The 57,671-nt window shown below is 48.3% G+C and carries 41 protein-coding genes and 1 pseudogene (2 of these 42 running past the window's edge); 27 read left to right on the top strand and 15 right to left on the bottom strand.

From position 1 onward, the window contains the following. The 11 genes and pseudogenes from Q4E93_RS13765 to Q4E93_RS13810 all read right to left on the bottom strand — a co-directional run. Positions 1-518, bottom strand: partial view of a serine hydrolase gene (locus Q4E93_RS13765; protein ID WP_303586072.1) — the start only. Its footprint begins 898 nt before the window's first position; 518 of the gene's 1,416 nt are visible here — the first part of the coding sequence; its start codon is at positions 516-518; the stop codon falls past the left edge of the window. Positions 519-727: 209 nt separating this feature from the next. Further along, entirely contained in the window at positions 728-1,522 is a 795-nt protein-coding gene (locus Q4E93_RS13770; RefSeq protein WP_303586074.1) for a class I SAM-dependent methyltransferase, read from the bottom strand. 92 nt (positions 1,523-1,614) lie between these two features. Then, positions 1,615-2,595, bottom strand: coding sequence for a helix-turn-helix domain-containing protein (locus Q4E93_RS13775; RefSeq protein ID WP_303586077.1), 981 nt, complete (start codon positions 2,593-2,595; stop codon positions 1,615-1,617). Between the two features lie 224 nt (positions 2,596-2,819). Beyond that, positions 2,820-3,635: a helix-turn-helix domain-containing protein gene (locus Q4E93_RS13780; protein WP_303586079.1), complete on the bottom strand. Its 816-nt coding sequence runs from the start codon at positions 3,633-3,635 to the stop codon at positions 2,820-2,822. Between the two features lie 143 nt (positions 3,636-3,778). After that, positions 3,779-4,186 (bottom strand): VOC family protein, encoded by a 408-nt coding sequence (locus tag Q4E93_RS13785; protein ID WP_303586081.1) that lies wholly within the window; start codon positions 4,184-4,186, stop codon positions 3,779-3,781. Positions 4,187-4,667: 481 nt separating this feature from the next. After that, a pseudogene (locus Q4E93_RS34450) lies at positions 4,668-4,781 on the bottom strand (serine hydrolase); the annotation flags it as partial. Positions 4,782-4,878: 97 nt separating this feature from the next. Then, positions 4,879-5,592, bottom strand: coding sequence for a hypothetical protein (locus tag Q4E93_RS13790; protein WP_303586082.1), 714 nt, complete (start codon positions 5,590-5,592; stop codon positions 4,879-4,881). Positions 5,593-5,606: 14 nt separating this feature from the next. After that, on the bottom strand, positions 5,607-6,065 hold the full coding sequence (locus tag Q4E93_RS13795) for a DoxX family protein (protein ID WP_303586084.1): 459 nt from the start codon (positions 6,063-6,065) through the stop codon (positions 5,607-5,609). A gap of 87 nt (positions 6,066-6,152) precedes the next feature. After that, positions 6,153-6,737, bottom strand: coding sequence for a Crp/Fnr family transcriptional regulator (locus Q4E93_RS13800; RefSeq protein ID WP_303586086.1), 585 nt, complete (start codon positions 6,735-6,737; stop codon positions 6,153-6,155). Between the two features lie 139 nt (positions 6,738-6,876). After that, positions 6,877-8,403 carry an alpha-L-arabinofuranosidase C-terminal domain-containing protein gene (locus Q4E93_RS13805; RefSeq protein ID WP_303586087.1) on the bottom strand — a complete coding sequence of 509 codons (1,527 nt, stop codon included), beginning with the start codon at positions 8,401-8,403 and terminating at the stop codon, positions 6,877-6,879. A 51-nt stretch (positions 8,404-8,454) separates the two neighbouring features. Continuing rightward, complete coding sequence (locus Q4E93_RS13810; RefSeq protein WP_303586088.1) at positions 8,455-9,504, bottom strand: SMP-30/gluconolactonase/LRE family protein; 1,050 nt, start codon at positions 9,502-9,504, stop codon at positions 8,455-8,457. A 1,083-nt stretch (positions 9,505-10,587) separates the two neighbouring features. Here Q4E93_RS13810 and Q4E93_RS13815 point away from each other — a divergent pair. The 10 genes from Q4E93_RS13815 (at position 10,588) to Q4E93_RS13860 (ending at position 28,731) form a co-directional block, all read left to right on the top strand. Next, the gene (locus Q4E93_RS13815) at positions 10,588-13,752 is read left to right on the top strand and encodes a SusC/RagA family TonB-linked outer membrane protein (RefSeq protein ID WP_303586089.1); all 3,165 of its coding nucleotides are present in this window, start codon (positions 10,588-10,590) and stop codon (positions 13,750-13,752) included. A gap of 11 nt (positions 13,753-13,763) precedes the next feature. After that, positions 13,764-15,323 (top strand): SusD/RagB family nutrient-binding outer membrane lipoprotein, encoded by a 1,560-nt coding sequence (locus Q4E93_RS13820; protein ID WP_303586090.1) that lies wholly within the window; start codon positions 13,764-13,766, stop codon positions 15,321-15,323. Between the two features lie 598 nt (positions 15,324-15,921). Further along, positions 15,922-16,521 (top strand): RNA polymerase sigma factor, encoded by a 600-nt coding sequence (locus Q4E93_RS13825; RefSeq protein WP_303586091.1) that lies wholly within the window; start codon positions 15,922-15,924, stop codon positions 16,519-16,521. 77 nt (positions 16,522-16,598) lie between these two features. Then, entirely contained in the window at positions 16,599-17,759 is a 1,161-nt protein-coding gene (locus Q4E93_RS13830; RefSeq protein WP_303586092.1) for a FecR family protein, read from the top strand. Positions 17,760-17,865: 106 nt separating this feature from the next. Beyond that, positions 17,866-21,411, top strand: coding sequence for a SusC/RagA family TonB-linked outer membrane protein (locus Q4E93_RS13835; RefSeq protein ID WP_303586093.1), 3,546 nt, complete (start codon positions 17,866-17,868; stop codon positions 21,409-21,411). Positions 21,412-21,430: 19 nt separating this feature from the next. After that, complete coding sequence (locus tag Q4E93_RS13840) at positions 21,431-22,807, top strand: RagB/SusD family nutrient uptake outer membrane protein (protein ID WP_303586094.1); 1,377 nt, start codon at positions 21,431-21,433, stop codon at positions 22,805-22,807. A gap of 14 nt (positions 22,808-22,821) precedes the next feature. Next, entirely contained in the window at positions 22,822-23,754 is a 933-nt protein-coding gene (locus tag Q4E93_RS13845) for an ABC transporter ATP-binding protein (RefSeq protein ID WP_303586095.1), read from the top strand. 13 nt (positions 23,755-23,767) lie between these two features. Continuing rightward, positions 23,768-26,068: a Gldg family protein gene (locus Q4E93_RS13850; protein WP_303586097.1), complete on the top strand. Its 2,301-nt coding sequence runs from the start codon at positions 23,768-23,770 to the stop codon at positions 26,066-26,068. 6 nt (positions 26,069-26,074) lie between these two features. Beyond that, positions 26,075-27,418 carry a MutS-related protein gene (locus Q4E93_RS13855; protein ID WP_303586099.1) on the top strand — a complete coding sequence of 448 codons (1,344 nt, stop codon included), beginning with the start codon at positions 26,075-26,077 and terminating at the stop codon, positions 27,416-27,418. Then, the gene (locus tag Q4E93_RS13860) at positions 27,415-28,731 is read left to right on the top strand and encodes a MutS-related protein (protein WP_303586101.1); all 1,317 of its coding nucleotides are present in this window, start codon (positions 27,415-27,417) and stop codon (positions 28,729-28,731) included. Before Q4E93_RS13855 ends, Q4E93_RS13860 begins: the two co-directional genes overlap by 4 nt. 14 nt (positions 28,732-28,745) lie before the next feature. On the opposite strand, the gene Q4E93_RS13865 is transcribed toward Q4E93_RS13860, so the two are convergent. Next, a complete protein-coding gene (locus Q4E93_RS13865) occupies positions 28,746-30,374 on the bottom strand; it encodes a M81 family metallopeptidase (protein ID WP_303586103.1) in 1,629 nt (542 codons plus the stop codon). 26 nt (positions 30,375-30,400) lie between these two features. Next, positions 30,401-30,781 carry a VOC family protein gene (locus Q4E93_RS13870; protein ID WP_303586104.1) on the bottom strand — a complete coding sequence of 127 codons (381 nt, stop codon included), beginning with the start codon at positions 30,779-30,781 and terminating at the stop codon, positions 30,401-30,403. A gap of 115 nt (positions 30,782-30,896) precedes the next feature. Between Q4E93_RS13870 and Q4E93_RS13875 the strand changes: the two genes are divergently transcribed. From Q4E93_RS13875 to Q4E93_RS13890, 4 genes are all read left to right on the top strand, one after another. After that, positions 30,897-31,475 (top strand): Crp/Fnr family transcriptional regulator, encoded by a 579-nt coding sequence (locus tag Q4E93_RS13875; protein ID WP_303586106.1) that lies wholly within the window; start codon positions 30,897-30,899, stop codon positions 31,473-31,475. A gap of 80 nt (positions 31,476-31,555) precedes the next feature. Continuing rightward, entirely contained in the window at positions 31,556-31,948 is a 393-nt protein-coding gene (locus tag Q4E93_RS13880; RefSeq protein WP_303586109.1) for a VOC family protein, read from the top strand. Positions 31,949-32,069: 121 nt separating this feature from the next. Then, complete coding sequence (locus Q4E93_RS13885; RefSeq protein ID WP_303586111.1) at positions 32,070-33,041, top strand: alpha/beta hydrolase; 972 nt, start codon at positions 32,070-32,072, stop codon at positions 33,039-33,041. A gap of 149 nt (positions 33,042-33,190) precedes the next feature. After that, entirely contained in the window at positions 33,191-35,596 is a 2,406-nt protein-coding gene (locus Q4E93_RS13890; protein WP_303586113.1) for an ABC transporter permease, read from the top strand. 40 nt (positions 35,597-35,636) lie between these two features. On the opposite strand, the gene Q4E93_RS13895 is transcribed toward Q4E93_RS13890, so the two are convergent. Continuing rightward, positions 35,637-36,017: a YciI family protein gene (locus tag Q4E93_RS13895; protein WP_303586115.1), complete on the bottom strand. Its 381-nt coding sequence runs from the start codon at positions 36,015-36,017 to the stop codon at positions 35,637-35,639. A 563-nt stretch (positions 36,018-36,580) separates the two neighbouring features. On the opposite strand from Q4E93_RS13895, the gene Q4E93_RS13900 reads away from it, so the two are divergent. From Q4E93_RS13900 to Q4E93_RS13955, 12 genes are all read left to right on the top strand, one after another. Further along, a complete protein-coding gene (locus Q4E93_RS13900; RefSeq protein ID WP_303586117.1) occupies positions 36,581-39,547 on the top strand; it encodes a SusC/RagA family TonB-linked outer membrane protein in 2,967 nt (988 codons plus the stop codon). Positions 39,548-39,582: 35 nt separating this feature from the next. Beyond that, positions 39,583-41,085 carry a RagB/SusD family nutrient uptake outer membrane protein gene (locus Q4E93_RS13905; RefSeq protein ID WP_303586119.1) on the top strand — a complete coding sequence of 501 codons (1,503 nt, stop codon included), beginning with the start codon at positions 39,583-39,585 and terminating at the stop codon, positions 41,083-41,085. A gap of 32 nt (positions 41,086-41,117) precedes the next feature. After that, positions 41,118-42,206: a fasciclin domain-containing protein gene (locus Q4E93_RS13910; protein ID WP_303586121.1), complete on the top strand. Its 1,089-nt coding sequence runs from the start codon at positions 41,118-41,120 to the stop codon at positions 42,204-42,206. 7 nt (positions 42,207-42,213) lie between these two features. Then, positions 42,214-43,302 carry a DUF5007 domain-containing protein gene (locus tag Q4E93_RS13915; protein ID WP_303586123.1) on the top strand — a complete coding sequence of 363 codons (1,089 nt, stop codon included), beginning with the start codon at positions 42,214-42,216 and terminating at the stop codon, positions 43,300-43,302. 19 nt (positions 43,303-43,321) lie between these two features. Beyond that, complete coding sequence (locus Q4E93_RS13920) at positions 43,322-46,480, top strand: SusC/RagA family TonB-linked outer membrane protein (protein ID WP_303586124.1); 3,159 nt, start codon at positions 43,322-43,324, stop codon at positions 46,478-46,480. 9 nt (positions 46,481-46,489) lie between these two features. Beyond that, the gene (locus tag Q4E93_RS13925; protein WP_303586126.1) at positions 46,490-48,016 is read left to right on the top strand and encodes a RagB/SusD family nutrient uptake outer membrane protein; all 1,527 of its coding nucleotides are present in this window, start codon (positions 46,490-46,492) and stop codon (positions 48,014-48,016) included. Between the two features lie 23 nt (positions 48,017-48,039). Beyond that, positions 48,040-48,753, top strand: coding sequence for a hypothetical protein (locus Q4E93_RS13930; protein WP_303586128.1), 714 nt, complete (start codon positions 48,040-48,042; stop codon positions 48,751-48,753). Further along, positions 48,750-50,360 (top strand): DUF5008 domain-containing protein, encoded by a 1,611-nt coding sequence (locus Q4E93_RS13935; RefSeq protein WP_303586130.1) that lies wholly within the window; start codon positions 48,750-48,752, stop codon positions 50,358-50,360. Before Q4E93_RS13930 ends, Q4E93_RS13935 begins: the two co-directional genes overlap by 4 nt. Positions 50,361-50,401: 41 nt before the next feature. After that, positions 50,402-52,093, top strand: a complete 1,692-nt coding sequence (locus tag Q4E93_RS13940) for an alkaline phosphatase family protein (RefSeq protein ID WP_303586132.1) — start codon at positions 50,402-50,404, stop codon at positions 52,091-52,093. A gap of 9 nt (positions 52,094-52,102) precedes the next feature. Next, a complete protein-coding gene (locus Q4E93_RS13945; RefSeq protein WP_303586134.1) occupies positions 52,103-53,539 on the top strand; it encodes a PA14 domain-containing protein in 1,437 nt (478 codons plus the stop codon). A 27-nt stretch (positions 53,540-53,566) separates the two neighbouring features. Beyond that, a complete protein-coding gene (locus tag Q4E93_RS13950) occupies positions 53,567-54,373 on the top strand; it encodes a PKD domain-containing protein (protein WP_303586136.1) in 807 nt (268 codons plus the stop codon). A 149-nt stretch (positions 54,374-54,522) separates the two neighbouring features. Then, positions 54,523-55,407, top strand: coding sequence for a dienelactone hydrolase family protein (locus Q4E93_RS13955; RefSeq protein WP_303586138.1), 885 nt, complete (start codon positions 54,523-54,525; stop codon positions 55,405-55,407). Positions 55,408-55,417: 10 nt separating this feature from the next. On the opposite strand, the gene Q4E93_RS13960 is transcribed toward Q4E93_RS13955, so the two are convergent. Next, the gene (locus Q4E93_RS13960) at positions 55,418-57,187 is read right to left on the bottom strand and encodes a glycoside hydrolase family 71/99 protein (RefSeq protein WP_303586140.1); all 1,770 of its coding nucleotides are present in this window, start codon (positions 57,185-57,187) and stop codon (positions 55,418-55,420) included. Positions 57,188-57,288: 101 nt separating this feature from the next. On the opposite strand from Q4E93_RS13960, the gene Q4E93_RS13965 reads away from it, so the two are divergent. After that, positions 57,289-57,671: the 5' portion of a GNAT family N-acetyltransferase gene (locus Q4E93_RS13965; RefSeq protein ID WP_303586142.1), read on the top strand. Its footprint extends 142 nt past the window's final position; 383 of the gene's 525 nt are visible here — the first part of the coding sequence; it begins with the start codon at positions 57,289-57,291; the stop codon falls past the right edge of the window.

Here is a 57,671-nt window from a genome sequence, read left to right on the forward strand (position 1 = left end):
TAGTAGTGATATTCGTCATATTTTGTTCCGGGCTTCCACGCCAGCGGCACATTCGCATCGGCAAGGCTCTTTACCACATCACTATTGCCGGCAAGTTTTTCTGTTCCCCATTTATTTTTCATTCCCTCATCGTAATAATCAGGCAGGCCTGATGTATGGGTAAGTAAATCTTTTATGGTGACCGTATTGTAAGGCAGTTGTGGCAGATATTTTGTTATGGTATCGGTAAGCTTTAGTTTGCCTTTATCTTTTAGCAATAAAATCGCCGCAGCAGTAAATTCCTCGGTAATATTTCCTAATTCAAACATTGAGTTATCGTCTAAAGGTTTGGTATTTGCGTAATCGATAGTTCCAAATACTTCCTTGTAAATGATGCTGTCATGTTTTGCAACCAAAATAGACCCGCTGAATTGGTTGACAGCAGCGGCTGCATGCATATATTGGTTAACTAACGCCGGGTAATTTTTTTGTGCCAGCAAAGCCAAAGGGAACATAACAACCAGAAATGCCGTCTTCATGCCCTTGTTTTTATATTGGGGAACGATTTTTTTATAACACATGGTTGGCCTATTTATTTTATATGGTTTATGTAACATTCATTTCCGTGCCTTTTATTTGTTTTCAAAAATCCCATTGGTAATGATCACATGTTGGGCTGTTGGTCAAAAGCCTGCCCGGTATATAACCTGTTATTTTTATTTGCGCGAATGACATAGGTAAAAATGGCTCACGCTTCTTTCTCAGCCACCAAAAACAATTGCATACCGCCCAAACGGTATTCCGTTTTACCTGTTGAACCATATAAGTCAATTGTTTTAAGGCCAAATCTTTGCAATAAACGGATGATCTCTGCAACGGTATGTATATAGTGTTTAAAACGTTTTGTTTCCTTTCGGTTGTTTTTTGTATAAGTAAGTGTAGTGAGTAAACAACTGCTCCACTCATCATAGTCATTTTGAATGTCCATGGTTAAATCACCGAGCACATAGGTTTTTTCATCGACGAATTTTGTAAGAAAGGTTTCTGCGGCAAGGCCGGTGTTGATAACCCATTTTGCACCGGGTTTTAAAACGCCGGATATTTTCCTGACAAACAATTCCATCTGTTCATAAGGGAAATAACCAAAACTGTTACCCAGGCAAAATGCACCATCAAAAGAGCCGGTGAGCGAATGGGTCAATATGTTTCCATGTATTACCCTGATAGACAGTTTCTGGTCTTCCAGTTTTTGTTGAAGTGAGCGGATGAATGTTTCAGAGATATCAAATGCCGTCATTTGAAAGCCCTGTTTAGCCAATTCTACAGAATGCCTCCCGTTACCACACGGAAGATCTAAGAGGTGACCGACTGCAGGCAGGCCAAAAATCTCCAGCAGGAAATTGACCTCTGGTAAAGTCATGTCTATCGTCGCGGCTTTTTCCCACATTTCACAATTAATTCCTTCAAAAAAGTTTTCGTACCAATTGTCAGCAATGTTATCTTTAGCAGAAATAGTTTGCTTCAAATCAGTTACTTCGTGCATAAGTAATCTTTTTATGCGTTGAAATTAACCAGTATGCTGGGGCTGGAATAGTATAAACCAGACAATTTAAAAGAAACATTTAACAGCGTAATTTAGAAATCAGTACGCCGCACAATTACAAATTCTTCATTTACAGAGTCAGTGCTTATTTCATTAAAAGTTGCACCACTGCTGCCATTAACAGCTGAAGATGAATGGGTTAATTCTTCAGCGCTGGCAAAAAGTTTTTTTGGGTTTAGACCTGCAAACTGTTTAAAATCCCGGATCATGTGCATTTGATCGTAGTAACCACACTCATGTGCTATGGAAGTCCAACTACTGGTAGGTTTTTTTATTTTTGTATTCACCGCATTGTTAAAGCGTAGCAACCGGCAATAAAATTTGGGGGATATACCCACCTGCTCTATAAACCTTCTTCCAAAATTACGGACACTCATATTAGCTTTACATGCATAGACTTCAACACTGTACAAGGTGGAACTGGTAAATAATTCGTTCGCAACAAAAGTAATCCCGTCATGCAGTTGTGCTGTTTTTTTTTGCCCGGTCAAAAAATGTAAAAGAAAGTGATCTGCAAATTGGGCCATAAGCAGCACTTCTTCTGCATGCCGCAATTTTTCATTCAATTCTTTGGCGCCACTTCCAAAAACTTCATCCATGTAGTAGAGCTTATTTACAAATTCGCTGGCCGGCAGGCTGAACAACTTGTTGAAACCATTTGCTTTGAACTGGATAATGAAAGTATGGTACACACCGTTGAAATTAACAGTGCCATTGCAACCGGTTTGCAACCCTACAATACAACCCCGGTCGTACCGGAGTGGCGATGGTGTTTTTATGTTTACATAGTGAAAGGGTTGATCGGCCATATAAAATACAAGACTGGTTTCATTGCTTGCAGGCCAGGTGCTGTTGAGTACAATCCTTTCACCATGAGAGGTACTCAATACATAATTATCAACAAAGGGTTGCAGTATCAGGTGAGGCGGTATAATATAATTGGTGATCACTCGTTGATCAAATTTAAGGATAACCTGGATCATTGTGCTCGCAGCTCCGACTATATTTGGCATTTTTGTGCTATTTGCTTAAACCTTCTGTTCTCTTTCCCCAACGATTTACTGTATATCAATCCTCGAAATCGGCATTGAACACGCATACTTCGTCAATGGTTTACGCCTCACCTATTAGGATCACCGAGGACTGCGTCCAGCCGCCCGGAGGTAATCCAGTCTTCCCAGCCAAAAGGATAACATCTGTAAACGAAGGCATCAAAATTGTTTTGTCTTGGAACTGTTTATTTATTGGGGGATGCCAGAAGGGCTGAAGTATTATCTATATTAAAAACTGATGGCGGATTGCCGGTAAATGATTTGAAATCTCTGATGAAGTGTGACTGATCAGCATAACCACAATCATAGGCAATAGACGTAAGAGATGATCCTCCTTTTCCTATTAATAAAAGACTGTTTTGAAAACGGTTTATTTTACTGTATAATTTAGGAGTGATACCGGTGTGCAGTAAAAAAATTTTCTGAAGATATCTGGATGTAATGCCATAACGAGAAGCTACATTACTGATATTGTCAAAAAAATCTTCTTTTTTTAGCTCACTCATTACAGCCTGAACAAGCTCCAATTTATCAAGCTTCTTTTCAAATAGAGAAAGCCTTTTTAGCAAAAAGGTCTCGACCAGGGCAATTCGTTGATGGGCAGATCCGGCATCCACTAATTTTCTATGGAGTTCTTGCACCGGCTGCCCTATAACACCCGTAAGGTCAGTAACGCTGTCATTGAACAAACTAATATCTTCATTCAGAAATGCTGAAGCTGCATGAGGATAAAAGCGTATTCCAAACATCCGGTTTTTGCCCGGTGTTCTGAAAGCTAAAGGCTTAATAATTTGCCCCCACAGCTCAACACCGGGCGTTGAGACAAACTGATTGTTTATGTTGATTTCCCATTGTACGCCTTCCAGGTTAAACATCATTTCGACGCAGCCCGTTGCAAAGGCCTTGTCTTCTATAACTATATTAGAACCAGATACATATATATAATAACATTTTATGTATTTAGATAACGCTTTGGAAGGTATGTATTCCTGGTATTGCAAAATATGAACTATAATTACTTGTAAAACAAAATTACGGCATGATAACTATATGAAATTGTATATTTCGGAACTAGGTCCGGGTTCCGCAGGAATAAAAGACGGTATTCCTTCCTGGGCTATCTTCAGCGCTGTTCCATTTTATTTTACTGTTTTGGGAATTTTGATAGATCCATATACACCACCTCCCAAAGGTTGCCATCAGGATCTTCAACGCTGCGTTGCAGCATAAAGCCATAATCCTTTGGCTCATTGGGTTCTTTACCACCTGCTGCAATTGCTTTTTCTACAAACTGGTTCACCTCCTGGTTGCTGTCAACAGACAGCGAGTTGATAACAGACGCCGTTTTTTTCGTGTCGGCAATTTCTTTTGAAGTAAACATTTTGAACTTATCATGTGTCAGGAGCATTACAAAGATCTCTTCTGTAAGTACCATGCAGGCAGCAGTATTATCTGTAAACTGCGGATTGTTGGTGAACCCGATTGCTGAATAAAAGTCCATTGACTTTTTAAGGTCTGCCACTGGCAGGTTAATGAAAATTTTCTTGCTCATATTTTATTGGTTATTTTTCGTTTGCGATACAAAGATCGCCCATAAAACCCATGTTTTAAGGATGTATATGCGACATTTAGGGGGGGGATTCTGCCAATAAAGTCAAAATTATTCGGTGCGGAGACTTTTGACGGGATTCATCAACGCCGCGCGCACCGCCTGGTAGCTGACCGTCGCCAGTGTGACGAGCAGCAAACCTACGCCGGCGACCACAAAGATCCATGCGGATAAGGAGGTATGAAGCGTATAGTTCTGCGTTGTTCAGCGACGAAGGAGGCGAGACCGAAGAGGCCGAGACAGGAAATAAGGATGGCCAGACCTGAGAACACCGTTGCGAGATTACCAATCCGCGACTCCGTATTAAACTTCTTTTGAAATTCCTCATCAGTGAAAGAATAGATAAAGGGGCTGGCCGGGTTAACTGTTTGAAGACGGGTTCCGGGAGATATTTGGCGACGGGCTCATCCAGGCCGATGATCCCTTCCTGGACCAACAACATCATAAGGTAGGCGGTGAACGTCTTTGAGATGGAGCCGATCCGGCAAACGGTGCCGACACCGGCTTCGGTCCCTTTCTCATTGTCGGTCTTCCCCAAAGCCCTGGGCCTGGCAATCTCATTTCCTATGAAAACCAGAAAGGCAATAATAACAAGCCGATAATAGCATATAAAAAGGTTGTCCTGTTCATAATTGTCACCAGATAAAAGTGCTATTGCTGGAATTTGTCCAGTTTCTTAGAACGGTTTGTACAGCTATCCTTCCGTTATGTTTTGCCGTCGCTGCCAGGGACACTAATTTTTCCTTGATGGGCTCGTGCCGATAAAAGCCCATTATCCGGATAGCCCGTTCCTGAATGTACATATTTTCATGATCGAGGAAGGGATACAACAAGCTGATATCTTGTAGTGGTGTTAATGCCATTATACTGAACGCTAGTTGAATGCTGATTTGTTCATCCTGTTCAATAGCAAATTCTTCCGCTAATTTTGCAATGATGACCTGCTCTCTTTCAGTTGAAATTAACCTTTTAGCTGAAGGATAATCGAATGCTTCATCTGGGAAATTTCTAATCTCCCAACTCCCTGTATATGAATTAATAGCTTTAACCAGACTCGTTATATTTGAAAACCGTGGTGTTAAGTCTGTTTCTTCATGATCATAATTACAAATAAACCCTTTCAGAGGACCATTCTTATATACACAGATGTAATTGGAATGGCTGTCCGTAAGAATTGGAATAATTTGCGCAAGGTCCCGGGACTGACTAAAAAGATCAATCATTTGCCTGAATTCATCCTCTGCAACCATTTCAAATCCATCTCTGGGGCGAAGACTGGCAAGATAATTTAGGTCCTCCAGATCAAAGTGTAATTCAGACAAGTAAGTGGTTAAAAATGAAAAGGCCATCAATATAAAATCTTTTAATTGTGACTAATAGCAGGCAATTGCCATATCCTTGCATCCACAGAATACCTGCCTGCTCCTGACAAGGACAGGGATAGGGACATTCCGATCGCCAATAAAAAGTATTCGGCGCCTTCCGTCTTTTGCACCCCAAACCAGTTCATAAAAAAATATTGAGTGAATGTTGTTAAGATGATCCCGGTCATTACAATGCAGATGGCGATGCTCCAGAGCCTGGTGGCATATCCCAGCAGAAGGGCGATAGGACCAAGAAATTCGATCACAATAACGAGGAACCCCAAAATCCAGGGAATGCCGGTGGTGTTCTTGAAATAGTCCATGGTCCCCGCAAATCCATATCCCCCGAACCATCCGAAAAGTTTCTGCGCTCCATGGGGGAAAAGGACGATGGCCAAAAAGATTCTGAGGAACAGCGGCGCAATACTGTCATTCGTTTTGAAGATTAGCTGTTTCATTGAAATTATCATTTGACTGCAAATGTCCGGCGTCCGGCAGGTATTGTCCAATCACATGGGGTACATTATTTCGTTACCATATGGTAATTAGCTAGCCAACTGCCTACGGATCCGGCTGAGGCTTTGGGGTGTAATACCCAGGAAGGAGGCTATCAGATGATTAGGAACCCTGGCCTCGATATGCGGATATTTTTCCCGGAAATCCCGGTACCGCTCCGTAGCAGGCTTACTGAGGCCCGAACTGGTTCTTTGTGCAAAGGAGATATAGGCGTTCTGGAAAAGAATACGGAAATACTGGTTCATTTTTGGGACCCGCGTATAAAGGAGATCCAGATCAGGCTTTGATATTTGTAAGACTTCCGTTTCTTCCAGGCAATCCACATTGTACTGCGAAGGTACGTCGCATAAAAAGCTGTACAAATCCCCTACCCACCAGTTTTCAGGGCCGAAGAACAAGACGTGTTCCCGCCCTTTTTCGTCTACTTCGTAGGTTCTGGTGAGGCCACTACAAATAAAAGTTTCATGCCTGGCTATGTCGCCCTGCTGCAAAATGTATTGATTCCTGCGAAATTTTTTATGAGTAAACAAGGATTGAACTACCGTTGTTTCTTCTCGGGAAAAAGAAATACCATAACCGGCAAAATTCCGGAATAGCTGGTCATATGAATTCATAAGCTTACAAATTCTATCAAGATGGAGGATGCTCAATATTAGTTCGCATAAGAACAAATTCGTGTGTAAAAATATTGGAAAATATACACATTCTCACACACTTTTTAACCCCATCTTGCATTTGCTGTCCCTGCAGCGGTTATTTTTGTTTCAACGTTACCTTTATTTGCGTAAACGAATGCGGAAGGAAAGTATACTCAAGTTCATTGTTTTTGATTTCAACATATTTCTTTTCAGGTGCATATTCCTTCTGTTTATCAAATGAGAACGCTTCCTGCAGTTCTTTGGTGGTAATGACGCTGATCTCGCCTTTTCCCGTAAACATTCCCGAAGTATTTGTAACATCGGTTGTAATGGCTTTATCCTTATGCCTGTTCACAACATTGATAAATACTGTATTGGTTTGCCTGGAATAGGTAGCGCTTACGTCCAGGTAAGGGATTCCTTTGTATTTTTCTGTACTAAAAGTGTCGCAGGACACATAAGTGTCTATTGCAGTTCCAAGGCAATTATTGGAGTATGCTTTAAAAATATAGAACAGCGGTGATTTATATGTTCCCTTTTGGGGGTCGCTGGACAACAACGATGTAAGCAAGGTGAAATTGGACATTTTTACAACATCGGCATGCCTTATAAAGGAATTGAAGGATTGCGCCACTGGCAAAACGCTCATAAAATTCCGCCCAAATGCGCCCCACTCGTCTACTGAAAGATAAATAGGATTTTTATATCCCTGCGTTTTGGATACTGCTTCAATTTCTCCGGCGGTAATTTTAATTCTGTCATCAAATATTTTCGCTCCCCCTCCCATATGTGTGTAATAATCCGGAGAACTTTCCCAGTAGCTGTGTATGGATAAATATTTTATTTTATCTCCTATCCCGGTCAATATTTTGCGATTCCAATTGTCCCAGTCATTCTGGCTGTACCATGAAGAACCACAACCTACCAGCTCGATACTATTATCAACTGCTTGCATTGCTTTGGCCGCCTCCCTCGCTACTTCCACGTAATCGTCTGCATTTTTATGACCCAATTCCCAGGGCTTTCCGTCTACTTCATTTCCAAGATCCCAGATTTTAACCTTGTATGGTGCCGGATGACCATTTTTTGAACGCAGGTCTGAATAGTATGTTCCCTTGGGATAATTGCAATATTCCAGCCAATATACGGCATCCTGTATGTTCCCCAATCCAAGATTCACTGCCACCACATTCTCCGTATTCATAGATTTGTTTAACGCAAACCATTCATCTGTTCCCACCTGGTTGCTGTCAATACCACCCCAGGCCATGTTGATACGTGCCGGACGTTTTTCTTTCGGTCCAATACCATCCTGCCAGTTATAGCCCATTAAAAAATTTCCACCTGGCCATCTGATATTGGTAACTTTTAATTCTTTCATTGCATCAATATAATCTTTCCTGAAACCATTTTCGTCGGCCAGCGGGGAAGCCGGATCATACAGCGTTCCATAGAGTGTATTTAGCCTGGGCGAGTCGGGTAATCCCCTTCTTCCGCTAATCTGAATGGGCTCCATAAACACCCCATAAATTTTAGGATCAATTTCACCAATGCTCCTCTCGGCATCGATTTTTATTTTTGCATTTTGTGCGTTAACAAACCATGGGAAAACCATAAATAAGGCAAGCGATATTTTTTTCATACGAAAGAATGATTTTTTTCAACGGTTGGTTTAATAGTACAGGCAAGGATCCTAAAATTTTTCAACACCTTTTACATTCATCTTTATCGAAGTTATCCTGTCTGTTGGCCCTGTCATGAAGAGCAATTTGTTATTTTCCCCTGCAAAAACGTTATTGCTGCCACCACCGGTATTAATGGTAAGGATATTATTGCCTTTGGGATCAAAGACATTCACTCCTACCCCGCCACTGACGTAAATATTTCCCAGTTCATCCATCGACATACCATCGCAGAAGTTTACATTATTAACAAACGGCTTTATATTGGAGAGTGTCCCGTCGGCTTTAATATCAAAAACCTGAATTTTTCCTGTGCCATCATAAGTCCAATTGTTCACATACAACTTCTTACCATCAGGCGTTCCAACAATGCCGTTTGGCCAGGTATCGGCATTCCATCCCGGCATGGTAGTTACCCTAACCAAATGGTGACTGCCTGGAGCCAGGTAATACACATGGCCGCCTTTGCCGGTTGCAGCCTGTTCTGAGTGCGTTGGTTCCCAATTTTGTTTGCGTGGATCAGATGCGTCCCAATAATCTCTTGGAAATATGGGGTCGGTAATATAGATGCCACCGGTACAAGGGTTTATCCATACATCATTCGGCCCATTCAATAGCTTGCCATTGTAATTGTTCACCAGTACGGTATGGCTGCCATCAGGGCGTATTTTCCATAGTTCCCCGTGCATATCGGCACAAGCAATGAGATTGCCCTCTCTGTCAAATTCCATTCCATTGGAGCGACCGGTACCCTGTAAAAATAAAGTTACTTTACCGGATTCCGCGTGCCATTTGTAAATTCTATCATTTGGCTGATCGGTAAAAAATACATTCCCGTGCTTATCGACTGCAGGACCCTCTGTGAAGCCAAAGCCCTTTTGAATGGTGTCTACCGTTCCATTTGTAAGACTTTTACACTTTCTATTGTCCAATCCATCCCCCCCATGGCGTGCAAGAAATTCAGCAGATGTTTCCTGGTCAAAATTCCTCAAATTTTTTTGACAGGAATAATATCCAAAGGAGCAAATTACTCCTAAGAGAAGGTAAAATTTTGTTCTCATGACAAGCAATTTTAGGTTAAATATGGCGGTTCCGTAAGGGCAAATGCCTTTTCGGCCCTATACAAAGTAAAATGGATCCTGACAAAAAAACTTCCAATATTCCCCAAAGATGGATATTGAACAAATTTGTATGGAATGAAAATGCTCTCTGAACCCCAAAATAGGCTCAATAAAAATGTGAACCCAGGTTGCCGTTAATCTCATCGATATATTCCAATGCTTGTTTGCTCAGCATGTCATGCCCGCCTTCAAAAATGATAAGCATGATATTTTTAGATTGCCTTCTATAACGATCAATCTTATCTCCTATTGGCGCTAACGTTGCATACCCACTCAATTGTTTTCAAAGAATCGGCAGGAAAACTCCAGTAGTGTAGTTGAATAATTAATGGTTTACTATACAGCTAAGCAGTTTGTACAATGGAGACCGTCAACGTTATTCATAAGCATTTTGTAATTGAATGGTCCGAAGGAAGATATCCTTTGCATGTTGTCGCCGGTGTTTGCAATGGGTTGTAGTTTGTTGCAGTTGTTTTAATTATACATGCTTAATTTTTATTCTTTCTTCCGGGAAAATTTTTGAAGCCGGCTCCTATGCCGGGCCGGACAAGCTTCTAATGCCACTCCCCTCCCCGACTCCAAAAACTATATAGCAGCGTGTTCAATAATTAACTTTGTTGCATTTTGGTAGTTTAATACGGTTCGCCAGCTTACTTTCAGTAATCAAAAAATATACTCAGACACTTTTGGATGGTTTAAGATCACAGGAAAGTTGAATGGTATCTATCACAGAAGGATCTTTTTTCACGCTGCTATTGTACGCTCACACTGCCGGATTTAGAAAAACATTGTACGACTTTGAATAGAGTAGCTTGTACCCAGACGGTTTAAAACGTAAGTGGGCTATCGATATATAGTTTTGACTAAAACGCGCCATATCTCTTCAACATAAAAACGATTGCGTATGTGACCTTTTTCAAAAACACCACAACAATAACATTGCTGGTTTTTAAACCAATTTTATCGATTGGACCTGGCTGCTTGCTTCAGGCCAGGTAATCATTGCCAAAATGAAAAATGCTTATGAGACAAAAAAAATTAAAATTTGACCTGAAAGCAGTGGTTGCAATAACGATTGTAATGCAACTGTGTTTAACTACTGCTTTTGCACAAACTACTATTAAGGGAACCGTTATTGATGCCGCTGGAAGACCATTGCCAGGTGTGAGTGTCACTCAACAGGGAAATAAAAGAGGTGCAGTCACCGATCTATCCGGAAACTATTCCCTGGTGCTAACTAATAATAGTTCGTTTATTATTTTTAGTAGTATAGGTTTTGAGACCAAATCAGAAGCTGTGAAAGGGCGTAATACGATTAGTATTACTTTAAATGCACAGAATAAAGAAATGGATCAGGTGGTCGTAACCGCTTTGGGTATAAAAAAGGAATCAAGAAAACTGGGTTACGCGGCCTCTGCTGTAAAAGTCGATGAGATCACCCGGAATCGCACTACCAACGTGATGACCTCGTTGGAGGGTAAAATTGCCGGTTTGGAAATTGCTCCGCCAACTGCGGGGGCAGGCGCAAGCAACCGGATTCGTTTGCGGGGACAATCTGGATTTGCTGGCCAAACCAACTCGCCATTGATTGTAATTAACGGCTTGCCAATGGACCAGGGGGCACGCAGTGCCGAGGGTGGGTCTCCTGCCATAGACCAGGGCGACGACCTGCAACAGATCAACCAGGATGATATCGAGTCGATGACCGTGCTGAAAGGCGCGACAGCCGCGGCGCTCTACGGTTCAAGAGCTTCAAATGGTGCAATTATTATTACCACCAAAAGCGGCGCTAAAAATTCCAGGTTCGGTGTGGAGTTTACCTCCAGCTTTGCCGCTGACGAAATAATGGATTTTACCCATTACCAAACCCAATACGGCACCGGCTCTAATGGTGTCCGCCCTGCCACACAGGCTAAGGCGCAATCAACCGGTAATCTGTCATGGGGCGAAAAATATGACGGCGTTCCTACTGTACAGTATGATGGTATTTTACGGCCTTATTCTCCTGATAAAAACCGCTTCAAGGAATTTTACAGGACAGGAACGACGCTGGTGAATACGATAGCACTTTCCGGCGGTAACGCCTTAACTAGCTATCGTGTTTCTTTTTCAAACCAGGATGCTACTGGTATTTCCCCTGGTAATAGTTATCATAAAAAGATCTTTAACTTAGGACTCAACAGCAAAGTCACTGAAAAGCTGACGCTTCAGGCGAATATCAACTATACGCACGAGGAAAATAACAATCCCCCGCTGGTTGGCGCTCAAGGTATAGGGTTTTCCAGCTTCCTTCACCGTATTCCATTGACTATTTCGATTGCGACGTTGAAGACCAGTGTTGTAGGCCCTGATGGCAGTTTGTATCCAACCAACCCCTTTAATGCCCTTTTGACTAACCCGTATTACCTCATTGGACGAATGTTCAATTACACCAAAAGAGATCGTTTGTTAGGTACAGTTTCCCTTAGATATGATTTCTTTAAGTGGTTGTACTTCCAGGGACGTGTAAATGCAGATTTCGGGTACAGTGCCAACGAATTTAATTTGCCCCATGGCGTAGGGGTTCCGCTACGTAATAGTAGCAACACTGGCTGGGTGGGGAATTACAGCGCTAACACGAATTACAACAAACAAATGAATATGGATTTTCTGTTAGGGACTACCCATAAAGTTGGCGATTTTACTATCGACGTAAGCTTTGGCGGTAATATGTATACAGTAAAAAATAACATTACTACCCAAAGTGTGACAGACTTTGTAGCGAAAGACATTTATAGCATTGGAAATGGTATCACCAAAAGCCAGGATTTCCGCATAAACAGATTTCAGGTAAACTCTTTATATGCTTTTGCGGATTTTGGTTACAGAAATTTCCTTTACCTGAATGTTACCGATCGTACTGACTTCTTTTCGGTGCTTACGCCGCCACGTTCGCTATTGGCTAATCCGAAAAACTCATTCAACTATCCATCTGTGAGCGCCAGCTTCATTTTCTCTGAATTGCTGCCCAAGATCAAATGGTTGAATTATGGTAAATTAAGAATGAGTTATGCAGATGTGGGTAATGTAAACGGTGTAAGCCCCTTTAGCAGCCAGCTGACGTACACCATCGATCAACAAATGTTCGGGACTTATCCCATCGCAACTATTGCTAACACAAGTAATCCAAACCCGCATATAAAGCCCTACAGCGTTAGTGAAAAGGAAATTGGCCTGGAGTTAAGGACCTTAAGTAACCGCTTAAATTTTGATGTCGCCATTTACGACAAAAGGACCAATGATCAGATATTGCCGGTTGATTTATCACCTGCTTCCGGCTATAATAGCACAACGGTAAACATCGGAAAGCTGAAAAACACGGGCTTAGAGGTTGCGGTTGATGGAACACCTGTTAAGACGTCAAACTTTATCTGGAATATATCGGTAAACTCGGCCTACAATACATCAAAAGTGTTAGCATTAAATCCGGGGCAAACCCGTCAGGTGGTAGTTTTTTTTAATGGAACAGGAAACGAGTTTCTGGGCTCTTTAGTGTACGATGTTGGCAAAGAGATGAACCAATTGATAGCAAATACGTATCTCCGCAATAACAAGGGTCAGATAATGTTAAATAGCGCGGGAAGGCTTTTGCCTTCAGCCTCTCCGGTGAATTATGGTAGTGCAAACGCAAAAGTAATCGGTGGTATTGCAAACATTTTTCAATACAAGAACCTGAGCTTGTTAGTCAGTATTGATGGGAAATTTGGCGGAAAAGTGTTGTCGTCAACAGCACTAAACGGTTTAAGGTCAGGTATGAGTCAGAAATCTTTAGTAGGTCGTAATGGCGTTGTTTTTGATGGTGTGCTGCCTAATGGAAATCAGAATACAATATCAGTTAGTCCGCAGATTTTTTACGCTGATTATCGCACACAGCAAATAGGAGATCCATTTGTTTTCAGCAGCGATTTTGTCAAGTTAAGAAATATTACACTTACCTATGACTTGACCGGTTTTATGATTAAAAACGTAAAGTTTATTAAAGGGCTAACGCTTTCAGCTTTTTGCCGGAATGCGGCAGTACTTATGAAACATATACCTGATGTTGATCCGGAAGCGTTCGCGTCATCAGCTGACAGTCGCTTAGGATATGAGCAGCATACGGAGCCAACTACCCGGACCTTTGGGCTTAACCTAAATGTAAAATTCTGAAATTATATATTATGACAAAAATTAATTGTCTTATAATCCCGCTCACAGTGGTGGTTTGCTTCATGAGCTGCACAAAGGGGTTTGAAGAAAAAAACCAGGACCCTTATGCTATTACAAAAATTGATCTGGGGTTGCTATTTTCCGGAGCAGAGCGCGGAATGAATGTTGGCGGCTGGGATGGAGAACAAACCATCGTGCAACAATATTTGAATGCTTATAACGCCGGCGCTACGGCAGGGTTTAATTTTAACGAGGACGTGGATGGATACAACACACCGCGTTGGGGGGTGTATGCAGGTGTAGTCAAACCCCTGGTACAGATCGTCAGTCTTACTAAAGATGACTCAGCTGCCAAAAACCTGTACAACATGGCCCGGATATGGAAAGCGTATGCGTTTATGACCCTTGTTGACACATATGGTGATGTACCATACAGCGATGCAGGAAAAGGATATCTTGAGGGTATAAACTATCCAAAGTATGATAAAATGGCCGATATTTACGCGGATCTTTACAAGGAGCTTAAGACGGCTACGGCAGCTTTGTCCGCTTCAAATGATTATGTAAAAGGCGACTTGTTTTTTGGTGGTTTAAACACCGTTACCCCTGCGGCAATAGCTGCACAGATAACCCAATGGAAGAAGATCGGGTACTCTTTAATGCTGCGTTTAGGCATGCGTTACTCGAAAATTGACGCCGCCAAAGCAGCAAGTATTGCACAAGAAGCATTTACAGGAGGTGTACTTCAATCAAATAGCGATAACGTCGTTGTTAATTTGTATAGTAGTGCAGTTCCTAACGGTTTTTCTAACCTGCAGCGGAACGTCAGTCCCTATTTTTATTATTTAGCCGAGCCTTTCGTTAACCAGTTAAAAAACACGGGTGATCCCAGGTTGAAGTATATCGGAGCCAGCTATGCCAAACCCGAACAAATCACCTCCACACGTGATACCATAACTGCTGACCAATATGGATTCCCGGTGGGATATGACCAGATAAGCGTTTTAACCTTTCCGGGATACAGAGGCACCAAAGGCGGAGGACAAAACTACACACAGCTTAATTACGACGTAATGGTCAATATTGTTGCCCCGGCTTTTTTTATTACAAATTCTCAAACCCAACTATTGTTGGCAGAGGCTACATTCAGAGGGTGGATTACAGGTGGCTTAACCACTCAACAATACTATGAAGCCGGCGTCAGAGCTGCTATGGATGAATGGGCGTTGTTTCCCGGCGTATTTAGCCCCGCCGTTTCAGATGAGGATAAGAGCAGTTACCTGCTTCAGCCTGCGATCGCTTATAATGATCCGGACGCGCTTAAGCTTATCAATACGCAATACTGGATATGCTCTGTAACCAACGGCGCCGAAGGTTTTGCTAACTGGAGAAGAAGCGGATTTCCTATATTGCAGCCTAATATGTACAATAATAACTTAAACGGCGGCTTTGCAAGACGTATGGCTTATCCTAATGCTGAGGAAGCCCAAAATCGTGACAACTATAAGGCAGCTGTTGCGAGCATGGGCGGCGACGGATTAACGCAACGCGTGTTCTGGGATAAACCGTGATAAAATAATAAGGGGCAGGAAAGGAACAAGCGCCTTTTCTGAAAAAAGACTCTAAAAGCTAAAAAATGAAATTCAAATTTGTACTACTATTTGTATTCACCAGTTGGCTGACAACTAATTCACTTACTGTACCTCTTCCAGCCCGGCTGGCCCCTGGAATTATAAAGGTATCATCCAGGAAAACGTGTCGAATAGCTTTACAACCCATCCAGGAATAATTGATTATAAAGGGAAATCCTATTTTTTTTACCACAATGGCTCGTTGCCTACCGGAGGCAGTTACAGGCGATCTATCTGCGTAGACAATATGTACTATAACTCTGATGGCACTATTCAAAAAATAATTCAAACCTCGGCAGGCGTTGACCCGATTCAAACGGGCAAATAAATGGCCGGGAATCGGCATCCGAAGCCAATCATCACCCGGTATCCTCCACATGACCGGGTTGATGAAATCACCGGCACTTGTATCGATTTGATAAAAATTGTAATTTAACGGCCCACCATTGGCCTTCCCTATTCTATCTTTTAAATAATCGGTAAATCATAGTGCTTTCACCAGCCGGCGGAAGGCGGGGGCTGTTAATTTATAGTATAAGTGCATACGAATTTGAAATACAATGAAAAAGAGCTGCTTATGCGCATGGCAAAAGGGGATGAACGGGCATATAAGCAGGTTTTCGACAGGTATTGGAACAAGATATACCAGGTGGCGTTGGGCTTTTTAAAAGGCCCGGAGCAAGCACGTGAGGTCGTTCATCTTGTATTTATCAGGCTTTGGGAAAAACGGGCAAACGTTGCGGCAGTAGACGACTTCGACGCCTGGCTTTTCATCATGGCGCGGAACACCATTCTCAATTTCCTTCAACAAAAAGCAAGATCGCCGGACAATACCGCCATCAGCCAGGACGTCGTCCCCGATGATCTGCTCACGCCCTCCGCACTGCTGGAGTATAAGGAAACCTTATCCATCATCCAGGAGGCGATCCAGACCTTGCCTCCCCAGCAGGCGCGTATATTTCAATTGAGCCGGAACGGTGGGCTCACCTATGCCGAGATCGCTGCTGAGCTGGACATCGCTCCAGCCACTGTAAAGAGCCATATTATAAGGGCGTTGAACACCATCCGGGAGTATGTCCGCAAGCATGGGGGGCATTCAATGGCGGTGGTCTGGGTGCTGGCAGAAATTATTTTATAAAATATTTTCCCGCCGACTGCACCTGTTCCTTTTTGCTACTGTCTTTATTATACAAGCCAAAATAAACGATCGATCCCATGACCGAGTTCCGGCAGTTGATGGATAAATATCTGACCAACGCAATTACAGCGGAGGAAAAGCAGCGATTGTTCAGCCTGATCGCCGGTCGACAGTATGACAGCGAGCTTGAAGCGATGGTAGACGACGCATTTGTCAATGCAGTAGAGACAGAAGAGGAGGACACAGCGTTGCGTGAAATGATCTTCCAGGCCATCAGGCCAGCGCGATCAACCCCTCTGGTCAAAATGCCCTATCGCCGGATCGCGGCAGCATGTGCCATATTAGCGCTTTGTATTGGCGCTTACCTGTGGATAGGCCGTAGGGCTTCATCGCCGGCGCCGGCGATGGCTGTGCAAACTCCTGATCTGGTGCCGGGGAAACAGGGCGCCATTCTTACCCTTGCCAATGGCTCGAAGATCGTTTTGGATAGTTTGAAAAATGGACGTGTAACCACGCAGGGAAACGTGTTGGTAAGCCTGGACAACGGCGCGTTGGTGTATGCCGGCAGCGAAGGGAAAATACTATACAATACGATGTCTACGCCCAATGGACGTCAATTCCAGCTCAGGTTGTCCGATGGGACGCAGGTATGGCTGAACGCGGCCAGTTCCATCAGCTACCCTACGGTGTTCGAAGGGCAGGTGCGCCAGGTGGAGGTGAAGGGGGAAGCTTATTTTGAAGTGGCAAAGAATACGAACATGCCCTTCCGGGTAAATGTGAACAACAAGGAAGTGGTAGAGGTGCTGGGCACGCATTTCAATGTAAATGCTTATGACAATGAAAATAGTATCAATACCACCTTGCTGGAAGGGGCGGTCCGGGTTGTCAGGAGCGGGATGAATGACAATGTTGTTCTCAAGCCAGCTCAGCAGGCCCAGGTGCCGGCCGGCCTGATGAACGGGACAGGAATAAAAGTCGTCAGCGACCCCGATATCGATAAGGTCATGGCCTGGAAGAACGGCATGTTCAGCTTTGAAGACGCCAGGCTGGACGAGGTGATGCGGCAACTGGAGCGATGGTACGACATCGAGGTGGTTTATGAGAAAGGCGTCCCTGACGTCGAACTTATGGGAAAGATGACCAGAGATGTTTCGCTCAAAGGATTGATGCTGTTCCTGGAAAGATTGGGCGTGCACTGCAGGTTGGAAGGAAGAAAGCTATTCGTTATATCGGGATAAATTTTTTCGTTTAATATTTCACTGTCTCGCGCGCTGACACAGAAAACAGGGATCGTTTTGCCTGCCATAGACCATTTTTAATAACAACCAAACTATCTGCTGAAGTATGCAAAAGAATTGCTATTGGCTATTCATCACCCTTTTATTCACTATCCTGCTGAATGTTCGTGCTGCCGGTCAGTCCCAGAACATCACGCTTTCGGGAAAAGACCTCACCTTGAAGCAGGTCTTCACGGCAATAGAAAAACGGACAGGGTATGTGCTTCTTAGTAAGAAAAATATTTTCGACCAGGCAAAAAGAGTTTCATTCTCCGTTTCCGATATGTCGCTGCGTGATTTTCTGAACCTGGTGCTTAAAGATCAGCCGTTCGAGTATGTCATCCAAGGAAAAACCATTCTGGTTTCCCAAAAAGAACAGTCCGGCGCTTCGCCCACGCCTGCCGAGTCTGGAGCATCACCTGTGAAGATACGGGTAGTGGATGCCGAGGGCGGACCCCTGGTAGGCGCTTCGGTCGCTATAGATGTCAGGAAAACGGGTTTTACGGATGGGGAAGGTATATTCACCGGCAATGCAGATGCAGGTGATGCGGTGACCGTTTCTTATGTGGGTTATGAAACAAAAATAATCATTCTTACTGCGTTACAAATGAGGAATGTTATTGTAACCGTCAGCCTGAAACAAGCCACCGATAACCTGAGAGATGTGAATGTCGTGGTAAATACGGGCTATCAGTCGCTTCCCAAGGAAAGAGCCACGGGATCTTTTGGGGTCGTTACGTCCAAACAGCTGGCCCAGGTGCCTGTTGTGAGCGTGCTTGAAAGGCTGCAGGGGATGGTCCCGGGTGTGGACATCTCCACGAAGACGACGGCGGGTCAGAGCCGCAACGGTACTGTCACTATACGGGGCTTTTCCACGATCAAAAGCAGCTACACAGTGGTGAGCACAGACCCGCTGCTTGTAATCGACGGATTCCCTTCCCAGATGTCCATTTCCGACGGGGCATTGGATTATCTCAACCCCGACGATATCGAGCAGATCACTTTTCTCAAAGATGCGGCCGCCGCCTCCATATGGGGTATCCAGGCAGCCAACGGCGTCATAGTTGTGACGACCAGGAAAGGCGTGCGTAACGGCAAACCCACGCTCAGCTTTACCACCACGTTGGGTACGAGCAGCAGGCCGGGAGCAAAGTACGGCACGTTGATGAACATAAAGGATTACATTGCGATGGAAAAGGAGCTGATCGACAAAGGCAGGCTCTATGATCCCACCCTCACGACGTCCGGTTTTTACCCACCCAACAACAGCCAGGCACAGGCTATCTACTGGAGCTACAAGCGGGGAGAGATCTCCCAGGGCGAGATGGATCAAAAGCTGAATGCGCTGGCTGCCGTCGACAATGGCGATGAGATCGCCAAATACATGCTGCAGTCTCCTTCGACCCAACAATACAACCTGTCCATTTCCGGGGGCGGGCCCAACAGCTCGTATTTTGTCTCCGGCTATCTTTACCAGGACAAGCGGATCTACCGCAGCAATACTAACAAGGGCTATTCCCTACATGCCGGCGGCACCTCCTCTTTTTTGGATGGCCTGATCACGGCGTCTTACGATCTCACCTTTGCCAATACCAGGGATAAGGTGAATATGGCGGCTGTAAACGCTATGAGTGTCGGTGATCGCGGCATGCGGCCGTATGACCGGCTGGTGGACGACTCGGGACATGCGGTGTACTACGATGTGCTCCTTGTTCCTTCCATTGCCCGCAACTTTGAAAGCAAGGGATACCTGCCCTTCCGGTATTCCCCCATCGACGAGCTGAATTATTCGAATACCATCCAGAACAACAATAATTTCAATTTCGATGGTTCCATCACCGGGAAAATAACGCCCTGGCTGAATGCGGTGGTAGCGGGCAACATTAGCAGGACATTCATGGATGAGGAAACCTACTGGGAACCGGATAGCTATGACGCCCGGCTACTGGTCAATACGGCCACCAGCATCAACGGCACGGGCGCCCGTATCTACGGCATTCCCCCGGGAGGAAAGGATAAGCTGGTCAATTCCCTGGGCAGGAGCTATGGGGTCCGGGGTTTACTGAACATCAATAAGAACTGGGAAAACAAGCATCAGCTGAGCATGGTCATCGGGAGCGAGATCCGGGAGAACTACACTAAATCCTCCGGCGAGACACGTTATGGATCTGATAAAACGATCAACGCCTTCGTGCCGGTGAACCCATACGTATATTATACCGATATATATGGAATTACCCAGACGATTGGGGCAACATCGTCAGCCGTCGTGGAGAAAACTATCCGGTCGATGTCTTATTATGGCAACGGCGCTTATACGTTCAATAACAAATATACCGTCTCCGGCAGCACGCGGTTCGACGACCAGAACCTGCTGGGGGTCGAGCGTCGCAAAAGAGCTATCCCCTTGTGGTCATCCGGGGTAAAGTGGAACCTCGGCAGGGAAGATTTTATGAAGCACATCGGATGGCTTGACCGTCTTGCGCTACGCTTCACCTACGGTTTCAGCGGTAATGCGCCACAAGGGTATGCGCCGGTGACCGTCGTCAGCCTGTATAGAGATTATTATACTGGTCTCCGGGTAGGCAATATTTCCACGCCTGCCATAGACAACCTGGCGTGGGAGAAAACTCGTATGGTCAATTACGGCATAGATTTCTCCTTATTCAAGAACAGGTTTTCCGGTTCCCTTGAATATTACAGGAAATATACGACGGACATCATCTGGCAGCTGCCGATCAACGGGACTTACGGATTTACCAGCCTTGCGTTCAATACTGCCAACCTGCATGGCAGCGGCATCGACATCGGTCTCAATGTCATATCGTTGGAAACAAAGGACTGGAAACTGACCCACTATCTGAATATCTCCTACAATACGAATATCATCCGGGACCTTCGTTTCAAGAAGCCTACCACTTCGTTCGGGGCTGAATACTTGTATGACGGTTACCCGACAGATTATCTCTTCTCCTATAAATGGGCCGGGCTGGACAGTACCGGTCAGTCCCTGATCGCCGACCCGAAAATAAAGGGTAAAACCTATACGGTAATGGATTATCCTTTTACCGATATCCGCGTCTATTCCGGGCGCACCACCTCTCCCTGGTTCGGCAGCTTTGGGAATAGCCTGATCTACAAGGGTCTCGAGCTGAATGTACAGTTCCTGTACGCTTTTGGGGGTATTTTCCGCAAGCCATCCATCAATGACGTCGGATTTTCGAACAATAATTATGTCGGACGGAGCGGTGATCTTGAGCAGCGGTGGAAGAAGCCCGGAGACGAAGCATTCACCAATGTCCCCGGTCTGGAATTCGGTCCTGGCACCGTCTATTACACGAGCATCTCCCGTTATTCGGAGTCCAGCTACCTTATCAGGAGCCGCAGCAATATCAAGCTGCAGCAGGTGATGCTTTCCTATCCGCTGCCCCTGCGCTGGGCGCAAAAAATGGGCGCCAGAGGAGTGTCGCTCTCGGCTGTCGCACGCAACCTGGGCATGATCTGGGCCGCCAATAAGGAGAAGATGGATCCCGACTATCTGTATACGACGGGCAACAACTACCAGATACCGCCCATCGTCTCTTATTCTTTCAGGGTTTCCATGAATTTTTAAAAAGAAAATGAACTATCATATGTATCCAAGAATACTCACGATACTATTGTTTGCGCTTTCGCTGGCCTCCTGCCGGAAATATGTAGAAGATGCTCCCGTGCAGGGACAACGGGTACTGGTATATACGGATGACTACAGGGCTCTGATGGATAACCCGGATAAACAGGAAGTAGCCCTTGGTATGGCTCCCCAGCTGAGCTGCGATGATCTTGACCTGGCAGACCCCGCCATAGCAAGCTACGTAAGTGGGAATACGATCCAACAGGCCATGTACACCTGGGCTAAGCCATTCTACCAGGTGGATCAGTCGGATTATGACTGGAATACCCTGTATAGCGCCATGTATGTCTATAATGTCGTCATCAACGGCGTGTTGGGCAGTAAGGGAGGTGATCTGACCCTAAGGAACGATCTCCTGGGTGAAGCGTTGATCCAACGGGCGTTCACCTATTTTATGCTCGTCAATACGTATGCCCGGCAATATGATGCGTCTACCGCGGCAAAAGATCCCGGAGTACCTGTGCTGCTGAAGCCGGCGTTGTTCGTGGATCTCACCAGGGCTTCGGTGCAGGCCACTTATGACCGGATACTGGCGGACATCCGCCAGGCGATACCGTTGCTGCCCGGGGTGCAGCAGATCAATTCCAGGGCTGGGAAAGCCGCGGCCTATGCACTGTTGTCGAAAGTATATCTCAACATGAGGGATTTTGCCAACGCAGCTGTCTATGCGGACAGCACGTTGGCTATTTCCGGCAACCTGTATGACTATAATACCGCCGTGGCGGCGAATCCCTATATTTTCCCCGCCCAGTTCAATGACGTACAGGTGCTCCTGCGTAAAGTGCCCCGTCAAACTTTTGGCGCCCCGCAGCTCAGCCAGTCCTTACTGAATCTATTGGGGACCAAAGACCTGCGGTATATGCTTTTTGTACGCACCGGCGACAACTTCTACCCCGCTTTCTCCGGCATGGGTTTCTGGCCAAGGAACAACTATGCCGGTTACCCCGATGCCTCGGCCGTGGGGCTGACGGTGAACGAGACCTGGCTGATCAAAGCGGAATGCCTGGCGCGCGGCGGAAAAAAAGATGAAGCTGTCGCCATGCTCAATACCTTGCGGAAATTCCGTTTCCTGCCGGCAGACTATGTCGATCTGACGGCTGCCACTGCCGACGATGCTTTACAGCTTGTAGTCGATGAGAGAAGACGGGAATTCTTTGGCACAGGTCTGCGCTGGTTTGACCAGCGACGGCTGGACAAAGACCCCCTATTCGCCAAAGCAATGGTGAGGACGTTGAATGGCACCACCTATACGCTTGCATCGGGCAGCAACAGCTTTGTTTTCCCGCTGGCACCCATGCTGATCGCGCAAAACCCGGAACTGAAGCAAAATCCATAATTATCTACTGATAAATGAGCAAAAGCATAGTAAAGATCGAGGGGCTGTCCCACAGGTACTCGGCCAATTGGGCCATCCGGGACATCCATATCGACATCGACAGGACAAGCATCGTAGGACTGCTAGGTTCCAATGGCGCCGGAAAATCCACTACCATGAATATTCTCTGCGGGGCGCTGAAACAGACGGAAGGCAATGTTTATATCAACGGGATCAGCATGCGGGAAGACCCGGCATTAGCCAAGAAAGAGATCGGTTTTCTTCCGCAAAACCCGCCGTTGTATATGGATCTTACGGTGGATGAATACCTGCGCTATTGCGCAGGCTTGCGGTTGATGCCCAGGCAGGCGATCGCACGCGCCGTTGCCGAAGTAAAGGAGCGCTGTGGTATCGCCCATTTCAGCGAACGTCTTATACGGAACCTTTCCGGGGGATATCGCCAGCGGGTGGGAATAGCCCAGGCCATCGTTCACAAACCTCATGTCGTTGTGCTGGATGAACCCACGAACGGTCTCGACCCCAACCAGGTCATCGAAGTAAGGGCGCTGATCAGGGAGATCGCCAGGGAAAGAGTGGTGATATTTTCCTCTCATATCCTCTCGGAAGTACAGCTGTTGTGTCAGGAGATCAATATGATAGAGAATGGAAGGATCGTCTTTTCCGACACGATGGAGGCCTTTTCCAACTATATCGAACCCAGCAGCATGCTTGTCCATTTTGGCAACATGCCCGCTGCACAGGATCTTGAAAAGATCCCCGGCATCGTCAAAACGCAAATGCTCACGGAGAGACTAGTGCGTGTTTTCTTCAACGGGGATCAGGAAATTACGGAAAGAGTAGTGACCGCAAGCGTGCAGCATGGCTGGCGTCTCCGGGAGATCAACCTGGAGAAGAATTCCGTGGAGGAAGTATTTAAACAATTATCCCAACATTCACGACAATCTTAATGCGTTCCGCTCAATGAAGACCATATTCCGAGTCGCAAGCACAGAATTAAAGACGTTATTCTATTCGCCTATCGCCTGGTTCCTGATCATCATTTTTTTTATACAGGCCGGCATTCCGTACTTATCCAATCTCGAGTCCCTTGCCCGTGACCAGGATTCCGGCTTGAAGCTTAACATCAGCTTCATGGAGACAATATTCTATGGCAACCGGGGTGTATTCGGGTCTGTGATGCAAAACCTGTACTTGTACCTGCCGCTACTGACCATGGGGCTGATCAGCCGGGAGACCAGCAGCGGAACCATCCGGCTGCTGTACTCTTCCCCTATTTCTGTGCGGGATATCGTGCTGGGGAAATTCCTCTCTATGATGGTCATGTGCCTGTTGTTAACGGCCGTGGTAGGTGTATTTATCGTATCCGGTTATTTTACCGTGCAATCGCCGGATATGGGCCAGCTATTGAGCGGCCTGCTGGGGCTTTATCTTTTGCTCTGCGCTTATGCGGCCATCGGGTTGTTCATGTCTTCCCTTACCAACTACCAGGTAGTGGCGGCGGTTTGCACATTCGTGATCGTGTGGGTATTGGAATATGTCGGTGGTCTTTGGCAGGGAGTCGCCTTTGTGAGGAGCCTGACCTATTTTCTCTCTATCTCCGGCCGCACCGGCAAAATGCTGGGGGGCCTCATTACCAGCAAGGACGTGATCTATTTTATCCTGATCATCTATCTTTTTCTTGCTCTTGCGGTGTACAAGCTGAGGGCGGGCATGGAGTCAACGCCTGTTGCCGTCAAGGTGGGGAGGTATGCTTTGCTGGTCTCTTTCGTGCTTATGGTCGGGTATGTCAGCTCCATCCCGCAGCTGGTGGTCTATTCCGATGTCACCCGGAATCAAAAAAATACCATCACACCTGCCGGACAGCGGATCATCGCCGAGCTGGGCGACGAACCCCTGGAGGTGACAGGGTATGCCAATATGCTGGGCCAGTACTTTGAACTGGGGAGCCCGGATGCATACAATAGCAACCTTGCCAAATGGGAACCGTATATGCGGTTCAAGCATAATATAGTCCTGAAGAATATGATGTACTATGACACCATCGGCGGGGCCAATAACATGATGAGGTGGTATCCCGGCAAAAGCCTGGAACAAGTGGCCAAACAGGTGTCCGACAGCAGGGACCTGGGATTGAGCGAACTTAAAAAGCCGGCGGAGATACGGAAGATCATCGACCTGTCGGATGAGCCAGGCTGGTATACGATGCAGCTGAAGTACAAAGGAAGGAAGACGTTTTTACGGGTGTTCCCCGACAACGAGCGATGGCCTACTGAAACAGAGGTGTCGGCCGCCTTTAAGCGGCTGTTGCAGACAAAAATGCCGAAGATCATATTCGTCACGGGACAACTGGAAAGAAGCATTGATAAAATGGGAGACCGGGAATACCGTATGGTCGCCAACCTGAAAAGTTTCCGTTATTCACTGCTGAACCAGGGTTTTGATGTAGATACAGTGTCGCTTGAAACAGGCGTCATACCTCCGGGAATTGCGGCCCTGGTGCTGGCAGACCCCAGGACTGTATTGTCGCCGGCGGCAACCGGGAAACTTCAGCAATACATCGATCAGGGGGGCAATCTGCTTATTGCGGGAGAGCCGGGGAAGCAATCTATCATCAATCCACTGATCAGGCAGTTCGGGGTGCAGCTGATGGATGGTACGATCGTCTACCGCAGCAAAGACCTTCAGCCGGAGCTCGCTATTCCCCACGCCGCGGAAGGTGCGCCGGAATTGTACCCCGGGCTGCAGCACAGCTATCATGAGGAGGCGGTGGTCTCCATGCCTACGGCTACCGCTCTGGCTTACACAGACGCCGGAAGATTTACGGTAAAGCCACTGCTGGTGACGGATTCATCCATAAGCTGGCTCAAAAAGGGGAAACTGGTAACGGACTCGGCGGCAATAGAATATATGGCCGAAGAAGGAGACGTGCGCAAAGACCTGCCTACGGCAGTGAGCCTTACCCGACAGATCAATGGCAGACAGCAGCGCATTGTCATCGCCGGCGACGCGGATTTCATGGCAAATATAGAGCAACAGCGGTTCAATATGAGGACGATCAACTTCGAATTCAACACCGGCGTGTTCAGCTGGCTCAGTTACGGAGAATTTCCTGTCTTTAGTTCAAGGCCGGCCCCCATCGACACCAGGGTCTTGGTTACCAAAGGCCAGGTGAAAGTGCACAGGATTTTCTATCTGTGGGTGTTGCCGGGTATAATGCTGGTGTTTGGGGTGATCTTATTGCTTCGCAGAAAAAGAAAATAGTCGATCATGGCATTTACAACGGACAAGCAGACGCTGGATGATCTGAATGTGTTTGGAAAGCGCGGAGAAGAGGGTATATTCCAGCTCTTCAACCGCTGTGCTACAAGAGGGGGTGCTGCCATGCTGGAGGAGATGTTCAGGTATCCGCTGTCCGATGAAAAGGCCATCAATGAGCGCAGCGGCATCATAAAGAGATTGGCGGCGGCCGGCGCCGGATTTCCTTTTTCCATTGCTTATTTCGACGCCGTGGAGACGTACCTCTCCAATACCGACGAACGTACCAGGCTCCATACGGAGAATGTATCCTTAAGCCGGAGATTAAGCGACATGGTTGCGAAGGATACGGAAACTATACAGATCAGGAAAGGTATCCAGGCTGGCGTGTCTTTGCTCCGGGAATGTCACGATTTTGTTATATCCTCATGTTTGACCCTTGAAAGCAGGAATCAACCGGAAACAGCGGGGATCAGTTCGGTATTGGCTGATCCTTCGCTTCTCCAGGTACTGGATTGCCCGGATGAAGTTCCGACAGCCTCTTTTGTCCTTTTCGATGCCATACTGAGGTTCCGGCACAGGGATCTCATGCTTCAACTACTTAATCATCTCTACAAGCTGGATGTTTATGTGTCCGTGGCAAAAGTGGCGGCAGAACGGAAATTCTGCTTCCCGAAGGCAATATCCAAAGGGCAGCCGGGGGTAATGCTCGAAGGGGTTTATCATCCCCTGGTAAAGCAGGCGGTTTCCAATACATTGCATATTACACCGTCGGGCAATGTCATCTTTCTGACCGGCGCCAACATGGCGGGCAAATCTACCCTGATGAAGGCGGTGAGCATTGCGCTGCTGCTGGCTCACATGGGCATGCCTGTTCCCGCGGCGGCAATGGAGTTTGCCGTACTGGATGGCTTGTACACGACCATCAATCTTCCCGACAATCTTGGTCTGGGGGCCAGCCATTTTTATGCCGAGGTATTGCGGGTGAAACAGATGGCCCGGGAACTGGCTGCAGGCAAAAAGCTATTCATCGTTTTCGATGAACTTTTCCGGGGGACCAATGTCAAAGACGCCTATGAAGCAACCATTGGCGTTACCCGCGGATTTGCCTGCCGGAAGGATAGCGCCTTTATTATATCCACGCATATCATAGAGGCGGCCGGTGTACTGGAAGCGCAATGCGGAAATATTCAATTCCTTTATCTGCCTACCCGCATGAACGGTCATTTACCTGTCTATACCTACCAGATCGAGCAGGGAGTCACGGACGACAGACATGGTATGGTCATCATACAAAATGAGGGCATACTCGATATATTAAAGTACGGAAAGAATAAGTTCAAGATCAAGCGATGAATAGTTTCATGACGGACAATCAGACGCTGGAAGACCTGAATCTTTTGGGGAAGTTCAAACCGCAATCCATATTCAGCCTTTTTAACCAGGTGCACACTGCCGGGGGTGAGCGGCTGCTGGAAAAAATGTTCAGGGAACCTTTGACGGATCATATGGAAATCAACCGCCGGAGTGATCACTTCCGGTATTTCCAGGGCAAGGGAGTTCAATTTTCCCTGCCATCTTCCCTGTTCCGGGAGGCGGAAAGCTATCTGACGTCCTCAGGAGGCGGCTCGTTGCCTATGATCATGCTGGACGTAGCCCGTAAAAGAATAGCCGGGATAGCCGTCCGGGATGAGCAATTTGACCAATTACTAGCCGGCATAACAGCGGCTACGGCTATGTTACAGCAGCTCTCGCGGTTACTGGATCAATTGACGGATCACCCCCACCCCGAAGAGCTGGAACCTGTAAGGAAAATATTTGCAGATCAGCGTCTGCAATGGCTGAAACATTGGCACAGCGGGCAGCGTTTTTCTTTTATGCAGGTTATCAGGTACCATCATCTGCTGCGCCATGTGTTCCGGGTAGCAGTGGAAAGTGCGCTCGATCTCGCCTATCACATCGATGTATATATAGCCGTAGGCAATGTGGCCGCGGCCCGGCAATTTTCCTATGCAGTGGCCTTCCCAAAAGAAGATGCCGTGTTCTATGCCTCGGCATTAAGACACCCCGGTCTTGTCAATGGTGTATCAAATACATTGTCATTCGGGCAAAACAAGAACCTTTTGTTCCTTACAGGGGCCAATATGGCAGGGAAGTCTACCCTGATGAAAGCGTTCGGTATTGCTGCATACCTCGCCCATATGGGGTTCCCCGTTGCTGCGGGGGCCATGAAATTCTCTGTTTCAGATGGATTATTCACTTCCATCAATGTGCCTGATGACATAAGTATGGGGTACAGTCATTTTTATGCGGAGGTGCTGAGAGTAAAACATGTGGCGCAACAGGTGAGCAACGGGCATAACCTGGTAGTCATATTCGATGAATTGTTTAAAGGCACCAATGTAAAAGACGCTTATGACGCGACGCTTTCCGTCACCCGGGCATTGGCCGATTACCGGAATTGTTTTTTTATCATCTCCACCCACATCGTTGAAGTAGGAGAAGCGTTGCTGCAAACAAACGGCAATGTCCTGTTCAGGTTTATGCCGACTGTGATGGCAGGAAATGTGCCCCGGTATACCTACCGGCTTGCAGAAGGCATCTCCAGTGACAGACAGGGCATGTCGATCATCGAAAATGAAGGGATATTTGTGCTGCTGAGCGGTTAAGTTATAAAAGTTACTTAATCCGCAAAAGGTATCAGCCGGGCTGACAGGTCGGGATCGTTCATTTCCTTATCTAGTGGGAACATGGGTCTTTGTATTCTTTTATAAGGAAGATGTTCGATATCCTGGTCCACGCCGCCAGGTGTAAGCGCCATGATCCAGTCGGCGCGCATGGCATAGAGCTCAGGTTCGAGATAGCCGATCTTGACGACCACGATATCCGTCTTGCGGGGCTGCAGCCCCAGGCGCGTAAAATCGATTTCCTTATGGTAGGGCTTACGTTTACGTGTCACAATAACGTGTACGCTGCCCATGCGGACTGCGATTTCCACTTCAGCGTCTTTGTCGCCATTGACGATTGACTCCACTATACCTGTTATATGCACCGGAGGCGCATACCGGGCATCTATCTTCGCACCGGCATATCCGTCGACCTTACCTCCCACTCCTGCAGCAATCGCCAGTTCTACCAACTCCGGACCGGGTATGGAAGCGTAGATCAAAGAGGGTCCATTGGCCGCTTTGAATGCGGGATGGGCCAGGATTTGAGTGAGGGTCCAGCTCACGTCGCCCGCACCCCCGGCCGTTGGATTGTCTCCCATATCGCTGATGAAGAAGGGATGTTTGCTGCTTTTGAGCGCGCTGTCGAGGCAAACAAACCAGGGGGCGGTAGGCGCGACGAATGCAAATTGTTTCCGGGCATTCCAAAAAAGGTGCGCCAGTTCTTCTGCGGTATGCGTCACTTTATCCTGGTCATCTCCGGTTACCATAACAACAGCATGGTTGCGGGGCTCATCAGCCCAGGCATAGCCTATCCAGATGGCGGCATCAATGATACCCGGTTGTGCGGCCGCAGGCGCCACGGCCTTGTAAATACTTTTCCCGGGTTCTATCCTTGTGCTCGTTTTTTCCCCGGGCAACAATACGGGGATAGGTATCCATGCCTTATAGGCGGGACGTCCCTTGCCCGTTTCAAGCCTGGTCAGCAGGTTCTGTACAGCGCGACGTTTCGTATCCATCGCATCTTCATGCGGCGCCTTCCTGTAACAGGTGATGAGATCGCTGTTCTTAGCAAGATCCTCAGAGACATTGCCATGCAGGTCCATAGAAGTGGAGATAAGGGCTTTCGGTCCTATGACCTTCCTGATCCTTTTGATCATATCTCCTTCAGGATCATCCAATCCCACGACGCTCATAGCACCGTGAATATCGAACCACAATCCATCGTATGGCAGGTGTTTCCGGAGCGAATCCAGCATCTTCCCTACTAAGGATTCATAAGCTTGCCTCGTCACCGCTCCGCCGGGCAGCGATTTTCCGACAATGGTCGGCACCCATTGGGCTTGTTGACGCAACGTAGAGTCGGCTGCTAAAAAAGGATAAGCTCCATATACGGCTGTGTCATATCGTGCATGAAAGGCCGGCTCTTCCGTAACTGCTGGCGAGAAGGTACTGGATTCGATGGCCAGCCCTGCGATGGCGATCCGGGGCTTTGGTTTTTCCGAAGGATGGCATTGGACGAGACTGAAGGCTATAGGAACAGTCCAAAGGAGTAAAATAGTTAGACGCTTCCTATGTAATTGGCGGCTAACTGTCGTTTGCTTGTCCATGACAAGAAGCGCCGTATGGGAAATGCTATTGCTCATTGTTGAAAATTGTCTTGCAAAATATCTTACATCTTAACCCGGGTTGGCCATTCCTGCACCCTGATGCCGATCTGGCCATCCAGCATCGCAAATTCCATTGCACCCCATGGTCTCAGCGTAACTTCCTTAAGATTAGGATGCAACAGCTGCGGGAAATTCGAGGCGACCTTCGCGTAGACCTCCTCGATATTGTTGGTCACAAGTCGAATCTCAGGGTGTTCCTTGTCGGCATACACTGCGTTCTGGAAGAGCATTATGCTCAGGCCGTCTTTCTCGACTACACAGAATGGATGGTCGGAATGTAGTTCCTCATGGCCAATGGTGAATTCAAGACAGTCAATAAAGGTTTTAATGGCTATTTGGATGTCTGCGTAGAAGATACTTGGGACAACTTTAGTGAAGTGCACCGTTTTTATTTTAATTTAGTGTTCGCGGAATTCTGCACAAAAATAAGCTATTCTTCCTAATCATGAAATCCCAGCCAACCTCTATAGATATGGAACCAAGTAATCCTGAACAAAAATGGAAATAGGACTTTTTCAAGCAGTTTACAATCACCCTTCCCTTAGGGCAGCGGATTATGAACTAATAAGTGAAGCACATACTAAAATGGATTTTCAGCAAGGCGCCCTGCTGTTGGAAATTGGTAAGATCTCTCAGGAATTTTATATAATAGAAAAAGGGCTGTTCAGATCATTTCTTTATGATTACCACGGCAATGAAACAACTACGGGGTTTTATTGCTCAAAGGAAGTATTAATAGAATCTCTTTCACTATTTCAGAGAGTACCATCAAAGGAAAATTTTCAGGCCATCACCGATGTGGTTGTTTGGAAGATTGAATATGGGATTTTTCAGGGTCTGCTTAATAAAATAGAAGGTTTGAGGGAGTGGGGACGAACCTGGGCAACCAGCCAATTGTTTGCCCTGAAGGAACACACAATTAATGTATTGACAATGAGGGCCACGGACAGATACCTGGAGCTCATTCGTGAAAGACCGCAAATCATTGAACAGTCGCCATTAAAATATATTGCATCTTATCTAGGCGTTACAGACACCTCACTAAGCCGGATCCGAAAGGAAATTTCCATGAGCTAGCAGTTCTTGTCATATGACAAGTGCATTTTTCTTTTCGATAATTAATTTTGGTAAATTAATTCAATCTAAAAGTTAAGGAAATGAAAAATGCAGTGAACTGGTTTGAGATTTATACATCTGATTTTGAAAGAGCCAAAAAGTTTTATTCAGAAGTATTTAAATATAAATTGACAGATATTCCGGTGGATAGCGAGAGGCATTCTCAAATGAAATACGCCACCTTCCCAAATGATCAAAATGGTGAAGGGGCAAGTGGCGCATTAGTAAAGCTGGATGTGGCAAAGCCGGGAATTGGCGGCACTTTGGTATATTTTGACTCCGAAGAGATCGATGCGGAATTAGGCCGCGTGGAAACTGCGGGAGGCAAAATAATTCGCCCGAAACTGAATATTGGGGACTTTGGATATATAGCGCTTATAGAAGATACGGAAGGGAACCTGATTGGTTTGCATTCCCCTCTCCCACCCCGCTAGTAAGTGAGATATCTGGTTGCTGGTATTCCGAGCCCGTCTTCGGGCACTTATTAATAAAATAGTAATAAACCGCACATGAAGTGATAATGCCATTGCTATAGCTTACAGGAAATAAAAAATCATGAAACCTTTCCTACATTCCATTTCTTCACTTCTATTTGTTCTGATCCTTTCCGGATGCAAAAAACAGGAAATGATATTTGTCAAATCAATCATTACAACGTCGGGCACCAGATATATAGATGAGATTTTTTCTGCTGTCGATACTTCCCTGTTTAGAGTGGATTACAGAATAGCGAAAACGTATCATTCCAGTGATACCACTTTGAAACTGAATGTTTATCAACCGGCCGGTGATACCTTTCGATTGCGCCCAGCCGTTGTTTTTATCCATGGCGGCGGGTTTAGTGGAGGGACAGAGAAAGATTATTATGCCGACAGCATTTGCAGCGCTTTGGCGAGGAGAGGCTATGTGACCATTTCCCTCGGATATCGCTTAGGCATTGCATGGGCTCCTCATATGAGTAATGCCGACTCCATCCTAAAACAGCTTGAGGCCGCATACAGAGCAGATCAGGACGCCCGGGCCGCCATTAGATATATTCGAAAAAGCAGTAGCATAGGAAGAATAGATACGACAAAGATGTTTATAGGAGGAGCCTCCGCAGGCGCCATAACTTCCATTCTCTTAGCCTATCTTAACCAGGATGAACTCTCTTCGGATTTTGTTTTTCGAAATGGCCCTTTAGACGGCACTGGAACTTATGACTATCCCGGATACGCCACAAAAGTCAAAGGCGTCATTAATATGGAGGGGGTGATCCTTGATACCACCTGGATAAAGACAGGCGATGTCCCGATTTTCAGCTATTATGGTACGGCAGATCCATTTTATGTAGTTTCGGGAGCGGTTTCCGGTTCACCATTTGCTCCTATTTTTGGGGGACAGGGCATCCGATTGCGGTTTAACCATTTGGGTATTCCCAATGGGATAATAACATACCCTGGCGGCGTACATGGGAGTGTATATAATGCAGTAAATATTCACGCTACTATAAATTCAATGAGCGCCGCGATACAAGCTCAGCTGTAATTGCGCAAAGTTACTGTCCCTGATTTTGCGGACATCATACGTATCATAAACGGACAGTGGGTTTGCTGGTAAATACGTAATTTGATGATAACCAACAAGATGGAAGTTCGGCATTCTTATGGTAGGTGATTTCGCTGAAAATCAGCACTATGTTTAGAAACTACTTTAAAACTGCCTTTAGAAACCTTCTGGCCAATAAAGTCTATTCGATTATAACAGTTGCCGGTCTTGGCGTGGGCATCGCCGTTTGCCTGACCCTATTTATCTTCATCCGGTATGAGCAGAGCTTTGACGACTACCATCGCAACAAGGCGCGGATATTCCGGGTGATGACCGTTCCGGATAAGACAGACATACATGCTCACCCCACTTCCGCCGTACCCTTTCCACTGCCTACAGCGGTGGAGAACGACATGCCGGATTGGAAGACGACGGGTTTGTTCTTCATGGACAATCTTCAGGTCATGGCCATGGGCAAGGACGGGCAGCCGGAGAAAAAATTCAAGGAGAAAGAGGGCTGCTTTATGCTGGAGCCGGCCTTCTTTTCCATTTTCGATATTCCCTGGCTGGCCGGGGATGCGGCGAAGTCCATGGAAGATCCGCATTCGGTGGTTTTAACCCGGCAGACAGCCGAAAAATATTTCGGTGACTGGAAACAGGCGATGGGCCGCACCATCAAGGTCTACAATCGCGACCTGTTCACCGTCTCCGGTGTGATAGGCGACCCTCCGACCAATACCGACCTGCGTCTGAAACTGGTATTTCCGTATAAGATGGCCGGGTTTTCCAAAGGTAAAGACTGGTGGTCTATCAACAGTTCGCACGGCTGTTATGTGCTGTTGCCGGCCGGTGAGTCTATCGCAGGCGCCAACCGGCGGCTAAGCGTTTTGTCTAAAAAATACCGCACACCCGATAATAAAAACGCGCAGGAACTACAATCGCTGGCGGCCGTGCATTTTGACGCCGCCGGGGGCAACTACAGCGGAAGGGTCATTACTGCCGACCGTATCCGTACTTTGTGGTTGATAGCCGGTTTTATCCTTCTCATCGCCTGTGTGAACTTTATTAATCTTTCTACGGCGCAGGCCGTCAACCGTGCGAGGGAAGTAGGTGTGCGCAAGGTGCTGGGCGGCCTCCGCCGACAGTTGACCCTCCAATTCCTCCTGGAGGCCTTGTTGCTGGTGGTGGGTAGTGTGTTGCTGGCTGTTGTTTTGACGGGCGCCCTGCGGACACCGGTAGGCAGGATGCTGGATATGCCTTTATCGTATAACCTATTTAGTGAAAGCTCCGTTCTTCTGTTCCTGGTTGCTTTAATAGTAGTGGTAACCCTGCTGGCAGGGTTTTACCCGGCCCTGGTGCTCTCCTCCTTCAATCCCATTAAGGCACTCAAGGCCAAGCTGACAGCGCGCAGTAGCAAGGGCGGTATAACGCTTCGCCGGGGACTGGTAGTATTGCAATTCGTCATCGCCCAGGCCCTCATCATCGGAACATTGCTCATCGTCCGGCAGATGAATTATTTCGGCAATGCCGCTATGGGGTTTAATAAAGAAGCTATCGTGAATGTACCCTTTCTTGCAGACAGCGTCGGCATCAGCAAGCTGGATTATCTGCGGAACAGGCTATTGGCAGTGAAGGGGATCCAACAGGTGAGCTTCAACAATACCGCTCCGGCTTCGCAGGACAATTGGTGGTCCGATTTCAATTTTGACCATGCCAAAAAGGGGGTCAATTTTGCGGCGATCAGCAAATTTGTAGACGCGGGCTATATTTCAACCTATTCCCTGCCGTTGACGGCCGGTCGCAATTTCACTACGAACGACTCGGTAAGGGAATTTCTGGTCAATGAAACACTGGTCAAAAGACTGGGTTTCTCCGATCCGCACGAGGTGCTGAATAAAGAGATCAATCTTTGGAATGGTTTTGCAGTAGGGCCGATCGTCGGTGTCGTAAAAGATTTCCATCCTTCTTCATTAAAGGACTCGCTGGCGCCTGTGTTCATGCTCAATTTTAAAAAGAGGTTTGACGCCGCGGGAATAAAAATGGATGGTCATAACCTGCCTGCCACCATGGGCGCGATTGAAAAGATCTGGAATCAGGCTTTTCCGAATTATGTATTTGAATACGAATTCCTGGATCAGAAGATCGCTGCCTTTTATAAAGATGAGGCCAACCTTTCACGCATCTATATGATATTTGCGTCCATTGCCATTTTTCTCAGCTGTCTCGGATTGTATGGCCTGGCGTCGTTTATGGCGGTTCAACGCCTTAAAGAAGTAGGCATCCGCAAGGTACTGGGTGCCACGGTCATTAATATCGTGTATATTTTCTCCAGGGAGTTTGTATTGCTGATCGGTGTCGCGTTCCTGATCTCTGCGCCGATTGCGTGGTATTTTGTACATCAGTGGGTGCAGCAGTATGTATACCGCACTCCTATCAGCGGGTGGGTCTTCGCGGCGGGAGGCCTGCTGGCGCTGCTGATCGCGCTGGCGACAGTGAGTTTCCAGGCGCTTCGGGCGGCGGCCGTGAATCCTGTGAAAAATCTAAGGTCGGAGTAATCTCGTCTTCCGCCCCGGGGGCTATGGCGAATACCGTGAACTAACTATTGGGATAGACAAAGTTTGTTTGTTCTTCCTTCATTTTTATTGGTCTGACTTCAATGCTTGCCGAAGGGACAAATTCAAATTCGGGATTTTCCTTTGCCATGGCAATAGCTTCGTCAATGTCATTGGCCCTGATATGATAATAGCCGACTTGCACCTCTTTCGTGGGGTCTACGGCAATACTCGCCCAGCCACCTGGACTCTTCGAGATGATAAAACCCTCGCGAACGATAGGTTGAGCGGCAATTAATTTGTCTTCAGACTTAAGCCGTCCTATATAGACCTCACATTTTTTGATAAATGCCAAATGCTCGTCTGGCGCCAGCGCTGCTTTTGCATCTCCGGCATTGCGTATGTATAACATGAATTCTTTCATTATTGGTGGTATTAAATTATTAGCCGATAAATGGAAGTTAATGATTTTTTTGGCTGGCCTGAAACAAAATGAATAAGTATGAAACAAATTGCATAATTTACAGTCGTTCTCCTCATCACTATTTAGCTCTCTACTAGAAAAAAGACGGTAAAAAACAAGGTGTTACCACTTAGTCTTAAGTAAGTAGGTATGCGTATGTGTTATAAAAAGCTTAAAAATCTCTCTCCCGGGCACAATTTTTTTTATGTTCATTCTCACTATTTCAATCGCCCCAACACCGCCCAATTACAACCGATCCCACGTTAATGTAAAAAATTACAATTTTAAAAACTGCCATTCATAGAAGCCTGAACACGAGCGAAGAAAAAAAATAATTACTATTTCATTTTTTGGTTGATCCGACTAATTTGCGCATATACTGAAACGTTAAATAAATTTTGTTGAACGGAAACAATACGATGAATATGAAAAATTTTTTTCAAAGCTAAATCGTTTGCTAAATCGTTTTGTCTGTAGTTTTAATCCATTAACGATTAATTAACCAAGCTAACCGTAATCGCTATATGAAGAACACCTGCTTTCTTCTCATCAGCTTTCTATTGCTGAAAGCCCCAGGACTGTATGCGTCTATCAATCCTTCCGCACCTCTTCGCGATACAACCGCCCCTCTTAACAAGGATATAGCAGGAGATTCCATCATTCTTGTCAAAAGAGTTACCGTCTACAACAAGCTGACAGACAGCGTGAACAAAAAGCCTGACGTACTGGCCCTGTTCCCCTCTTCATCTTTACAGCAGGCGGCAAAGGGACAATTCGCCGGCCTATACGTACAAGAACCTTCGGGAGAGCCCGGTTCCGTCCAAAATATGTTTGTTCGCGGCGCCCCTATGCCCCTACTTTCACGCAAGGAGCTCTATCAGTCCCAGCCGCTGGTGGTGCTGGACGGCATTCCATTGGTGGACGAGCACCCTTTCGCCTTCGATATCCAGCAATATGATTTCAACCGCATAGGTCCCGCAACGAATATATACGGGTCCATTGATATGGATAATATCGCCTCGATAGAAGTGCTGAAAGACCTCACCGCCACCATGGCCTACGGTCCAAGAGCCGTCAATGGCGTGATCCTCCTGAAATCCAAAGCTGCCATGAACCAGCGAAGCATCAGCTTCAACTCCTATGTCGGCGTGGCGGAAAGACCACATGTCGCCACTACAAACGGAAAATTTGAGAATGCATTCCGTCAAAAGTTCTACGATCTGTATACTACCAATGGCCGCTATTCCAGCGATGAGCAATATCCTATCTACCTGAGCGATTCGCTGAACAATGTATACAGCGGACAATCCAACTGGAGCGACTTGTATTACCGTAATGCAGTGATCTATGGCATCAATCTCGGTATCTCAGGCGGCAACGACCGGGCCAATTTCAGATTTTCACTGGGCGACCTGAAAAGCAAGGGTGTGGCCGATCAGACGGGCCTGGACAGGTACAGCGTCATGTTCAACATCAACATGAAGCCCATTAAGTGGCTGCTGTTTTCGGCTATGATCAATGGGAATATGATGGACCGCCAAAGGAACAGGAACATGCGCGACCGCTTTGCCCAGATGAACTATTTTCCCGACCTCAGCGCCCCCCTGGCCCCCAACAAAGAATACTACCGGCAGTACCTGGCCCAGTTCGATAAGAGCTTCGACAAGAACAAGACGAATCTCATCCAGGGTTATGCCAGGCTGGCGTTGGATCTGGGTAAATTCAACCTCAGCTCCACATTCAACATCGATTACAACGAAGGCTACCGGGACATATTCTACGCACGCACCCTCCTGCAGGGCACCAGCTACGCCTCGAACTACTACGGTTTCAATCAGCGGGTGCAGCTCATCAATAAATCGACTTACGATGTTTTCCTGCACACTGTAAACAAGCTGCACGTCGAGTTCAACCAGGCGGTGCAATGGGATACTTACAAGTATAACAATGCCTACGCCTATAAGGGCGCCAATGACTTTATCAAGATCAACCTGCTGGACTCCGATCCGAAAAGGGACGGTAACGACAACGCCAATTACCTCAACCCCATCGCTTTTCCCAGGGAGTTGACCTACCGCTTCCTCGACAAGACCGGAGATGTGCTGGCGTCATTCTACGGTACCGCGGATTACACTATCCGCGATAAATATACTTTTTCGGCATCTTTACGCGCGGACGGGTCATCCAATGCCCAACCCACCAGCCGGTGGTTCTATTCCCCAGTCGTGGCCGCGGCGTGGAACCTGAAAAATGAGTTCCTCGAAAAGAACAAAGCGCTCGATGATCTCGTTCTCCGCATAAGCGCCGGACGACTGGGACGTCTCCATGCCTACGACAACTTTGCGCAGGGCCCCCAATACACGGCTACTACAGGATATACAGGCAATCTCACCGTACCCGGATACAACGCCTTCAGCGTCCTTACCAGACCGTATTCATTTGGATGGGTGGGCTATGGCATCCCATGGGGTTATTCTGACCAGGTAAACATAGGAACAGATCTGTCTCTCCTTCGTAATCGTTTGCACGTCTCCCTGGACTGGTATAAAAAGATCGAAAAAGACCTGCTCATCGGTATCCCCGCATTTGCCGAATACGGCTATAAGCAATCCATCGAACCCGGCATGTCCGTCAGCAACACAGGCCTGGATCTTAGCGCCCGGGCGGAAGTCCTCCGGGGAAAGAAAGTTTCCTGGTCCGCAGGCATCAACGTAAACTACAACCGCAATAATCTGAGGTCCCTGCCAAGGGGTTTGAAAGAGATCGTCATTGGCAACCGCCTCCTGCAGGTGGGCCGGCCCGTAGACCAGTATTGGTTATTCGTTAACCAGGGCATCTATACGGCCGACAACCAGGTGCCGGTGGTAAAAGGACTGCCGCTGAAATACAACGGAGTTTCCCTCCGCGCCGGCGATCCCCGATGGAAAGACATGAATGGCGACAACGTTCTCGACAACAAGGATAAGATCCTGAAAGGACATTCCCTACCCGTCCTTTCCGGAGGAATGGATCACACATTCAAATATGGCCCGTGGAGCTTGTCGCTCGACTTTTACTATACGCTTGGGAGAAAGATCATGCACCAGGAGATGGCCAATAAATTCGACTTTGTCAATAGGGAAAGCAACCTGAATATGAACTCTGTCAAGGAGATCACTTTCTGGGAGGACCGGGGAGACTTCAGCAAATATCCTCTATATAACCCGTGGAGCACCGTCATTCCCTATCGCATCGACCAGGATCTTTTCCTTGAAAATGCTTCATTCCTGAAATTGAGATCGCTGGTACTGGGCTATGATCTCAGCAAATACCTGGCGAAGAAAGGCCTTAAGTCGAACAGGTTCTTCGTATACGCATCCGTGAATAATGTCTTCACCATAACGCCATACACCGGCGTGGATCCTGAACTCGTGGGGTACGACGGGTACGACGCGGGTTATGGCCAGCCAATACCCAGGATCTACACGCTCGGCATCAAGACCGAACTATAAAACTAAAGAATTTACATAAACGCAAGGTCATCAAAATGAAAAAATCATTGCTGGCAATCCTGCTCCTGTTCCCGGCGCTATTCAGCTGTAATAAGGTTTTGGATAAAGATTCCGTACGGGTCGTTGCAGAAAAAAACATGTGGAATACCCTGGAAGATGCACGCGCAGGGCTCATGGGCGTCTATGCCCTTACCCGTGCAGCGCTTTCCGACAACAACGGGCACTGGATCTACGGCGACGTCAGATCGGGGCAGTTCTACAGCCCCCAGCGCCAGGACCTGAAAGCCGTTATCGACAATCACCTGAATGCGGCCTATCCTGTGGTGGAGGCCTTATCCGACTGGACGAGGTTCTACGCCATCGTCAATGCGGCCTGTCTCTTCATCGAACGGGTAGGTAATGTCAAGGCTAACGACAAACGGTATTCGACCAATAATATGACGGTGGATCTGGCGCAGGCAAGGCTCTTACGGGCATTCGCCTACTTCTATATGGTAAGGATCTGGGGTGATGTGCCCTTTATCATCACCTCTCACGACGGCCAGTTCGAGAACAAACCCCGCGAAGAACAGGCGAAAATATTGAGCTGGGTGGAGGTAGAGCTGCTCGCGGCGGCGCAGGACCTGCCATTCGGCTACAGTAGGGGCGACATTCAGCAGCCAGGGAATTACTACAACGAAGATGCCACCCGGTGGGGCGGCGCCCTGGCGACAAAGATCTCCGCCTATGCGATCCTGTCGCATGTAGCGGCCTGGATGGGCAACTATTCCAATGTGGCAAAATATACCAAGTTTGTCGAAGACAATTACAGCCGCAGCAACTGCAGCTTTCAATCCACGTCGGACCTGACGAATTCCAACGGGTTCTTCTATAACAAGAATTCCAGCCAGATGCTGGGATTCAATTCGGACTATGGGCATATAGAAGGCTCATCCACCGGTCACCTGGAAGAGCTCACCCTCGCCCAACCCGTGATCAACAAAGCCGTTCCCGATATCTATCTGCCGAAGGATACTATCATACGCCTCTTCGATCAGCCCAATGATGAACGGTTCAACCTGGACACGGTGGGCACGCCGGGCTCCGACCGCTACTTCACGAACTTCAACGGCAAATACCCCATATTCAGCAAGATCAAGGTAATGGAAGGCGGCATCATCGATCCCAACTTCCGGTACTTCACCAGCGCGCTGATCTTTACCCGGCTGGAAGACATCGTCCTGCTGCGCGCAGAAGCTATGGCCGTGCTGGGCGATGTCTCCGGCGCCCTCAATGAAGTAGCCATCGTCATGTCCAATCGGGGCATCACGACGATTAGTACAACGAATAAAGAGTTGATCGACCTCATCTTCGAAGAGCGCAACCGGGAACTGCTGGGAGAAGGACATCGTTGGTATGACCTGGTACGCTACAACAGGATCAAGCAAAACAACCCGGCCTTCACCGGGCTCATCAATTCCGGAGGAATTTACTGGCCTGTATCCCGCAAGCTCATCGGCCAGAACAGTTTATTAATTCAAAATCCTTACTGGCAATAAGGGACCCCAATCTGAAAAATATGACAACGTATATGCGAGCCATAACATTTTTGCTTATCCTGTCCTTCGCGCTGCCTGCCTGTAAGAAGGATGGCGGCTATCACAACTCCCCCGACGCGGATAAGAAAATCCCTATGAACACGTACGACTATCTGAAAAGCAAGGTCGGCGTATTCGACTCCCTCGTGGCGGTGATCGACAGGCTGGGATTGAAGGAGACATTGACGGACAGCAGCATTACGCTCTTCGCCGTCACCAATCAAAGCTTTCAGCTGGCGGTGACGAACCTGAACCGCTTGAGGAAACAATCCGACAAAGACCCGCAATACCTGTCCTTCATCGACCGCGAGCAGCTGGATACCATGGTGTGCTACTACATCATTCGGGGTAAATACCTCTCTGATTCACTGCAATTGCAGGATGGTCTAGACCTCTTCAGCGTACGGTTCGGCTATCCCATGCATGCCAAAAGCACACGGGCTTCCGCATCGGGATTTGAAAAGGGCGGTCCGGAAGTGATCGACTTCAGCAATACGAAGAGAAGCAAATTCGTCAGATTCTGGTCCAGCACCACCACCGGATCGAATAATATCGAGACGACCAATGGCGTCGTTCATGTGGTAACGCCCGACCATATCTTCGGTTTTGACGAGTTCGTGTTGCGTCTCACCTTCGTTCCCCCGCCTCCCGACCTGATGACGCTCATCGGCGGCAAGCTCAGCGTATTGCGGGACAACAACGGTGGGCCTGATAATGGCGAAGGTTCGAAGAAGGTCATCGACGGTGATGACCACACCAAGTTCCTTTGCGAGTTCCAGGGCCATGTATGGATGAAGTTCGAACTGAACCAACCGGCGGTGTCCTCCGTGTATACCCTCACCTCGGCCAATGACGCGCCGGATCGTGATCCCCGCGCCTGGACATTCGAAGGATCGAATGACGACGTCAACTGGGATGAACTGGACAGAAGATTCAATTTCTTCTTCGAACAGCGCTATCAGCTGAAGGTTTTCACCTTCCCCAACACCCAGGCGTATAAATTTTACAGGATCAATATTTCAGAGGTCAACGGGTCGAACCTTTACCAGCAGGCCGAATGGACCATCAATTCAACAAAATAAAGTGACCATGCAACGCGTCATAAAAAAAGTAACTATTCTCTTTCTGCTGACCGGAATGATCTCCGTCGGCTGCAAAAAATTATACGACCTGCCCGGGGAGAAGGACTATCTCAGCTCCAATGTCAATTTTTCCAATAAGACCTTCGAACCCATCCTGGGGAGGACCACCGTCATGGGCGGCTTTAATTCGGACCATAGCACGGAGCCCCTGAAATTCGAGATCGTCAATGCACGGTTTGGAGACGGACGGCCAATGTCCGACCTCTTCACCGAAGCCGAGACCTATGTGTGGACGGGCACCTATACAGGCTTGGAGAAAAGCCTGGATGAGATTGAAGCCAAACGGAAAAAGGAAAAGCACCCCCTCTTTGAGATCCGGCATTCGGGGGAATTCATCATGTGGAGCGCCTCCACCAATGAACTGATCCCACCCCGTGCGGCTGACAGCACCAATTTCCCGCAGAATACCCGGTATTTCGACCTGAAGGTCAGTAACACGGGCGGTGAAATGCTGATAAAAGATTTCCAGGTCCGCCCCTGGCGCGAGCGGCCCTATGAACCTTCCAACGACATGAACATCTATACGGGCGGCATAGCACCCAATCCCAAAGATCCAACCAATCCTGCGGACAGGGATTATATCAGGCCTTTCGTCAATGGGGTGTTGTCCACCCCTTCCGAGAGATACATGGTGAGCAACGACGACCGGAAAGATATCGTGGCCTTTATCCGTCCGTTCACGGGTGGAAATGGACACAACTTACGGATCAAGGTGCTGGACAAGGATTCCCTTCCCATCAACCCCTCCGCTTTCAACGAGACGAAATGGAAGGAGATGATCCATGGGTTCAATATGCAGATAACGAACGAGTATGTCCAGTACGACGTCGCCTATCCGATACCGCTGGTGGAGGTTCCCACTTCCTATGCTCCTGGCGGAACGAGGGCGCATGCGGAACTGAGATATTCCAGGATCGGGTTCGGCGGATTGAGAGTGACATCGGCCTTCGGACTGGACTTCGCGATCTACAGGCCCGGGGACTGGGAGATCGTATTCCTTTTCAGGATGGAAAATCCAAAATTTGAAAATGACTAACTGCTAATAATCGAATACAATGAAATTACGTTTATACATTCTGCTCTTGCTGACCGGCAGCCTCTTTCCTTCCTGGTTCCTGCTCGCGCAAGCTCCTCCCGCTACGGTCACGGTCCGGGGTATGGTGGTGAACAAGACCTCCAACGCTCCGTTGCAGAGCGTCACCATTGCCAATGAAAAGACAGGCAAAGGAGTGGGCATGTCGGATGCAGAAGGGCGCTTTGAGATCAGGGTGCCTGCCAACGCCTCCCTTGTCTTCAGCTCGGTGGGCCTCGCCACCAAAAAAGTGAAGCTGGAGCCGGGCCAGACAAATATAAAAGTGGCCATGGAAACAAATAACCGGTCGATGGATGACGCGATCATTGTCGCCTATCAGAGAAGGACGAAGGAGACGACGACCGGGGCCGTCAATGTCGTCATGGGAAAAGAGGTACAGGACGTGCCTGTCTCCAATGTGGAGCAGCTGCTGCAGGGTAAAGTGCCCGGTCTGAATATTCAGAACAACACAGGAGCACCTGGTTTCAGGGGCTCGGTGCAGATGCGGGGACTTTCCAACCTCAGCATTTCAGGCAGCGGCAGCGAATCCTTCCTTCAACCTACATCACCCCTGTATATCATCGACGGCGTACCCATCGATGCCGACAAGGCGTCAGACTATGGGTTCCAGACCCAGGGACCCGGCATCAGCCCGCTGTCATTGATACCTCCGGAAGATATCGAATCCATCCAGGTACTCAAAGATGCGCAGGCTACCTCCATGTATGGATCGAGGGGCGCCTACGGCGTTATCATCATCACTACCAGAAGAGGAAATTCCAAGGTTCCCCGTGTCAGGTATACCGCCAATTATTTTATGACCACTCCCCCCAAGCTCCGCGAGACATTGGGCGGCAATGCCGAACGCCAGCTGAAGATCGGCCAGATCATCAGCAATGCCCGCAACTACGACGACATCACGCGGATCAACCGAACGGCCTTTCTGGCGGACAGCCTGAACCCTTATTGGAACAATTCCACCAACTGGCAGGCCGTCTTCTACCGGACTACCTATAACCAGACGCATAACCTCGCCCTGGACGGCGGCAATACCAAATTCAACTACAAGACGAACCTGGGGTATTACACCGAAAAAGGCGTTATCAAGAACACAGGTTTTGACAGGTATAACCTGAATATGAACATGGAGTTCAAGCCCAGTGACAAATTCAGGGTCTTCAGCTCCCTCTTCGGATCACTGGGTATGCAGGGTAAAGGCAATGGACTGGGGATCCTTCAGCAAGGCGTAGCTGACAACGGAACGGCCTCCACACTGCTACCCCCACCCTCCTATTATCAATCTTCCGGCGCCGTGGTGTCGGCCCTGAAAACGAAAAATGACAACAACTCGAGGAACTTGCGGGCAAATGTAGATATGCGTTATGAACCATTCCTCGGTGTGGCATTCTCATCCAGCCTTAGCTATGACAATACTTCGGAGACGGAATCCACTTTTACGCCCGCTGCGGCCAATAGCCAGTTCGCCCGGGTCTACGATTTCACCGGCAAGAACTTTACGTTGTACAACCGAAACAACTTCACCTATTTCAAAACGATAGCGAGAGATCATACTATTTTTGTCAACGCTTTCAACGAGATCTATAAACAAGGCGCCCAATCCCGTATCACCAGACAGGAAAGGACCCCTAACGACCAGGTGCAGGGCCCCATCGGCTTCGACGCCTATTTTTCACGGGGCGGCGGGGTGCTGGCGAACTTTAAGAACGCCACTATCGCCTCCTTTGCCGGCTCCATTTCCTACGATTATCAAAAAAGGTTCATAGCGGAATTCTCTTACAGACTGGATGGCACGTCTTCCAATGGATTGGAAAATCTTTATTCCAAGAATCCTTCAGTCGGACTGCGATGGAACTTCAGCAAAGAAAAGTGGCTGAAGGATCTTATCTGGCTCTCCTACGGCGCCCTGCGGTTGACCTGGGGACAAAATATCGTGCCGACGGGAAATCTTCAGAGCATCTATGGCCTCTATAACCTGAACGGCAATTTCAACAACAATCCCACGATCGGGATCAACTACGACCAGATACCCAACCCTTTCCTGAAGCCGACCACCACCACGCAGTATAACTTCGGTTTCGAAACGGGTCTTTTCAACGATAAGTTTGTCATCAACTTCGACGCCTACTTCAAGAAAGTGGACAACCTGCTCTTCGACCGGAATCTTGCCACGAATACAGGCTTTGGCAAGTTGGCCAGCAACGATGCGGGCATCGCCAACTACGGGTATGAGCTGATGGTGACGGCCAGACCCATCGTAAGAAAATATTTCACCTGGACAGTGTCTGTCAATGGCGCCATCAACCGGGATGTCCTGCTGAAGCTGCCGGCGGAATACAACGGCCAGTATATCAGAACTGACAACAGCCCCTACCGGCAGCACACCGTATTTCGCGTAGGACGGAATACGTTGTCCAATTATCTCATCCGGAACATGGGCGTATTCAGCAAAGATGAAGATGTGCCCGTAGATCCGGCGACGGGTAAGCGATACCAGACCAATGGTACGGCGTTCAAGGCAGGTGACCCCTATTTCAAGGATGTCAACGGGGATTATATCCTGGATGACAAAGACTATGAGGTGGGCGGCAATTCTCAGCCCCTGGTGACAGGCGGCATCTCCACGAATTTGACCTATAAGAATTTCGGATTGAATGTCTACGCCACCTTCACCGCCAAGCGCACCATCCTGAACAATGCCCTCTCCGACCGCATGTCCATTACAAGGGATCCCTTCGATCTGCGGGCGGTGGTACCTCTGAGCGAACTCGACATCTGGCGCAAGCCGGGGGATCATGCAAGGTATCCCAATCCCTACGACTATGGAAGGTTTAACCAGATCCAGCCCCTTCGGCCCGACCAGACCCTTTGGGCCGAGGATGGCAGCTACCTGAAAATAAACAATGTCATTGTATCCTATATGTTCAATAGGGCACTCGTCAGGAAGATCGGCTTCAACAGCGCCAGGATCTACTTTAGCACGGAGAACCTCGTCACCTTTTCAGGTTACTCGGGCCCGAACCCGGAGAATGTCACCACCCTGGGCAGGGATGTGTCCAGCGGATATGCCGTCCCCCGTAAATACAACCTCGGTATAAACATAGAACTCAATACTGGCAATTAAACCCACTTCATGATGAAAAAGACCATCTGCTATATCATATTGCTGCTAGCCGGCCTCGCCGGCCCCGGCTGTAAGAAATTCCTGGATATTCAGCCCATCGATAAGCTATCGGGTAATAACTTCTATCAATCGAAGGAAGATGTGGTCGCCAATATCTATGATCTGTCAAGGAAATTGTTCAACAAGGTCAACGAAACCCACTTCATCGGCGCGACAGGTGAATACCGGTCAGGCGAAGTATTGTCGGAAGCGCAATCGGACAATGGTCCCGCACGGGCATATGTCGAGGTCTTGGGAAGGAATGACCTGCTCACCTTGTTGAGCGGCAACCAGCCTTGGAATTTTTACAATTTTTCAAATATCACCGAGTGGAAGGAATATTATCAGGTGATACAAGGTGCCAATATCCTGCTCAGCAAGCTGGAAAAAGGCATACCGGGTGTCTCCGAAACGGAAAAGAAACAATTCGAAGGTGAGGCGGCATTTGCCCGGTCGATGGCCTATTTTTTCATGGTACGTCTGTACGGAGACGTTCCCTATTTCACCGATGCTTTTCATTCGACGGCGTTGCCCAGGGAAAAGATGGTAACGGTGCTAAATAACTGCATTGCTGACCTGACAAAGTATAAGGATAACCTTCCCTGGAGCTATTCCGACCCTGCCCTGAAAGGGGTGCGGGCCAGCAGGGGCAGCATCATCGCATTGCTGATGAATATGAACATGTGGAATGCGGGGTTTGACAAGAGCAAGGCCGAGCACTATTACGAGGAGACGGCCGCCCTGGGAAATGAGCTGGTGAGTAGCGGCGCCTACCGGCTCCTGCCGCTCAACGAATGGTCGACCGTGATAAAAGGGAGGTCCGATGAAAGTCTTTTTGAATTTTATCGCAGTGTCAATTACAATGACGACAACAGCGCCATAGCACCCATCTCCGATATGTTCGTTCACTATCCTTATAAAAGACCGGAATACACGCACCGGGTGAGCTTTGCTTTCTTCAGGGCTGAATATATGCAGAAGCTTTATCTGGGCAGTGCCGACAGAAGGGCCACCGTCTGGTTTGACGATAATATCTATGCGGACAATGGAAAATTCATGATGCTCAAGTTTGCGCAAAATTCCTTCATTACGGGAGACGAGGATAAGAATCCCGACAATACTTTCATGATCTTCCGGTATGCCGGGGAGATCCTCTTATGTGCCGAAGCCCTGGCAGAGCTGGGACGGGACGACGAAGCCATCAAGCTGGTGAACATGGTGCGTGACAGGGCCGAAGCAGGACACTACACAGGCGGCGGCGGCGCGGATCTGAAAGATTTTATCTTTTTGGAGCGTTCGCGTGAGCTCATGGGCGAAGGCCACCATTATTTCGACATGGTTCGCACGCGCCGGATCCTCAGCAGCACCTGGTCCTACAATGTGCTCACCCTGGATAAATTCAACAGGGGCGCCTGGACCTGGCCCATCAGCAGGAGCGCCCTGGACAACAATCCCTATATGACACTGAATGATTACTGGACCAACGGAGGCAACTAATTACCACATTCCATCAATCAACTATGATAAAAAATACCATTGCGATCTGCGGCCTCGTCCTGCTGGCATTCACCGCCTGCAAACGCGACAAATATTATAAGGACGGCGGTCTTGCCCAGGCAAATTTTCCGGGCACGATGCTGGATTACCTGGATGCGCATCCCGCCCCTTTCGACACCATTGCCCAGGTGGTGAGACTGGCCGGGCTTACCGATATGTTCAACAAAGAAGATATCACTTTCTTCGCGCCGGACGACCAGGTGATCAACCGGACCATCGGCACCATCTATACCGGCGGGCTGAACAGCTTTTTGTATAGACGGGGCAGAGATACCGTCCGGGACATATCCGAGATCGATTCTTCCATCTGGCGGAAGTATCTCCTGCAGTATATTTTCAAGGGCGCCAACAGGCTGAAAGACTACCCCCAGATAGATTTCAGTCTGGTGAATATCTATCCCGGCGGCTTGTATTATACCCTGGGCGGGAACGTGATGAACATCGGGGTTACGTTTGCCGATGCCAATGGTATCAAATACCTCGGCTATCGGCAGCTGGTGCTGAGCTATATTCCGGATATTTCCAACCCGGACTATGACTGGAGAAGTTTTTCTGTTTCCTCGTCAGATATTAAACCAAAGAACGGGGTCGTGCATGCCCTACTGACTGACGGCCTGTACCTGGGCTATGACCCCAATATTTTTTTCACCGAAGTATATAATGCCGGACTAAAATGAAAGCATTTACGTATTTTTTGATCATTGCCGCAACGATGCTTGCCGTACAAAGCTGTAAGAAGACCGATACCGTGTACAAAGATCCTTATGCCAACGCCAAGCCCCCATTAGGCATAAAGCTGGATCGCGATGCTCCTCCCGTACCTGCCAGCGGAATAGCGGGCACCACGGTGCATTTTCAGGCTACGGGCCTTGTCGCTTACAAGGATAAGCTCTCCTTTCTTTTCAACGGAGAGAAGGCGGAGATCGTGGGTATTACGGAATCCGGCATCGATGTGAAGGTGCCGGCCGCCGCCAGCAGCGGGATAACCTCCATCAACGTCGATGACCAGCTGGTGCTCGGTCCGCCATTCTCCGTGCTGGGTTTAATAAAGATCGACCCCACTTTCCGCGCACAGGCGGGCGCCAACGATTTTGTCACGGAGGTTTACCCGCTGACAGATGGAAGGAATATTGTCATAGGGTTCTTCACCAATTACGATAACAAGGGATACGTCGCCCCCCTGAACAGGATCGTCCGGACATCCGCCGACGGCGACCTGGACCGCACCTTCCGGACCGGGAAAGCGGCCAACGGCGGATTAGCCAGCATCATCGAACTGGGAGGCAAATTTGTCATTGCCGGCGGCTTCAGCGGATATGACCAGCGCACCGAGAATATCAGCAATATCACCACTCTAAACGCCAACGGTACCATCGATACCATGGGGGTGAAGACCTATCGCCGGCCTTCACAAACGGACACCACCATGTATTTCCCCAAATTCAACGGCGGGACAAATGACTTTATCAGCCGTCTGTATGTCCATCAAAATAAAATACTCGCGACGGGCAATTTCAGGTACTATGTGAAAAGGACATATACCGAGCCGAATTACACGTTTACGAAAGATACCGTGATACTGGATAGCACTGAGATGCGCCAGATCCTTCGTTTCAACCCGGATGGGTCACTGGACAGCAGCTTCCGGTTTAACCAGGCGACAGGAAAGGGCTTTCCGGCTGCCAACGGGCCCATCGGCTCCTTTATGCATAATGAGCCGGAAAAACTGGAAAAGCTGGTGATCTTCGGCAACTTTACCACCTTCGACCAACAACCGGCCGGCCGCATCGTTAGGCTGAACCCCGACGGCACCATCGACAATACCTTTACGCCAGGCCCAGGCGCAGACAATTCCATCAATAACCTCACTTACAACACCGTCACCAAAAAATACCTCATCACCGGCGATTTCCGGCACTATGCAGGCAAGGCGGCCCCGGGGATCGCGCTGCTGAACGAGGACGGCACACTGGATGAAAGCTTCATAGGGAAGGAATTCGAAGGCGGCTTTGTGGGTATTGCCCGGCAGCTGAACGACGGGCTCATTGTCGTTAGCGGCAGGTTCAAGAAATACAATAACGTTACCCGCAACGGCTTCATGGTGCTGACGGCGACAGGGAATTTTGCATCGGGATACAATGCCACGGGTACCTTTTCCGGTAGCTTGTCAGATATCATCGAAACCCATTCCGCCGACGGGAAAAGAGCGCTGTTGCTGATAGGTTCCATTGACAGATTTGATAATCAACCGGTGAGCAATATCATAAGGGTAACCCTGGAATAAACGCCAGCAAAATTAATTATTCAACGAATTAACTGACCAGCATGAAAAAATACCTGTCTCTATTTCATCTGACCCTGTTTGTGGTGGTTACGGCAATAGTATCCTGCAACAAGAAGTTCACCAGGATGTTGCCGGACACAAAGTATACAGACACGGTCACCGTCTCTTACGGGCAGCGAAAGGTGCTCTATCTGATCGTGGATGGAGCAAGAGGAACCTCTGTCAACGCGTCCAATACACCCCACATCAAGACGTTGTTATCTCATTCCATCTATAGCTGGGTGGCAGTGAATGATCCGGAAGCTACCTCCATCGCCAACAATTGGGCGGACTTGCTGACGGGTGTGAAAAAGGAAAAGCACAAGGTGGTGGATATGTCATTCGACAATACAAATCTTCAAAACTATCCGGTCCTCTTCCGTCGGATAAAAGAAAGCAACCCTGCCATCAGTATCGCGGCTTTCACCTCTTCCGCCGACTTTGCCAACCATCTCACCACAGACGCGGATAAAATGAAGCTCCTGAACACGGATGAGGAAACCCGTACGGCTGTTGTAGAGAACCTGAAGACCGACACAGCCTCTCTGGTTGTCGGGCATTTTACAGATGTCGACAAAGCCGGCGCTCAATCCGGCTATGACACGTCTTTTCCGGCATATAAAGCTGCCATCGAAAAATTCGATGGCTATGTGGGTGACATCATGACCGCCCTGGGCCAGCGACCGAACTTCGAAAGGGAGGACTGGCTGGTCGTCATCGCCTCCAGCGGCGGCGGGCCGTTTACCATTCCACCCAATCAAAATGACAATACCATATTCAGTAACCCCGCGGCCAATGCTTTTATCCTTTATTACAATCCTAATTACAAGCCCAGGATCATCGTCAAGCCATTCACGGGGAACAGGTACATCGGCAAAACCATCCGGCTGAAAGGCGATGCCGTCACGGCCCAGATCGATGATGCCGGCGATTATAACATCGACGACACGACAAACTTCACCATAGAGCTCAAGATCAAAAAGAATGAGGAAGCGTTCTTCTGGCCCAGCGTCCTGGGCAAACGAAATGAATGGTCCGCCGGACATCCCAGCGTCGGGTGGGTGATCTATCTCGAGAACCATTATTGGTACCTGGAATGGCGTGGCACGAAAGACGGTGATTACCACCAGGTACGGGGCGCCGACCTCAAGAAGGACAAATGGGAGAATATTTCCGTCAAATGTGAAACTCGTGCTGGCAGAAGGTTTATACGTACCTATACCAATGGCGCATTTAATAACGAGGGAGAGATCACCGCTTCAGGGAGCTTGAGCAACAACAATGCCTTAAAGCTGGGTTTTTTAAACGGCAATGGCCACGGGACCCCCGATGTATATATCACCGATGTCCGGTTTTTTAAATTTACACTCCCCGACGCGACGATCGACCGGTATGCCTGCGAGACTTCCATTGACCAAAGCCATCCATATTTCAATTTTCTGGCCGGATACTGGCCTGCGACGGATGGACAAGGGACGCTCATAAAGGATTACGGGCCGCTGGAGCACGATTTTCAAATGCAGGGAACTTACCCCTGGGAAAGCTTCAACGACCTGATCTGTCCGCCTTCTGACCTCAGCCTGGCAGAACTGGTACCCCAAACGACGGATATACCCGCTCAGATCATCACCTGGTTTAAAATTGCCAGCAAGCAAAGCTGGGATCTCGATGGAAGGGTCTGGCTGGACCAATAACTGAAAATAATGAAAACATTCAATTACTTCGATATGGAAAAAATTGGCTGCTTTTGCATATGCCTCCTCTTACTGACGACGGGCTGCAAGAAAAAAGACGTGCAGGACCTGGCATCCATTACCTCGGAACCAAGGATCGTCTCTGCGCAAAACATCGTGGCGGGCGAGATCACGAAAGACAATTCCTTCGTTACTGTGCCCTTCCATATCAAACTTTCCGGTCCGGCAGGCAAGGCTTTCCAGGTCGCGGTAGACGTGAACTATGACACTGTGGCCCAGCTGATCGCCAGTGGCGCCTTGCAGAACACGGTTGCGGCAGCTTCCAGCGCTGTCGTTCTTCCCAATGTCATCAATGTGTCCTATGGGACAGATAGCGCCACGGGCATCGCTACGGTAAAGCTTTCTGAAGTGGAGGCCAACTACGGAAAGAACGTGGCCTTTATGATCCGGCTGATGAATCCCGGCAAAGGCAACAAGATCGACCCGGCGAAATCCACTTGCCTGGTAGTGATCAATTCCACGGATCTGATGAGCGCCGACGATCTTCACACTTTGTCCATTTCCAATGGCGGCGGCGGTATCTTACACGTGGACTTTCAGCAAAATTATGTCAGTAATTCCGGCGGTATCACCATTCCGCTGATCATCAGCCTGGCCAACCAGGCCAGCGCCGCCTTCAATGTAAAAATAAAGCTCAATACCGACACGATCGACAAACTCATCGCCTCCAATGTGCTCCCGGCGAACACAGTCCAGCTGACGGCTGCCGAATTTTCCATTGACACCATCGTGAGAATGGGCACCGGCCTAAACTCTGCCATCGTCAACCTGGCCATTCCCTGGTCCGTATTCGACGCCAACATCACCGCGAACAATTATTTCGCGTTCTATGTAAGCCTGGCGGAACCGACCCGCCACATCCTGCACCCGACAAAAAGTAGCGTCATCGTCCTGGTGAGCCCTTCCGTCAATCTCGACAACAATTCCTACATCACGGGCAATGGCACAGGACTAAAAGCCGAGTACTTCTCCAACAATCAGTTCCTTGACTTTGACGGAAGGGCGCCCGATATCGTCCGGATAGACCCCACCATCGATTTCCAGGACCACTGGAAGGGCTCTGCCATCAGTGTTGAGAACAGCTCCGCACGGTGGACAGGCGAGTTCCTGGCCCCGGTACGAGGCCAGTACACTTTCTACCAGACCCGCTGGGACGACGGCTGCCGGCTCCTGATCGACGGTAATGCCATCATAGACGATTTCACCGTGGAATGGGATAAGCCTACGAGAAAGGCGACGATAACGCTGGAAAGAGGCCAGCGCTATAAGATAGAGGCGCAACATCGTCAAAACTATGGCGGTGAGCAGGCGCACCTGGAATATGAAGTGCTGAACCTGATATCCAGGCGTATCGTTCCTAAGTCTCAATTATTCCCGGCCCCATAAATGCAGCAACCAGCAAATAAAATGACCATGCAAAAGCTTTTTAATCTCTTGTTTATACTGAGTCTGTTCGTGCAATGCAAAAAAGAAACTAAGAAGGCGCCGCCTGTGGTAGAAGAACCCAAGCCTACCGCGGCCTTCACCTACACTTTACCCGACAGCGCCAAATTCCTGGTCTATCAGTTCTCCAGCTCATCGACCAATTATAAGCAGCTGCTCTGGCAGTTCGGGGATGACAGCAGCTCCACGGAAGTGGCGCCGCTGCATTCCTACCGGTTTCCCGGCGCGTACCATGTCATACTGAATACGACCAACTCCCAGGGTTACTGGGCTACTAAAGAGATCCTGCTGAATGTAGTGGACCCTAACTTCGATCCCACCAAGGTCGGGGAGAACTATATTAAGACCATTGGCGGAACCCTTTCCGTTTCGCGTGACAATGGGGGCGGCCCTACGGCAAATGAAGGATCTTTACGGGTGATAGATGAGGACGACGCGACTAAATTCTTCCAATCCGGCTTTGCAGGGGACCTATGGATCAAATTCGAGTTCAATAGCCCTGTGGTTGCAGGCGCCTACACCATGACCTCCGGCAACGACGCCTGGGACCGCGATCCTAAATCCTGGTCTTTGCAGGGGTCGACGGATGATATCAAATGGATCACCTTGCACACCATCAATAGGACACAATGGGGGGCCAACGAACGGAAGAAGAAGATCCTTTATTTCTTCGATAATAATGAGGAGTATAAATTCTACCGGCTGAGCATCAAAGCCAATAATGGCAGCCGTGATTTTCAGCTAAGCGACTGGACGGTCAATAAGAAGCAGCCCTAAGGTTTGTTAGTTTTTAGCCTTCCCAAATTCATAATATACTTTATTGCCTTCAATAACATATCGCTTACAGCTGTCTTTGCTCCCTGTTATTTTGGTTATAGAACGAAAATACGGCTATAATTCATAAATTAGTATCTGATAAACCTTATATGCAAATAGAGAAAAAAGATATTAAACAGGAAGTATTCGACCTGTATGACGATTATGCCCACAACAGGTTAAACAGACGTGATTTTATGGAAAAGCTTTCTGCCTATGCGGTAGGAAGCATTACAGTCCCTGCACTGATGAGCTTTCTCATGCCCGATTATAAAAATTCCATCCAGGTCAGCGCAGATGATCCGCGTCTGAGATCCGAATATGTTAATTACAAATCCGAAAAAGGCGGCGGGACGATCAAGGCATTACTCTCTCAGCCTGTTGACGCGACGAGGAAGTTGGGTGGCATCGTTGTCGTTCATGAAAATCGTGGATTAAATCCGTACATCGAAGATGTCGGCAGAAGGGCGGCATTGGCCGGTTTTATATCCATCGCCCCCGATGCTTTAACGCCATTAGGCGGCTACCCGGGTAATGACGACAAAGGCCGCGAGCTGCAGAGTAAAAGGGATAAAAATGAAATGCTGGAGGATTTTATAGCAGCGTATGAATATCTTAAAAAGCATCCTGATTGTAACGGGAAAATAGGAGTGGTGGGTTTTTGTTTTGGCGGCGGGATCGCCAATTTGATGGCAGTCCGGCTACCGGAGCTGGCAGCCGCTGTCCCGTTTTACGGAGCGCAGCCACCAACGGAGCTTGTTCCACAGATAAAAGCGCCGCTGCTTTTGCACTATGCAGGATTGGATACCCACGTAAATGAAGGATGGCCCGCCTATGAAAGTGCCTTGAAAGAGAACAAAAAAGAGTACACCGCTTACATTTATCCTGGCGTAAACCATGGGTTTCATAATGACACGACGCCCCGGTATGACAAAGCCGCAGCAGAGCTGGCCTGGCGACGGACCATCGATTTTTTTACCGAAAAACTAAGCTAAGGACAGGCTTCTATCTGATGAACCTGTATCTGAACCGTCCATTAGGCGCCGTATCACCCGTGTCCAGCCAGTGCATGGGGTCGCCGTCGTCGGGGATATTATCCGTCCATTTAAAGTCCAGTGAGAAATGCGCACCCGTTATTCCTAACAGCTTCTTAGGGATGCCTAGCTCTAATTCATTGCCTTTGACTTCCATCTTCACTATCCCTGCCTGTTTCCAGGTCCCCGCCGCCGTATACTGCTCGAGCGCAACCTCCCCTGCTACGGTCTTCCGGGCCCGGAACTGAAAGCCTTCCCAGGCAGCGTGTACAGTATCTTGCGTACCGATATAAAGCATCATCCAGTTGCTGTCGGTAGAAGGGGACAAAGTGCCAGCCGTCCTGACATAAAATGACACCAGCCGCCTGTCCGCAGCCACTTTTGCGTATACGATATCATTCCGACCGGATGTATTCGTATAAGATCTTATTCTTCCATATCCGGCATGATTGCGGTGGAAAGTATCGCCTGCATCATCGGTGAACTCCGGCCCTACCCCATTCCAATCGGCGAACAGCCCGTCTATTTGTATCGCATGGTCCCGCATCGCCACCGGCACCGGCCTGCTCCCTTTATATCGCCGGATGCCTTCCACCAGCTGATAGTAATAATTATCTTTCAATGGTCCTTTTTCAGGCTCGATGTCCCGGCTGTATTCTTCATTGTATTCATCTACAAAGTAGGATCCACCTGGTGGCACGACCTTGCCTAGCATCTTATTGGGATTTTTGGCAATAAAGCGCATGGCGATCCATTCATTCCAACCCGTAACAAACACAAATTCCGGATCCACGGCTATAGCCCGCTTCCATTGCTCGGCAAAATAAAGTCCTTCTCCGCTCCTCAGCTTATCCGGCTCCTTTCCGTCATGGAAACTTCTGCCAATGTTGGATATGGGATGCTCCGCTACTGCTACGCTGATCTCTTCCGGTCTGCCCTTCTCATGCCATCCATAGTTCTGAGGGGTATGGTCCAGCCAGGGCCATTTGTCTTTTCCGTCGGCAAACCATTCCTGACCCTTGCTCCAGGCCCAGGAATGACGGCAGGTGAAAAATGCCGCGGTGGTATCGCTTAAGCCTTCAGGTGGGCATAACATCAGGGGCTTGCCTTTCCAGTAGAACCAAAGTTCCTTGTACAGCCCTTTGGCATAGATGGCTTCATACAGCCGACGTACTGTCTCTTTTGGCTGGGTATTGACGATGAAGGCAACGGCAGGCGTTGACCGGCCCTCCCGGCGCAACGCTGCATAGGTAGCCAGCAGCCTGGTCACCTGCGGCAGGTAGATCAGGGCATTGGTCGCATCGAGTATGAGGACATCCACACCCGCATCCGACAGCATTTGCACATGACGACGGATCACCCATTCATCATCCGACACATAATATCCGAAGGCGGGTTGGCCCCAGTGATGATAGGCATGCGAAGGTCCATATTGCGGATCGGTAGGATGCGCCGCCAGCATCTGTGTAATATCATAAGGGCTCACCGTGTCCCCGGGATGCTTATCCTGGACGCCCTCATCTTCCCTGGCGGGCGTTTCGTGATCATAGCCATGCGCGCCATGCCACACGAAATAGAAGACCCCTACATAACGGTCCTTCCGTATGACGCCATGTTGCGCAGCCATTGGAAGCCGACGACCCAGGGCATCAATAGCGGGCCAGGTGTCGGCCTGCGCGGCGGCAAGTAAACTGCAGCTCATCAATGTCAACCAATACAGGGCCTTTGTTATCAAGTGCATACGAATAGTTTCTTCACGGATAAAATTAGGGCAATCTGCCTTTTCCGGCGTCCTGTTCAATCCTGCCTCGTTACCTTATTTCTTAATAGATTTGCGACACTATGATCAAATTGGCAACCTTTGAACACATCCCGGCATTGCAGCAGCTGATAGCGATCTCCGTTCGCGGGCTGAGCACTGCATATTATACGCCGGCCCAGATCGAAAGCGCCATCCGGTATGTCTTCGGCATCGACAGCCAGCTGATCAGCGACGGAACGTATTATATCTTTGAAGAAGATCATGCCATCGTTGGCTGCGGCGGCTGGAGCAAACGAAATACCCTTTATGGAGGAGACCAGCACAAAGAGACTGAAGACCCACTACTCGATCCGGCTAAAGATGCCGCCAGGATACGGGCATTCTTTGTACATCCCGATCATGCAAGACGGGGCATCGGCAGACAGATCATCGCCACCTGTGAAGCGGCGGCGAAAAGCAATGG

The organism is Flavitalea plasmicola (genome assembly GCF_030546645.1).
Lineage (GTDB): Bacteria > Bacteroidota > Bacteroidia > Chitinophagales > Chitinophagaceae > Puia.

Coding starts and splice junctions, on each gene's coding strand:
- Q4E93_RS13770 (WP_303586074.1), bottom strand. CDS start 1,522: ATGCACGAAGTAACTGATTTGAAGCAAACTATTTCTGCTAAAGATAAC.
- Q4E93_RS13840 (WP_303586094.1), top strand. CDS start 21,431: ATGTATCCAAGAATACTCACGATACTATTGTTTGCGCTTTCGCTGGCC.
- Q4E93_RS13905 (WP_303586119.1), top strand. CDS start 39,583: ATGAAAAAATCATTGCTGGCAATCCTGCTCCTGTTCCCGGCGCTATTC.
- Q4E93_RS13850 (WP_303586097.1), top strand. CDS start 23,768: ATGAAGACCATATTCCGAGTCGCAAGCACAGAATTAAAGACGTTATTC.
- Q4E93_RS13835 (WP_303586093.1), top strand. CDS start 17,866: ATGCAAAAGAATTGCTATTGGCTATTCATCACCCTTTTATTCACTATC.
- Q4E93_RS13945 (WP_303586134.1), top strand. CDS start 52,103: ATGAAAACATTCAATTACTTCGATATGGAAAAAATTGGCTGCTTTTGC.
- Q4E93_RS13940 (WP_303586132.1), top strand. CDS start 50,402: ATGAAAAAATACCTGTCTCTATTTCATCTGACCCTGTTTGTGGTGGTT.
- Q4E93_RS13910 (WP_303586121.1), top strand. CDS start 41,118: ATGCGAGCCATAACATTTTTGCTTATCCTGTCCTTCGCGCTGCCTGCC.
- Q4E93_RS13820 (WP_303586090.1), top strand. CDS start 13,764: ATGACAAAAATTAATTGTCTTATAATCCCGCTCACAGTGGTGGTTTGC.
- Q4E93_RS13960 (WP_303586140.1), bottom strand. CDS start 57,187: ATGCACTTGATAACAAAGGCCCTGTATTGGTTGACATTGATGAGCTGC.
- Q4E93_RS13795 (WP_303586084.1), bottom strand. CDS start 6,065: ATGAAACAGCTAATCTTCAAAACGAATGACAGTATTGCGCCGCTGTTC.
- Q4E93_RS13925 (WP_303586126.1), top strand. CDS start 46,490: ATGATGAAAAAGACCATCTGCTATATCATATTGCTGCTAGCCGGCCTC.
- Q4E93_RS13885 (WP_303586111.1), top strand. CDS start 32,070: ATGAAACCTTTCCTACATTCCATTTCTTCACTTCTATTTGTTCTGATC.
- Q4E93_RS13785 (WP_303586081.1), bottom strand. CDS start 4,186: ATGAGCAAGAAAATTTTCATTAACCTGCCAGTGGCAGACCTTAAAAAG.
- Q4E93_RS13895 (WP_303586115.1), bottom strand. CDS start 36,017: ATGAAAGAATTCATGTTATACATACGCAATGCCGGAGATGCAAAAGCA.
- Q4E93_RS13845 (WP_303586095.1), top strand. CDS start 22,822: ATGAGCAAAAGCATAGTAAAGATCGAGGGGCTGTCCCACAGGTACTCG.
- Q4E93_RS13930 (WP_303586128.1), top strand. CDS start 48,040: ATGATAAAAAATACCATTGCGATCTGCGGCCTCGTCCTGCTGGCATTC.
- Q4E93_RS13875 (WP_303586106.1), top strand. CDS start 30,897: ATGGAAATAGGACTTTTTCAAGCAGTTTACAATCACCCTTCCCTTAGG.
- Q4E93_RS13955 (WP_303586138.1), top strand. CDS start 54,523: ATGCAAATAGAGAAAAAAGATATTAAACAGGAAGTATTCGACCTGTAT.
- Q4E93_RS13830 (WP_303586092.1), top strand. CDS start 16,599: ATGACCGAGTTCCGGCAGTTGATGGATAAATATCTGACCAACGCAATT.
- Q4E93_RS13805 (WP_303586087.1), bottom strand. CDS start 8,403: ATGAAAAAAATATCGCTTGCCTTATTTATGGTTTTCCCATGGTTTGTT.
- Q4E93_RS13915 (WP_303586123.1), top strand. CDS start 42,214: ATGCAACGCGTCATAAAAAAAGTAACTATTCTCTTTCTGCTGACCGGA.
- Q4E93_RS13855 (WP_303586099.1), top strand. CDS start 26,075: ATGGCATTTACAACGGACAAGCAGACGCTGGATGATCTGAATGTGTTT.
- Q4E93_RS13790 (WP_303586082.1), bottom strand. CDS start 5,592: ATGGCCTTTTCATTTTTAACCACTTACTTGTCTGAATTACACTTTGAT.
- Q4E93_RS13950 (WP_303586136.1), top strand. CDS start 53,567: ATGCAAAAGCTTTTTAATCTCTTGTTTATACTGAGTCTGTTCGTGCAA.
- Q4E93_RS13865 (WP_303586103.1), bottom strand. CDS start 30,374: ATGAGCAATAGCATTTCCCATACGGCGCTTCTTGTCATGGACAAGCAA.
- Q4E93_RS13880 (WP_303586109.1), top strand. CDS start 31,556: ATGAAAAATGCAGTGAACTGGTTTGAGATTTATACATCTGATTTTGAA.
- Q4E93_RS13935 (WP_303586130.1), top strand. CDS start 48,750: ATGAAAGCATTTACGTATTTTTTGATCATTGCCGCAACGATGCTTGCC.
- Q4E93_RS13800 (WP_303586086.1), bottom strand. CDS start 6,737: ATGAATTCATATGACCAGCTATTCCGGAATTTTGCCGGTTATGGTATT.
- Q4E93_RS13900 (WP_303586117.1), top strand. CDS start 36,581: ATGAAGAACACCTGCTTTCTTCTCATCAGCTTTCTATTGCTGAAAGCC.
- Q4E93_RS13810 (WP_303586088.1), bottom strand. CDS start 9,504: ATGAGAACAAAATTTTACCTTCTCTTAGGAGTAATTTGCTCCTTTGGA.
- Q4E93_RS13920 (WP_303586124.1), top strand. CDS start 43,322: ATGAAATTACGTTTATACATTCTGCTCTTGCTGACCGGCAGCCTCTTT.
- Q4E93_RS13860 (WP_303586101.1), top strand. CDS start 27,415: ATGAATAGTTTCATGACGGACAATCAGACGCTGGAAGACCTGAATCTT.
- Q4E93_RS13890 (WP_303586113.1), top strand. CDS start 33,191: ATGTTTAGAAACTACTTTAAAACTGCCTTTAGAAACCTTCTGGCCAAT.
- Q4E93_RS13815 (WP_303586089.1), top strand. CDS start 10,588: ATGAGACAAAAAAAATTAAAATTTGACCTGAAAGCAGTGGTTGCAATA.
- Q4E93_RS13775 (WP_303586077.1), bottom strand. CDS start 2,595: ATGCCAAATATAGTCGGAGCTGCGAGCACAATGATCCAGGTTATCCTT.